Genomic DNA, 41,310 nt, shown 5'->3' with positions numbered 1-41,310 from the left:
TTGCCGTCCTCTGGGCCATCATCGCCGCGATCCTGGCCTCCATTGGCCGCAAGGAACTCAAGAAGATCAAGGGCCTGCCGCAGACCGGCGAAACCCTCTCCGAAATCCCCCCAACCCTAAAACCAGGTGAGGTCAACCGATGAGCGAGAACCCTGACGCAATCCGCCAGAACATAGAAGAAACCCGCGCACGGCTGGGCACCAACGTGGACGCCGTCGCGGACAAGGTCACCCCGTCCAACATCGTCAACCGCCAAACCGACAAGGTCAAAGACGCCGTGACCGGGGTCAAGGAGAGAATCATGGGAGCAGCAGACCACGCCACCACCCGCGTGCAGGACACCATGCACTCCGGGACCGGCCACACCAGCGACGCCCTGCACAGCACCGGGGACACCCTCCACGGCGCCAAGGACAACGTCTCCGCCAAACTCTCCGATGCCGGCACCGCAATCTCCCAGGCCCCGGACCAGGTCAAAGCCAAGGCACAGGGCAACCCGCTGGCCGCAGGCCTGATCGCCTTCGGCGCCGGAATGCTCGTGTCGTCCCTGATCCCGCCGAGCCAGAAAGAACGCGAAGCCGCGGACCAGCTCAAAACCGCAGCCCAGCCCCTGGCCGGCAAGGTCACCGACGCCGCCAAGGACATGGTCCAGGACCTCAAGGAACCGGCCCAGGAAGCGATGGAAAACGTCAAAGCCACCGCAACCGACGCAGCCCAAAACGTCAAAGCCGAGGGCCAGCACGCCGCCACCGACGTCAAGGACCGCGCCGCCGACGCCAAAACCAACGTCCAAAACACCTAGGACAAACCGCCGAGGGCCGCTCTTCCGTCCGGAAGGGCGGCCCTCGCTTTACCCGCCCTAAGCCAAGGAGCAACAACGTCATGAAAAAGCTGCTTGTCGCCCTGCTTCCCACCATCGTCAGCCGCGTCATGCGGGCCCGGAAGGCGCGACAGGCCCGCGCGGGCCGGGTTCCCCCGCGGAACCGGTACTAGGCTTGGCCCCGGTCGGGGGGCACGCGCGCTAGCGCTTGCCCTTTTTGCGTGATCCCTTGCCGCGGCCCTTGTCCGGGTTGGGGGCATAGCGCTGGGCCACCTTGGGTGCCGGCTTCCGGGCTCCCCCGCCCCGGCGGTCAGGCTTGGGATCCTTCTTTACCTTGGCCGGCTGGGCGGACGGCTGGCGGGAGCTTTGGGCGGTGCGCCCACGGACAATCCCAATGAACTCCTCCAGGACCTCGTCCGTGGCGTCCGCCGGCCAGACCAGGGCGATCCCGGTTCCCGGGGCTCCCTTGAGCCGGCGGGCCACCGTGTCTTTAACGTTGAAATGGCGGGCGACGGACATGGGCAGGACCACCAGCCCGGCCCCCGCGGCAACCACCTGGAGCGCGGCTTCCGGCCCGCCGAGGCCGGCAACATCCAAAAAGGACTCCTGCTCCAGGTCTTCGAGCGCCACCTCCTCGAACACGGAGATCTCGTGTCCCTTGGGAGCCACCACCACCGGCTGCTCCTCGTAGAGCGGAATGACGCTCAGGCCGTCACGCTCAATGGGGAGCCGGACAAAGGCCATATCCGCCAGGCCTCCGCGGACAGCGTCAACGTGTGCGCCGCCGTCGTGCATGAACGCCTGCAACGGAATGTCCGGCATCCGCTCTTCCCAGCGGCGGATCCACTTCCCGGGCGTCACCCCCGGCACGTAGGCAATGCGGAGGGTCCGCGGCGCCGCCTGCTCCCCCGCGTCGGAGTCCTCGGAAGCGTCGGGCGGGGTGGTGTTGTCAGTGGGCACGTCTTCACAGTACCGCCCGCCCGGATACCCTTGAAGCATGACCTCTGCAAACTCCCAGTCCATGAAGCCGGCCACCGTTGCCAAGAAACTTGGCATCTACCTGCCCGCAACACCGCAGGAGTTCCAGGAATCAACCATCACCCGGGAGGAGTTCGCCGAACTCCAGGCCAACCCGCCGGAGTGGCTCGCAGAGCTCCGCCGCAACGGCCCGCACCCCCGCCCGGTGGTGGCGCAGAAGCTGAACATCTCCATCAGCGGCCTCGCCCGTGGCGGCGTTGAGGAAGCGCTGACGACGGCGGAAATCACCGCGCTGCTCCAGGCTCCCCCGCAGTGGCTGGTCACCGAACGCGCCACGCATGCCGCAGTCCGCGCCGAAGCCCAGCGGGTGAAGGAAGAGGCCGCGAAGAAGGCTGCAAAGAAAGCCCGCGCGCAGGCTAACTAGGTTCTCCCGCATCAGAGGCTTGTCCGCTGGTCTGCCCCTTGAGGGCTCGGATCCGCGGACAAGCCTCTGTTCTTTAAGGAATTTCAGTCCTGGTGCAACTGGACGAAGTTGCCGCAGCCGTCGTCGAACACGGCGCTGATGCCTGAGGGATCCTCGGCGGGTTCGCCCCGGAACACCACGCCCTCATTGATCAGCCTGTCGTACTCCGCCCGGACGTCGGGGACGCCAAAGACGATGGCCGGGAGGCCGGCGTCGTGCAGCGCGTTCATGTAGTTGGCTGCGATCGGATTGTCGCTGGGTTCGAGTAGCAGGCCCACCGAACTAGCGTCCGCGCCGGGGTCCTTGATGATGAACAGGTTGTACTCCGGCATGGCCATCAGGGTCTCGAAGCCCAGGGTTTCCGTGTAAAAAGTGTGGGCGGCTGCGGGGTCCTTGACGTGGATGCTGCACATTTTGAGTCTCATGTTCCTCACCGTACGTGCCGGTCCCGCTTCAGGGAACCTCAGAGACCAGCCATTGACCCCGCACGCCGGACACTGTGCAATTAAATGACCAGCCCGGGATTCCGCGGCCCGGGCGCTGTTAAGGGTCGGGTGTCAGCCATGGGGGAATCCTTGTTTGAGGGTCTGGTCCAAGGGGTGTGGGCGCTGCTGCTTGCGGGGCCTGTCTTGGTCTGCAGTGTTGCCGCCACCGTCTTTGTGGTCCGGCGCCGTGCCCTTGCCGGCGGGGACGGACAGCCGGAACGGTCGGACCAGCTCTTCTGGGACCTGTTCCTTGGCGCCTGCGTCGCTATCCCTGCGCTTTTAATTCCCACGCTGGTCTCCCCTTGGACCGGCCTGTTCCTGGGCGGGGCCGGGGTGGCCGCAGCGGTTGCCGCCTACCGGGGAACCCCGCGGTACCTCAGCCGGCGGCAGGCGCGGCAGAACAGCCGCGAACAGGAGTCCGCACACCTGGCAGCCGCGGCCCGGCACGACGAAGTTGTTGCCAGGTGGCGGCGTTATGAGCTGGACCCGGCGTGCAGCATCGACTATCCCGCCCTCACGGACGTGCGCCTGCCGGAAACCTCGGCGTTCATCAAGGCGATGCGGACCGCGGACCAGCTGCGCGTGCATGCGCACCAGGACTATCCCGACGCCGTCACCCGCCTTGCTGCCTCACTCGCCGCTGCCGAGCAGGCGGCGGGCATTCCCGCCGGGCAGGCGTAGGACCGAACGTTAAGTGGTGTGTCGGTGCGGTGGAAGGTGCCGCCGCACCGGCGATAGCATCCGGAGATGAAGCCAGAGGAATTGCCGGAGCGCGACCAGTTCGGCCGGCTGCTCGAGGACCGTGGGGTGTGGCGCCAGGCCACCACCCTGGAAGCCGCCGGTGAGCTCACCGCCCGCTGGCTTGAGGGCGGCAGCTCCTACCAGCCCGGACACTTTGCAGCCGCCTTTGATGAGGAGACCGGACCAATTGCCGCAGCCCTGGCAAAACTGAACCGCAACGGGCTGTTCACCAAGGAGTCCCAGCCAGGCGTTCAAACCGAGTCTGCTGCACAGCGGGAGTACGTGACAGGCTTCTGCAGCGCTGCCGTTGCCGGAGACCTGCTGGCGCTGTCCACCCGGACTGACCTGGTCACGGTGGCCCACGCTCCGGGTGAGGCCAGCAGCGCGTCCATCCCGGTCACCCTGGCCGGGACGGAAGTCACCACCGTGTTGGGCTCCAGCGAGAACCCGGTGGACGAGGCCCAGATCCGCGACTGGGCCGACGAGACCAATGACGCCCTGGCGCTACTGCTTGCCGACTCCTGGTACGTGGAGATCCTCGACCCTGTGTGGGGACGCAACGGCGTACTGCTTCCCGCCGTGCTCGGTGCCCTGACCGGGCGGGACTAGCCAGAGATTTTGTCTCCAGTGCCAACCCCGTACCACGGCGGTGGCATCAGGCTCCTCGTTGGCTGCTCCGACATGTGTCATAACGAACAAGTGCTATCCCGTTCCGGCGAAAAGGTTACGAGACATAGTTACGGGAATCGCCGGTCATTAGCGGCATCACAGAGGACCGCTGGAATTTGGGCGATGACTGCGGTCCCTTCCCCGTTGCCATAAGACGCCTTGTATCCCAAGGGTTTTGCGACGCCCGACGGCACCTTCCCGGTGAAAAGGCGGGCAGGGCATGCGGGCACCCCGACGCAGGTCCTACTTCGGCAAGAATCTTAAGGAGGAGTTGTCCTCATAGCGACCGGTTTGCGGACATGAGCTCTTCATCACCGCCCTATTCTGAGGGGATGGTTGATGAAGAACTCAGCGCAGCCCTGGCGAGTTACCGCGATGCGTGGGAACAGTACCAAAAGGAACGGGCCCACAAACCTGGTGAAAGGCCCACACCGGACGAGCGATTCTTAGCGGACTTCGGCACCGAGCGAGGTCAGACGTTTTTGCCCACCATTCACGCACTACACGCCGAAGCGCGGCGTGTACCCGATCCAGGCGGGCCTCTCGGCAACTACTCTGATGCCCTTGTTGCCTGGGCGGATACCCATCCAGAAGTTGACCGCCGGGTGTTGCATCGACTGATACGTGAACTGCTCTGGGCGGCGAAATAAGCCGCTGCATGAGACGGGTGCCACCCCAATGCCGTCAAGAGGATCCCCTACCGGAGGCCCCACGCTTGCAGTCCAACCAGACTTTGCGTCTAGGGTTTTGGGGCCCGAGAGTGTGGAGCAACGCGGCCAAGGTGTGAAAGTTGCTTGGCCGCGGCGTGAGCCAGCAACTCGTCGAGTGCGTTGCTAATTTGGGTAAGTTCCTCTCCGGGTTCCCCAATGAACGTGGTTACCGAATGTCATGGCCAGGATTTTGTTGGTCGTACAGGTCCCGTGATCTTCCGATGGCTTCCTTGTTTTTCAGTGACCAGTCCGCCAACTGTTTGACCAGGTGAGTGAGGCTGCTTCCGCGTCGGCTGAGCTCGTAGGTCACCTGGGGAGGAACGCTCGGGTAAACGGTCCTGCTTATGAGACCGTCCCTTTCGAGGCGTCTAACGGTAAGCGTCAACATCCGCTGCGATATGCCATCTATGGCTCTTTGCAGCTCCCTAAAACGCCTGCTTCCCGAGGCCAGCTCGACAATGACAAGCACCGACCACTTGTCACCGATCCGGTCCAACACATCACGGATACCGCAGTCCGGGTGCTCAACCTCTCCACACGGCTCAAGCACAGCGGTTACTTCCGTGTGACTCTCTAACACCAAAGTGCCTCCTTGTGCGTTTCATCGTGGTTACCGACGATGGGTCTGGTTATCGAAAAGTACCAGCGAAAGAGTGCACGCATTGATTCTCGTTACAGGGGCCTCAGGTCAACTCGCCACACAAGTCCTCAAACATCTTGCCGAGTCCGGCGCATCGGCGGTGGGCGGAACCCGAAACCCTGCAGATCCTAGGAGGTTCCGGAAAATCGACTTCGACGATCCGGGAACTCTCGATTTGGAGGGGATCCTCACGCTTGTTCTCATTTCCGCCGGCACAGCTGAGGATGACGTGGTCATCAACCGGCACGAAAACGCTATCGCCGCGGCAGAACGAGACGGAGTCCGGCACATCGTTTACACCAGCCTGGCCGGGGAGGGTGACCATCTTGGCTTCGCACTGGCCCACCGCTGGACAGAAAGGCGCCTCCGGGGCAGCGACACCGGATGGACTATTCTCCGAAACGGGCTGTATGCAGAACTGGTCGGTCATCTTCTGGCGCCACAGAACGGCGTCATTACGGCTCCTTTCGGCAGTGGTGGAGTAGCTGCCGTTGCCCGGCAGGACCTCGCTGAAGCGGCCGCCATCGTCGCCAGGAGTCCGGGTGTGCATGGCGGTAAAACCTACAACCTGGTCGGGAACCAGGTCATAACGGGACGGGCCGTCGCGGACCGGCTGGGTGTGACCTACCGCCCCGGCACACTTGGGGAACTGAGAAGATCCCTTGATGCAGCAGAACTCCTGCCGTTTCAGCCCGCAATGCTGACCTCCATCCACTCGGCCGCCGCCCACGGATTCCTCGCAACCACCTCCGCAGACCTCACAACTCTCTTAGGGAGAGAACCGGTTGATCCCCTGACTCTGGCTGTCACAGCAGCACAAAACTGAGGTAGCTCGTCGACGCAGGCCCTACTAGGGCGGGCAGGATCCGCTCCAAAGCGACTCCCCGAAGGAAAGGAAACCGTGCCTCGCCATCACTTCAGTCCCAAGCTCCACCAGTCCTCAACTCCGTTTTCCCATTACGTTGAACACGGAAACATGGGATATACCGGAGGCTCATCGACCGAATCACGGGAACAGTCCTCGTCGGATTCGGGTAAAAGTCGCACTGGAACCAGGGCACTGACCCTCCTATCGCCCCATCATGCCGTCATCCGGAGGGCGTTCCGCCTCGTCTGAAGGGACTTGTTGACCCAACTGTCCGACTGTACACACACGCCGCGTCACCACAACCGGGCAATGGAACCGCCGGGATGGGAGGCACGTAGTTTCGCCGTTCGGGCCGTTCGGGCAGCATAATCTTGCCTATCTGTTGGTGCGCACCTTGATGGGGGATGAAATGAGTGAAGAGCCCGGCCCCGGAGGCCGTCCACCAGTGGAGCGGCCTCCGATTCCCCTACCGGGGGAGCGCAAGCCGCGCCGCTGGGCATCCATGCTGCGCACGTTCTGGCCTACCCTCGCGGGCCTCGCGCTCATCGTCATCGCGCTCCTTGGCGGTTTCCTGCTGCCGGTGGCGAAGGACTGTCCGGGTGCATTCGGGGATCAGGGCACTGTCAATCGCACCATCCGCACGCTCGCAGCCTGTAAAGAGGCCGCTATCCCGATGGCCTTCGTGTGGTTGGGCCTCTTCGTGTTGGGCGCCGCCGGGATCATCGTCGGCCTCATCCGCTCCTACCGCTCCTTGCAGCCGCTGACCCCTGTCAGTCGGATGTCCACCCAACCATCCTTCGTGGTCACGCCACAGCCAGAGTCTGGGCTGCAGCACGCCGGGGATCGTGCCGTGGGCTTGGTGCCCGGGATGGACGCTGGCGGGCCCCTCCAGCGCGTGGAGCGCAGGCCGCGGAAATGGCCATATATTGTGCCCATCGTCGTGTTGGCCGTCGGCGTGCTTGGCCTCGGTGCCGGATATGCCTACAGTACGAACTCCGCCGACCAATGGCGGGATGCTGCGGACAAGACCTCGCGTGACCTCGTCTCGATGACGGCCGAGCGCGATGGTCTGGCGGAGAAGAACACGTCCCTGACATCCCAATTGAGCGACACGACCAGCAAGCTGAACGACACGACAGCCCAGCTCAACGACGCCAGTGCCCGGATCCGCTCACTCGCGAATGAGAAGGCCCAACTCGGGGATAAAACTGCTGACCTGATACTGAGCAATGAGACGCTGGAGGGGCTGGTCACAGCGTCTCAAAACGTCAGCACAAATATGTCCACCTGCATCGACGAGCTCCAGAACCTGCAGACCTATCTGGTGAACTACACCGACTACGATCCGGCCTCGCTGATCAGCTATGCGCGGGGCGTCAACTCGCAGTGCAACACCGCGCGGGCAGACAGCGACAGGCTCACGCAGGCGATTCAGGGGCTGAGTTGACATTAGGGGGCCTGCGCGTCGCGGGCGCTGTCGTGTTCTGCCTGCTGGCGCTGTCCGGCTGCGGGCTCGTCCCTGTTCCGCCGCCGTCCCAAACGAGCGCGACACCGACACGCTCCGCGGCATCGCCGCTTGCTGCACCGGCCGCTCCGGCACCCATCATCACCGCGTCGGGGTTCAGCGCCTATGAGCGCGCCGCGCTGCGGGTTCGCAACATCGGCTGCAGCTCTAGTACGGGAGTCTCAAGAGGGTCCGGGTTCGCCATCACGGGGAACGTCCTCGTCACCAACCGCCACGTCGCCGAGGGGGCGCTGCTTCTGCAGGTGAGCACCTACGACGGCAGGGACATCATGGTGAACGCCGTGGGCACGGTGGTCGTCGCCGACCTCGCTTTGGTCTGGACGCAGGAATCGCTCCCGGCCACGCTCCAGTTCGCGCAGTCGAACCCGCCGGTCGGCGCTGAAGTGACCGTGGTGGGGTACCCGGAGGGTGGCCCACTCACCACCACGCGCGGACACGTTCTGCGCTACGGCCGGGACCCATTTGGCGAATCACCGTTTCAGATGATGTACAACGACGCCCCCATCAAGCCCGGCAGCTCGGGCAGCCCGCTCATCGATTCGTCGGGGAAGCTCGTGGGCGTGGCCTACGCCGGCGGTGGCGGGCAGTACGTCGCTGTGCCGGTGGAGACCCTCAACCAAGTGCTCAGGGATCCCTCGAAGTTCTACAACGGGGCTGGCTGCCACTGAGGACGCCGGTGTCTCATAACCCATGTGTCCCGAATCCCTAGAGTTAGGGGACCACGAACAACCGTGCAGGTTGGGCACCTGTAGCTGTTCATTCGGCAGACGTTTGCTCGCTTGTTTCTTCTTTCGGCTCTTCTCGAAGTGCTGCGATCAGTCCTTGGATTTCATCAGCTGGGATGTCTCCGACGCCCAGGAAGTCATACAGCAAGCGTCCTCCGTTCCCCAGTTCAAAATCGACCAAATCCATATTGAACAGCCCTAGCCCCATCCGGGGCGTCTTTTTTGCAGGGGCACCCATGATGCTAAGTCCGAACGGCCCCATTGCTCAGGGTTAGCTTCAGTGAATGACCGACGACAAGAGCGATAAAACATACGACCCAAGGGTGACTCTTCACAACATCGAGACGGGCGAGGCAACACCAGTAGAGGCCAACTTAGTGGAGGGCTTGGACGAGTTTAGTGAAACTTGGGAACCTCAAGTAGAGACGCCGTCACCGCTGACATTCGAAGGCTGGCAAATGTCAGACGACGAGCACCCCCCTGGGGGTGGCCGCCCTGCTTACCGGATCGTTTACAAGACATTACGGACAATCGTTGTACCACAGGTGAGGCTAGAAATGCCTAACCTTCTCGTGAAATTTACTAACGGTGAGGTCACCATCGGCAGGCCAATCTTTCACGGCACCCTTGGTTCGAGGAAGTCGGGTCACTTTGTCGTGCCCGAGTGGGGGTCAGCCACCCTCGACGAGAGCGGAAACGGGATGCAGTACGAATATGCCGTCAACCGCAACATTCATGTACAGGCCGCGCAGGATACCTACCCAGCCTGCAACTATGTAGAGGTGCTTTATGTGTTGAACGACGGGGTCGCATCTACGTACGAGGCCTCGCTGTCAGCAGGTAGAGCCGGAATAGCTCCCTTTACTGCCATGCTGGACTTGTCCTATGGAGATCGGCTATTGGGTCCGATACTGACAGAGGAAGTTGGGGAGCTTTTTGGAGATTGGCACTGGAACCGACGGCTCGGCGGCCGCACTGTCGCCCTTGAGTCTCGGGCGAACATGAAGACGATTTCCGGCCACCAGCTGTCCGACGGCCTACGCACAGCAGTTGATCGTCAGCTAGAGCTCAGCGACGAGAGCCGTGCTGCGGCCAGGGTCGCCGCACAGTGGTATTGGGAGGCTGAAGACCAATCTGATCTCGGCCTAGGTTTCGCTTCGTATTGGCTCGTGTTGGAAGCTCTGGAATTGGGGCAAAATTCGAACATCCGGCCACTTCGCGTGGCCTTCTCTGCAATGCTCGGCTGCAGTGAAGATGACGTGAAGGAGCCAATCGGGCGACTCTACGGAGAACGAAGCGGGTTGCTGCACGGCAACGTACGAGCCGTGGACGAGAATGAAGTTGCGAAGGTCAGGGCACTGGCAAGCGCATTGCTGCATAAGCATCTTTTCGGCGATGTACCCGATCAGCGAGTAAAAGAAGTGCGCCAAGTCCTCTTGCCGTAGGGGCCACCGACAACGTCCGGCGAAGGAATCCTAGTGCGGGCGGCGGGCCCCTGCCTGTCCATGTCTCATAACCTGTGTGTTCCAATTCCCTAGGGATACGAGACAGAGGCATTTAACCAGGGAAGAGCGTCCCGCTGTCGTTCTTCCCCGATTGCGGCTAGTGCGTCCATGGCACTGAAGGCAGTGCCGAGATAAGCGAGCGGTTTCCTGCAGGACAACCCGAGTCACGGAATAAGGGAAAAAGGAAAAGGCGGGGCTGCCGCCCCGCTTTTACCGTTTCAGGAAACTTACAGTTCCACTGTGTCGCTTTCGCCGACGCTCATGCGGCTGTTGGTGACCTTGGACTTCACCCACTGCAGCGCCGTGGCGGCAGTGCCGCCCGGGCTGGTCCAGTACTCCGCGGAGTCTGAATCGACGTGCAGCAGGCATACCTCCGGGGTGTCCGGCCCGTCCGGGAACCAGGCTTCGACCGCCTGGTTCCACAGCTCGTGGATCTTGGCCCGGTCGGTCACAACCTGGGCGGTCCCGGCCACAGAAACCCACTCGGTGTTCTTGCCGAAGGCGACGTTGACGCGCGCGTCGGCCCGGACGTGGGCGACCTGCGACGTGCCCAGGCCGGTGAAGAACCACATGTCGCCGTCGTCCTTAACCTCCTGGACGGCCAGCGGCCGGCTCACAAGGGCGCCCTTTTCGTTGATGGTGGTCAACATCCCGATCTTGGAATCGTTGATGATGTCCGTAACCTTGCTGATGCCCTGGGCGTCAGTCATGTCTCACCTCGCTTGTCTGCATAGGGGACGCTCCCCACTCGCAAGCCTATTAGTAAGCATGCTTATTGGCTATCCGACGGCGACGGCCACCCTTGCCACTTCGGCGATCCGGGCGGCGGTCTGGCGGCCGATCCGGATGGCGCCGTCCACGTGCTGGTAGCCTTCGGCGGCGAGGTCTGAGGAGGCCCAGTAGATGGGGCCGACGGGGGTCAGCTGGTCCTTGCCGTAGCGGTGCAGGCCGCCCAGGTCGTAGCTGGCGGCGTAGGCGCCGCGGGTCCATTCCTCGGATCCCCAGTCGGACTCGTAGTAGACCTCGGGCGTGAGTGCCTCGTCGCCGAGGAAACCGGCGATGGAGGCCAGGATTGCCTTCTTGCGGTCCTCGGCATCAAGTTCGAAGACGGCATCGGCCTTCTCGTCCGAGACGAAGCCCACCAGGGTGCCGCGGGTGTCGCCGTGGTTGGTGTTGTCGTAGACCTCCTGCACCAGGGCGTTGGCGCCGAAGCCGGTACCTGACAGGCCCTTGTCCCGCCAAAAGGGACGGTCGTAGACGGCGTGGACCTTGATGACCAGGCCCAGGGACTGGTGCTGGTGCATCTGGTGCTGCCGGCGGGGCAGCGGCGGGTTGAAGGAGACGCGCGAGTACAGGTTGGGTGGGACGGCCATGATCACGAAGCGGGCGTTGACTGTGGCGCGGTCGGATTCTACGGTGACGCAGTGGCCGCCGTCGGCGTCCGGCTCCCAGTTGATGGTGCGCACCGGGGTGTTGAGGACGACGTCGTCGCCCAGCTCCTGCGCGAGCAGCAGCGGTACCTGCTGCATGCCGCCCACTACGCGGCGGTCGAGGATGAAGTCCTCGTCCGTCAGGTGGGTGAATGAGCCCGCCGAGGCGGCCATCAGCACGGCCTGCAAGGCGGAGAAGGCGTGGGCGGGCTTGGTGAGCATGCCGCCGGCGATGAAGAGGCCGATGTTCTTGCAGGCTTCCTCATTGGCGGAGTTTTGCCGCAGCCAGTGGTGGAAGGAGATGGTGTCCAACTCCCGCGCTTTGGGGTGGGCCCAGGGCTCGGTGGCGCCGATTTCCGCGGCGAGCCCGTCCAGCAATGCGACCAGGCGGTCCATTTCGGCTTTGGTGTTGGGATCCACCGGGAAGGTGTCGCCCGTGTAGCGGACGGGAATGCCGTCGGAGCCGATGTAGACGGATTCGCCCTGGCGGTAGCGGGAGTAGGTCTGCAGGCCGAGCTCGCCGAGGAGGTCCAGGAGCACGGTCTGGTCCGGGGAGACCCACTGGCCGCCGATTTCGAGCATGGCGCCGTCCACGGTATCGGTCCAGGTGCGGCCGCCCACGCGGTCGCGGGCCTCGAGCACGGCGACAGATAGCCCCGCCTTTTTCAGCTCCCGGGCTGCGGTGAGCCCGGAGGGACCGGCTCCAACGACGACGACGTCGCGGTTCAGGTTCAGCATGATGTCCTCTCTGCCTCCCGCGAAGTGACCGGGAGCACTAAATGAATGTCGTTCATTTATTAGAACTATAGCTGCTTGTGGCCGGGACGGGAAGTGCCCGGGTGGAATAATGCTGGGGACCACCAAAGAAAGGGCAGGAATGCCGGCAGTATCAGCCGAAGAAGGACACACCACGGGAACCGGGGCGGGGACGGGGCGCCGGCGGGCCGGCCGGCCATCGGCGGCGGTGCTGGACAAGGCAGGCATCACGACGGCGGCCCTGGACCTGGTCAGCCGGAAGGGCTATGACGGGCTCACCATGGCAGCGCTGGCGAAGCAGCTGGAGGTGGCGCCGTCGGCCCTGTATAACCACGTGGCGTCCAAGCGCGACGTGCTGCTGCTGGTGGAGGACCACCTGACGTCACTGGTGGACGTCTCGGCGTTCGGCTCGAAGTCCTGGGAGGATGCCGTGCGCACCTGGGCTTGGAGCTACCGGGACGTCTTTGCCGAGCACACGCCCCTGATTCCCGTCATCGCCGTGCTGCCGGTCACGGACGCCCCGCAGACCCTGGCGATGTACGAGACGGTGAGCAAGGGGTTCCTGGACGCAGGCTTCCCGGAGGAGCGGATTGTGTCCGCGATCGTAGCCCTGGAGTCCTTTATCTTCGGGTCCGCCTATGACGTGACCGCCCCCGGGGACATTTTCGAGCCAGGGTCCATGGCGGAGGCGAACCCGCATTTCACCGCCGCCGTGCGCAGTTCCGTCGGCCCCGGACGCCCCGCCGACACGGCGTTCGGCCTGGGGCTGGAGGCGCTCATCTCGGGGCTGGGGGCGCTGCGGGGGCATGCGGGCTGACCTAGCGCCCGGCGGTCCCGCTGCCATCCGTGATGTTGCAGCTGACGTCCCCGAGGAGACCCGCATCCGGATCATCGTTTTCACCCAACAGGCCACCGATCACCGCTCCAACCTCCGTCAGGGCTTGGAGGCACGTGGCGTCGCCCGTTCCTGCGTCCTGCCCGGCGGATCCTGTGCCGGTCGGCCGCGTGGCGCTAGTGCCCGCTGCCGGTGCACTCCGGGGGGTGGGCGCGGGGGACGGCGCAGCCGGCTGGCCGGTCGCCACCGGCGCCGCTGATACCGGAGCAGGGGAAGCGGCGGCCGCTTCGCCGCCGGCACCGGGAGGTGTCCCCTCGACGTGGGGTACCTGCCCGGCTGCAGCCGCTTCCTGCGCCTGACCGGCGGCGGCCTGCGCCTTGGCCGCGGCTTCTGCCCTCGCCTCAGCTTCGGCCTTCGCCTCAGTTTCTGCTTTCGCTTCGGCTTCTGCTTTCGCTTTGGCGGCAGCCTCTTCCGCAGCCTTCCTATCGGCCGCAGCCCTGGCCCTCTCGGCCGCCGCCAATTGGCTAGTGCCCACCGCAGCGGAAGGGGCGGCGGTGCTGGCTGTGGCCTTGGCTTGAGCCGGGTCTGCGGTTGCCATGGGGTCGGGTGCGGTGCACGCGGTTGTCACGAACAAAGCAACAAGCGTACCGGTGGCCAGCAGATGATTCCTGCGCATGGAAAACGAAGCCTCTTCATGGGAGTGCGGAGCGGCAGGCCTCGAGAGGTTCCCTGCCCGGAACGGTTTCCGGCCTGGGAACGCAGGGGCACCCCCGTGGGGGACATAGCACGCAGAAGCAGCATGGATGCTTCGCCGGGCGTGTGCTCCGACCGGTGACCTAAACGTTACATTGCACTGCCGGACGTGACCAATCGACCCACGGCTATACTTGTAGTACAAGTTAGTTACTTGTATCATAGGAAGGTGGGCGATGGCGCCCAGCAACCCCCACTAGGAGAATCCATGAGCACCATCGACCTGATCCGGCACGTCAAACTGTCCACCGCCCGCCTTCCGCTCGCCGTGCCCATCAGCGATGCCAAAGTGTTCACCGGCCGCCAAAAGCCGATGACGGAAGTGGTTTTCCTCTTCGCCGAAATCACCACCGAACAGGGCCACACCGGCCTCGGCTTCAGCTACTCCAAGCGGGCAGGCGGCCCGGCCCAGTACGCCCACGCCAAGGAAGTCGCCGAGGGCATCGTCGGCGAGGACCCCAACGACATCGGCAAGCTCTACACCAAGCTCCTGTGGGCCGGCGCCTCGGTGGGCCGGTCCGGCGTCGCCACCCAGGCCCTCGCCGCCATCGACATCGCCCTGTACGACCTCAAGGCCAAGCGCGCCGGGCTTCCCCTGGCCAAGCTCCTCGGCTCCTACCGCGACTCCGTCCAGACCTACAACACCTCCGGCGGCTTCCTGAACGCCACCCTCGAGGAGGTAAAAGCCCGCGCCACCCAGTCCATCGAGGAAGGCATCGGCGGCATCAAGATCAAGGTGGGCCTGCCGGACAGCAAGGAGGACCTCCGTCGCGTGGCCGGCATCCGCGAACACATCGGCTGGGACGTCCCCCTCATGGTGGACGCCAACCAGCAGTGGGACCGCGCCACCGCACTGCGCCTGGGCCGCCAGCTTGAGGAATTCAACCTCGTCTGGATCGAGGAACCCCTGGACGCCTACGATTTCGAAGGCCACGCCCACCTCGCGCAGGTGCTGGACACGCCCATCGCCACAGGCGAGATGCTCGCCTCCGTGGCCGAGCACAAGGGCCTGATCGCCGCTAACGGCTGCGACATCATCCAGCCCGACGCCCCGCGCGTCGGCGGCATCACCCAATTCCTGCGCCTCGCCGCCCTCGCGGACGAACGCGGACTGGGGCTCGCCCCGCACTTCGCCATGGAGATCCACCTGCACCTGGCTGCGGCCTACCCGCGGGAGCCGTGGGTGGAGCACTTCGACTGGCTTGACCCGCTGTTCAACGAGCGCCTGGAAACCAAGGACGGCCGGATGATCGTGCCAGACCGCCCGGGACTCGGCGTCACCCTCAGCGACCAGGCCCGCGCCTGGACCACCGAATCCGTGGAGTTCGGCGCGTAACCTTGAACCCATGAGCCGGAACCTCACCGCGGACCTTGCCGCCGACCTTCGCAACCGCATCGTTGACGGCATCATCCAGCCCGGTGAGAAGCTGCCCAGCGAAAACACGCTCATCAGCGATTTCGGCGTCAGCCGCACGGTGGTGCGCGCCGCCCTCACCCGCCTCCAGGCCGAGGGACTGGTGGAAACCGAACGTGGCCGCGGCAGTTTCGCCCTTACTCCGCCCTCGGACGGGCCCGCGGCAGCGCCGGGCGCCCGTCCGGTGGCCACCACCGAGGACCGGCTGAACCTGCTGGCGTTCCGGATGGGCGTGGAAACGGAGGCTGCAGCGCTGGCCGCACGGAACCATACCGACCGGCAGCTCCGGGCTGTCCAGGCGGCACTCGAGGAGTTCACCGCCAGCGCCGGGCACCCGGCCCACGCCATGAGATCCGACTTCGAATTCCACCGGGCGGTGGCCGCCGCCTCCGGAAATCCGTACTACTCCGACTGCCTCGCCGCCCTGGGGCAGACCATGATCGCGATGCCGCGCACCCGCCTGATGACCGGCGTCGAGCATTACGCCCGCGATCATTTCGACCAAGTGGTGCAGGAGCACCGTTCCATCGCCGACGCCATCGGCGATGGCGACGAGGCCGCGGCCGCCGCCGCCATGCGCAGCCACCTGGCCAACTCACGACGCCGGTTCAAGGCTTCCGCACGCGCGTCCGGCTAAGCCGGGGCAGCGCCTGAGCGGGCGCAGGCACCGTGGAGGCCTCCCGCCGTCGCGCCGCCCTATCACCGCCGCACCTAAGCGTGTTCGCGCATCGGAATCCGAAGGTACTGATGCGCGAACAAGCACGGGTATCAACACCAGAAGACAACGCAAAAGAACCCCGGTCCTAAGACCGGGGCTCTTCCATTTGCGTGCGCGAGGGGGGATTTGAACCCCCACGCCCTTTCGGACACTGGCACCTGAAGCCAGCGCGTCTGCCGTTCCGCCACTCGCGCGCAACTTCTTCCACCGGACCACTCCGGTTTCCCGGATTCGCAGTCTTGTAAAAGCAGCGAGATCAAGCATAACGGACAGATGCCGCAAAACACCAATTGGCCTGCCGGAGGCTGTGTGGAACCCCATACGGACAGCCGGGATTCCCTGTCCTGCCGCAGGTGAAACGACCGTCAGGAACGGCTTCCGGGATCCCGGGGCACGAACTTTTCCGGGCGGCGGGCCGTTGTGGATTAAGGTCATTCACAGGCCTGCCCAGTAGTATCGGATGTAGAGGCGGCTGCGTCCTGCAGGTGCACTGCCGGGTTGTGAACTGCACGCAAAGAGAAGTTCCGGAACTAGGACTGCCCCGTATCCGGGGGGAAAGGAGAAGAACCATGGGCCTGCTGGACAAAGTTGAACGCGGCATTGAAAAGGCTGTCCGGGGCGTCTTCTCCACCGGATCCAAAGCCCAGGTTGAGCCAGTGGAAATCGCCAGCCGGCTGCGCCGGGAAGTGGACCACAGGTCCCTGACCGTCACCGCCGGGAGGACACTGGCACCCAACGTCTTCGACGTGCAGCTCAGCGACGATGACTTCCGGCGGGCCCAGGAATGGGGCACCCCGCTAGCAGAGGAACTCTGTGACGTTGTCATCAACCATGTCCGCGGCCAGGGCTACACACTGCAGGGCCCGGTGCGGATCTCCTTCCGCCGGGACACGGAACTTCGGGCCGGAGACTTCGAGATCGTCTCCTCCACGGAGAAATCAGGCGCCGCTCCGGCCGCTCCTCCCGCGCGGCCCAACGTTCCGGCCGCGCCCAGCCGCCAGCCGGTCCGGCTCCAGCCCGTCCTGGACATCGACGGCCAGCGCTATTCCCTCAATGCCCCGTCCATCGTGCTCGGCAGGTCGTCCGATGCCGATATCCATGTAGAGGACACGGGCGTCTCGCGCCGCCACCTCGAGATCCGCACCGCGAACGGCGTCTCCACGGCGGTGGACATGGGCTCCACCAACGGAAGCTACGTCAACGGCCAAAAGGTTTCCGGAAGCACCGAACTCACCGACGGCTCCACCATCACGATGGGACGGACAAAGATTATCTTCCGCCTGCTTCCAGCCAGCCCGGGTGGCCCCGCATGAGCGACCTCACCATCACCGCGCTGCGGTTTGGCTTCCTCCTGCTCCTGTGGGTGCTCATTTTCAGCATCGTCTCTGCCATGCGCCGTGACCTCATGGTGGGGCGCAAGGCAGCGTCCGGGGCGCCCACTGCCCGGCAGGTCCGCAAAAACCCGGATCTTGCCGATACCCCGCCGGCACCCGCCAAGCAGCAGGCCCGGCAGCTGGTGGTAGTCGAGGGACCGCTGAAGGGGACCTCGGTGCCGCTTGCCGCCAGCCCCATCCTCTTGGGACGCGCCCAGGAGGCAACACTGGTCCTCGAGGACGACTATGCCTCGGGCCGTCACGCCAGGCTGTTCCCCCAGGGCAGCCGCTGGTTCATCGAGGACCTGGGTTCCACCAACGGAACCTACCTCGCGGACCAGCAACTGACCCGTGCCCTCCCCGTTGAGCCAGGCGTACCTGTGAGAATCGGCAAGACGGTCATCGAATTGAGGCCATAGCCGTGGCCGTCCCAGAGAACACCGCAGACGGGCAGAAGCCCGCGGAGCGGCCCCTCATCATGCGCTTCGCCGCGCGCTCCGATGTGGGCCGGATCCGGTCTAAGAACGACGACTCGGCGTACGCGGGACGCCACCTGGCTGTCGTGGCTGACGGCATGGGCGGCCATGCGGGCGGCGACGTCGCCTCTGCCGCCACCGTCCTGGACATGATCCACCTGGACCGCTCGGACTACGACGGCGATGCGGGCACCATCCTCGCGGACGAGATCCAGACCGCGAACTCCCTGCTCTCCGAGCTGGTGCACATCAACCCGAAGCTGGCCGGGATGGGCACCACGGTCACGGCATTGCTGCTCGCCGAGGGCAAGCTGCACTTCGCCCACATCGGCGACTCCCGCGCCTACCGCCTCCGCGACGGCGAGTTCAAGCAGGTCAGCGTGGACCACACGTTCGTCCAGCGGCTCATCGACGAAGGCCGGCTCAAGCCCGAGGAAGCGGAAAGCCATCCGCACAAGAACGTGCTCATGCGGGTCCTTGGCGACGTGGACGCGAGCCCCGAACTGGACCTTGGCACTCTCGATGTTAAGGCTGGCGACCGCTGGCTGCTCTGCTCCGACGGCCTTAACTACGTGGCGGGACATGCCGTGGAGCGCACGGTCAAGGAAACCAGGGACCTCCGCGAGTGCGTGGAAACCCTCGTTGATTTGACCCTCGAGGCGGGCTCCCCGGACAACGTCACCGTTGTGATGGTGGAGATCGTGGAAGAAACGCCCGACGACGTCAGCACCGCCGCCGTCGACGTCATCCCTCCCGTTGTGGGCACCAAGCCCGCTGCCGCCACGGATGACCCTGGTGCGCCTACCGGCAAAACCCCTCCGCCAAAGGGGTCCGGCATCCCTGGAACCGGAGCCAGGCGTTCGGACGCCGGCAAGGATGACGATTCCCAAGGAGAGGGCGAAGATAAGCCCGACGGCGAACATTCCGGGTCGGGCGTGGTGGAGCCCGGTTCCACGGATCCGCACCTCGGCGAGCACCTGACCGCCGAGGTTCTCCGCGAAGAACTTTCCAGCAGGCCGCATGAGCTTGTCGGCGCCGCAGCGGCTGCCGCGGAGTCCGGTTCCATCCCCACTATCGGCGGACGGACTGTCGCCCGGCGCGCCGCAACCCTCCTCACCCACAAGGCAGAGCCGCTCACAGGCGACGAGGACGAAACCCTCGTTCCGCTGAAGCCGCGCCGATGGGTCACGTGGACCATCGCGGCCGCCCTCCTGGTGGTCCTGACCGTAGGCTTATGGCTGGGCTATGCCTGGACCCAGACCCGCTACTACATCGGCGAGCACGATTCCCGGGTCGCGATCTTCAACGGGGTTTCCCAGCGGCTGGGGCCCATCCAGCTGTCCAGCCTCGAAACGGTCACTGAGATCCGGATGGACTCACTACCGCCCTTCTCCCAGCAACGGGTCCGCCAGACGGTGCCCGCCAACGACCTCTACGACGCACAGCGCATCGTTAAGAACCTCGAGCTGACGGGCAGCACGTCCCCCGAAGACGAGTGCCCGTCCCCTTCGGCCAGCGCCGCGCCCTCAACACCCGCACCGGCACCCACGGCTTCCGCGTCGCCGGCCGCCACCGAGCCCGCCGCGCCGGCTCCGGCCAGCCCGTCCCCCTCACCCACACCCACACCCACACCCACTGTTACCTGCGAGGTGGGCCAATGAGCCAGCTCAGCACCACTCCCAAACCGCGCCGCAACGTTGAACTCGCCCTGCTTCTGCTGGCCCTGGCCGTAGGCATCGGCGCCAACATGCTGGTCGGCGTTGACCAGGAAAAGGCCTTCGACTCCGACTTCTGGTTCCAGTCCAGCCTCCTGGCAGTGGCGGCCCTGGTTTTCCATGGCGTCCTTCGATTCCGCGCCAAATATGCCGATCCGGTAATACTTCCGATCGTGGTCGCCCTGAACGGGATCGGCCTGGCAATGATCCACCGCCTGGACGCGCCGGGCGAGGACACCGGGAACAACCAGTTGCGCTGGACCCTGATTGCCATGGCCGTGGCCATCGCCGTGATCTGGTTCCTCAAGGACCACCGGATCCTCCGCCGCTTTACGTTTATCTCCCTGGCGGCCAGTGCACTCCTGCTGATCCTGCCCCTGGTGCCCGGCATCAGCGCCGGCGAGATCCTTGGCGCCCGGGTATGGATCCGGCTCGGCCCCATGACATTCCAGCCGGGCGAGGTTGCCAAGATCACCCTGGCCATATTCTTCGCCGGCTATCTGTCCTCCAACCGTGACCTCATACTGCTGGCAGGCCGTAAGGTCGGCCCGCTTCAGTTCCCGCGGTTCAAGGACATGGGCCCTATGATCACCGCCTGGCTGGTCAGCATCGGCGTGCTCATTTTCCAGCGCGACCTGGGCTCCTCCATCCTCTTCTTCGGCCTGTTCATCGTGATGATTTACGTGGCCACCAGCCGGATCAGCTGGGTGGTGATCGGCCTGGCCCTCATCGCCGGCGGCGGGTTCGTTGCAGCCCAGGTGTTCTCCCACGTGGAGCTCCGGATCTACGGCTGGCTCAACGCCTTCACTGAGGAGGTCTACGGACGCTCCCCGGGCGGCAGCCTGCAGATCGTCCAGGGCCTCTTCGGGATGGCCAACGGCGGCCTGGTGGGCACCGGACTGGGGCAGGGACGGCCGGACCTGGTCCCGTTCGCCAACAGCGACATGATCATCGCGTCCCTGGGTGAGGAGCTGGGGCTCATCGGCCTGTTCGCCGTCGTCCTGATGTACCTCCTGCTGTTCACCCGCGGCTTCCGTGCCGCACTAGGCACCCGGGACGCGTTCGGTAAGCTCCTCGCCTGCGGCCTGTCCTTCGCCGTGGCGCTGCAATGCTTCGTGGTGATCGGCGGCGTGACGCGCCTGATCCCCCTGACAGGCCTGACGACGCCCTTCCTGGCTGCGGGCGGCTCGTCACTGCTGGCCAACTGGATCATCGTTGGCCTGCTCCTGATGATTTCGCACACCGCCCGCGGCCCCGTGGACACCACACCCCTGCCGCCGGCCAAGGGAGCCGAAGCAACCGGCATTGACACTCCTACCGAGGCGGTGAAGCACCTGTGAACCAGGCAATTCGGCATTCGTGGGTGGCGGCCGTCGCCATGTTCGCCCTGATCTTCGGCGCCATCAGCTACGTCCAGGTGATCGGCGCTGACGAACTCAAGGCAAACCCTTGGAACCAGCGCGCGGTCCTGCAAAGTTTCTGCAACGACCGCGGGGCCATCGTTGTTGGCGGTTCCCCGGTTGCGGAGTCCGTGGAAAGCGGTTCGGAGACTTGTGCTTTCCAGCGCACGTACCCGCAGCCGGAGCTGTACGCCGGCATCACGGGGTACTTCTCCCAGAACTTCGGCGCCACCGGCCTGGAGCAGTCCATGGGCGGCGAACTGGCGGGCAACTCGGACCAGCTGTTCCTGGACCGGGTGGGACAACTGTTCCTTGGAAACCAGCCCAAGGGGGCATCGGTGGAGCTCACCATCGATCCTGAGCTCCAGCAGCTCGCTTACAGCCTGATCCCGGACGGTCAGCGGGGATCCATCGTGGTCACCAACCCCAAGACCGGCGCCATCCTGGCCATGGTGTCCAAGCCCTCCTACAACCCCAACCTCGTGGCCACCCAGGACCTCACCGCCGCCGCTTCCAGCATGAACGAACTGGTCAAGGTGCCCGGCATCAACCTGAACCCGAACGTCAGCGGGCCCACCGGTGAACTGCTCGCCCCCGGCTCCGTGTTCAAGCTGGTGGATACCGCCGCGGCCCTGGCATCCGGGAAGTACAACAAGGACAGCGAACTTCCCAATCCGGCAGAACTGCCGTTCGAAGGTATCCAGTACCGCCTGCCCAACTATGCGGGCGGCAACTGCTACACCCGGAACACGGCCAGCTTCGCTTTCGCCCTGCAGCAGTCCTGCAACACGCCCTTCGCGAGCATCGCCCTGGATATTGGCCGGGACGCCATCGCCGAGCAGGCCGAGAAGTTCGGCTTCGGCCAGGACATGGGTGACCAGCTGAAGCTCGACTACGCCAGCGGCAACACCTTCCCGGATGACCTGGACGGCCCCGGCCTGGCACAGTCCGTCATCGGCCAGAAGGATGTCCGCGCCACGCCGCTGCAGGTGGCCATGATGACCGCGGCCATCGCAAATGACGGCGTGCAGATGCAGCCCAACCTCATCAAGGCCCTGCGCGCCCCGGACCTGCGGGTCATCGATGAACCGCAGCCGAAGACGCTCCGCACGTCCACCACTCCCGCCATCGCCAACCAGATCACGGACTGGATGGTCAGCGCGGTCAGCGAAGGCATTGCAAACCGTGCAGGCGTCCCGGGCGTCCAGGTGGCGGGCAAGACCGGAACGGCGGAGCTCGGCAACGGAACCAACAACTCATGGTTTACGGGATTTGCCCCCGCAAACAATCCGCAGGTGGGTGTCACCATCGTCATGGAGGGCGTAGACATCAACACCGGCGCACAGCTGACCAGTCCGAACGCGAAGAGAATTTTTGAGGCGGTGTTGAATAAGTGAGGCCTACAACCGGAATCACCCTCGGCGGCAGATTCCAGCTGACCACGCGGATCGCGATTGGCGGCATGGGGGAAGTCTGGAAGGCGAAAGACCTCGTCCTGGGCCGCATCGTCGCGATCAAGGTACTCAAGGAGGAATACACCGGTGACCCCGGGTTCCTCCAGCGGTTCCGCGCGGAGGCCCGCCACACCGCACTCCTGAACCACGTAGGCATCGCCAACGTCTTCGACTACGGCGAGGAGGAGGGCTCAGCCTACCTGGTCATGGAGCTGGTTCCCGGACAGCCTTTGAGCACTATCATCGAGCGCGAGCAGGTGCTCTCCCCGGACCGCACGCTGTCCATCATCGCCCAGACCGCCCGTGCCCTGGCCGTTGCCCACGCCCAGGGCCTGGTGCACCGCGACGTCAAGCCCGGAAACCTCCTGATCACCCCTGACGGGCGGGTAAAGGTCACGGACTTCGGCATTGCCCGGCTCGCGGACCAGGTTCCGCTCACCCAGACCGGCCAGGTCATGGGCACGGCCCAATACCTGGCGCCGGAGCAGGCAACCGGCCAGACCGCAACCGGTTCATCGGACATCTACTCCCTGGGAGTGATCGGCTACGAGTGCCTCAGCGGGCACCGGCCCTTTTCCGGGGAGTCCCAGATCGCGATCGCCCTGGCCCAGGTCAACGACGCGCCGCCGCCCCTGCCGGAGAGCCTGCCCGCACCGGTCCGAGCACTGCTGATGTCCATGCTGGCCAAGGATCCCAAGGACCGCCCGGCCAACGCCATCAAGCTCGCGGAGGCCGCGGAGGCAATCCGCAACGGTGACATCAACGCAGCACGCGCCGCCGTACCCGGCATGCTTCTTTTCGATGCGTCAACCGGCCCCATTACCGCCCCCGTCGATACCGCCACCGCACCCACAGGCGTCATCGGCGCTTCGCGGGACTCGTCCCCGACGCCCACCTCCGCCTTGCCGGTTCTTGGAGCGGCCGCGGCCGGTGCCGCCGCCGGGGCTGCCGGGGCGTCCGCCGCCGATACGGACGGCCCGCAGGGTCCGCTGGCCCGCGCCAACGCGCTGGCTGCCGAGCGCAACTGGGTGCCGGAAGAGACAACGTACGACGACGAGCCCGCCGATGAGCCCGAGCGGAAGGGCCGCAGCCCCTGGACCTGGCCCCTCATCGCCCTGATCCTGCTGGTGCTGTTCGCGTTGGTGGGGTTCTTCCTGAACCAGCGGGGGATCCTGTTCCCGTCAGACGGCGCAACGTCCAGCCCGCCGTCGTCCAGCCCACAAACCACCACCGCCAGCCCCACCCCGACAAGGGCCTCGCCCACGCCCACCGTCACGAGGAACACACCGACGCCCACCCAGGAGCCCCAGCCGGCAACTGTCAACGTGATTCCGGCGGCATACCTCGGCAAGGACTACCGCCAAGTCCAGTCGGAACTTTCCAGCCTGGGCCTCGCAGTGACGGTCCAGCCGCAGCAGACCAATGAGGCCGCACCGGGAAGGGTAGTGGGACTGAACCCGACCGGACCATTGCCGGTGGGATCGCCCATCACTGTCACCTATGCCGTCGCCCCGCCGGCCCCAACACCCACCCAGACACCGACGCCGGTTCCCACCACGTCGTCGGTGGCAGCGCCCACCGCGACGTCGCTGCTGCCTGACTGCGCAGACGGTGAACTTCCGGGTGCCCCGCCAACCTGCAAGCCGTAGCCCCAGGACAGCCAGTGAATGAGTCACCGCGCACCCCAATGCACCGGGAGGACAGCCTCCCGGTGGACAACCAGCGTGTCCTGAACGGCCGCTATGAACTGGGCGGCCTGATCGGCCGCGGTGGCATGGCTGACGTCTACCGTGGCACCGATACCCGGTTGGGGCGCACAGTGGCCATCAAGCTGCTGCGCCCCGACCTGGCCCGGGACCCCCAGTTCCAGGCCCGGTTCAGGCGCGAGGCCCAGGCGGTTGCGGCGCTGAACCACTCGTCCATTGTTGCCATCTATGACACCGGGGAACACCTGGTGCCGGACGGATCCGCCGAATCCGTCCGCGTGCCCTACATCGTGATGGAATTCGTGGAGGGCAAGACCATCCGCGAGCTCATCCGCGCCAACCGCGTCACCATCGACGAGGCCATCGACTATTGCCTGGGCGTCCTGGCCGCACTGGAATACAGCCACAAGGCCGGAATTGTGCACCGCGACATCAAACCGGCCAACGTCATGTACTGCGAGGGCTCCGACTCGGTGAAGGTGATGGATTTCGGCATCGCCCGTGCCATCGCCGATTCCTCAGCCACCATGACGCAGACGCAGGCCGTGGTGGGTACGGCCCAGTATTTGTCGCCGGAGCAGGCCCGGGGCGAAACAGTGGATGCGCGCAGCGACCTGTACTCCGCTGCCTGCCTGCTCTATGAAATGCTCACGTCCCGGCCGCCCTTCATCGGCGACAGCCCGGTCTCCGTGGCCTACCAGCACGTCAGGGAGATACCGGAGCCCGCCAGCAGCGTGAACCCCGACGTGTCCCCGGCACTGGACTCCGTGCTGGCCAAGGCCCTGCAGAAAAACCGGGATGACAGGTTCCAGGACGCCGCCGCCTTCCGGCGCGCCCTTCGCGCGGCGAGGTCCGGAATTCCGGTCATGGCAGTCCCCGCCTCGGAAGCCCCCACCGACCCCAACGACTATGTGCCTGCAGCGGCGCCGGCAACCCAGGCCTTCGCTGCCACCGGTGCGAGTTTCCTGGATGACGCTCCCACCGGCCGGCTGGCCGCCACCTCCGCCTACTCCGACCGCGGCACCGCCGCCCTGCCCGCCCCTGAGGAGGAGAACGCGGCCGCCGCGCCCCTGCCGTTGGGGTTTGCTCCCGAGCGGGATCGGACTTCGCGGCAGACGTCCCGCCGTCGTGCGTGGATAGCCACCCTGGTGGTGGTCACCCTGCTGGTCCTGGCCGGCGGTGGCCTGTGGCTCTACGACACAGTGAACCGGCCCGCGCCCATCGTGCAGGTGCAAATCCCGGCGGTAGCCGGGATGACGGAGTCCGCCGCCCTGCAGGAACTTTACAAGGCCGGCCTCCCGCCCAGGATTGTCCGGCTGCAGCATGACACCGTAGCCAAGGGAACCGCCATCGGCACCGAACCGGCGTCCGGAGCCCTGAACCCGGGCACGGAGGTGGTCCTGAACATCTCGGAAGGTCCCAGCGCCGTCAAGATTCCGGAGAGCCTTCCCGGCAAGACGGAGGCTGCTGCCCGGGACATTCTGCGCCAAAGCGGGCTGGTGGGCGCCCCGTCCACCACCACCGCCAACAGCGCCACGGTCCCGGCGGGAATCGTCATCACCACCAGCCCTGCGCCCGGCCAGATGGTGGGCGTTGGAACCACTGTTGAACTGGTGGTCTCCACGGGCAAGGTGGCAGTCCCCGAACTGCGCGGCCGCACCCGGGAGGAGGCCGAGTCTGCCCTCAAGGAACTGGGCCTGGTCCCGAATGTCATCGAGGTGGAAAACGGGCAGGTGGAGGCCGGGCGCGTGACGGACCAGAGCGATCCCGTCAACGCCGCCGTGGAGCAGGGCAAGACGATCAGCATCGTGGTGACCAAGGCGCCGCCTCCACCCCCGCCGTCGCCCACCGCAACCCCGACGCCGACGGCGACGGCTACGGCGACGCCCAGCAAGAAGGGCCTGCTCTAGGCCAGCGCCGGGTGCGTCAGTGCTGGATGAGCGGGCTCAGCTTGGCAGCCCGTGCGGCCGCACCCTTCATGCCCAGCGACTCGAGCCAGTTGCCGAGCATCTGGTAGCCGCCCTCAGTCAGGACCGATTCCGGGTGGAACTGGACACCGCACAGCGGAGCGGTACGGTGCTGGAGTCCCATGACCACACCGGAGGCAGTTTCTGCCGTCACTTCCAGGACATCCGGAATCGTCTCCCGCACTGCAGCCAGGGAGTGGTAGCGGGTGGCCGTGACCGGGGAGGGGAGTCCCGCGAAGACGCTGGTGCCAATGTGTTCCACCTGTGACGTCTTGCCGTGCATCAACTCCGGGGCATGCGTCACCTTGCCGCCGAAAGCCTCCGCCAGCGCCTGGTGTCCCAGGCACACGCCGAACATCGGGACGCTGTTCTCCCCGCACCACCGGATCAGCTCGATGCAGACACCGGCCTCGGCCGGGTTGCCCGGACCGGGTGAGATCAGGACGCCGTCGCGGGTGCCGGCCAGTTCGATGGCCTCGGCGAGGGTGACGTCGTCGTTGCGGACCACGGTGGTCTCGGCGCCGAGTTCCTGGAGGTAGCCCACCAGGGTGTAGACGAAGCTGTCGTAGTTATCCACCACGAGGATCTTGGTTGTGGTCATGGCTGGTTTGCTGCACCAATCGTTGAGTCAGTGAACTGGGTGTACTCGGACATCCACGGAAAAAGGAACTGGACCATCAATACCAGTGCAACGGCAATGAGCACCAGCGAGGTGACCATCCGCAGCCACAAGGGCCCGGGAAGGTGGCGGAAAATCCATCCGTACATGCTCAGCCCTTTCCTATCGCTGCCGCCACCTGCGCGGCGATTTCGGCGGGCGGACCGGCGGAGGCCGGCCGCCAGCTGTCCAGCAGGGCGTAGGCGATGATGCGCTCTTCCGCCCCGAAACGCGGGTTGCAGCTGGTCATGGTGAGGTAGCTTTCCGTGGGTGTGACGCCGGGAAGGGTTGGCACCGGCTCCAGGACGTCGGTGCGGCTGGGCATCACGATCTGGTTGTTGCGGAAGACGTACACGTAGTAGCCGTCCTTGGTTTGCACATAGATCTTGTCGCCTGGAACCAGGGTATGGATGTTGTCCAGCACTGCGCCGTGCGTCTGCCGGTGGCCGGCGACGGCGAAGTTTCCCACCGCCCCGGGCATGGCCGTGGTGGCGTAATGGCCAAGGCCAAGGGTGTCCAGGACGTCGCTGGTGGTGCCCTGCACGATGGGCCGGGTGTAGCTGGTGCCGAAGCGGGGGATGTACATGATGCCGATGGTTCCGGCGTGGCCGGGGGCGGCTCCCACCACCGGTGGTCCGAAATCCTCGGCGGGCGCGGGTCCGTCTGCTTCCTGCGGGGCGGGGGCCGGCGGCGGGTTGCCGAGGTCCTGGGCAAACTCCTTGATGACTTCGCTCTGCCGCGCATCCGATTCCACGTTGGTCCACCACAGCTGCCAGGCAACGAACAACAGGAGGATGATGCCTGCGGTGATGAGGAGTTCGCCGAGTACCTGGATGGTCATGCGTACTATTCCGACGATGGCAGCCGGGGCAACGGCGGGCCTCGCCTTCTCCTGCAATACCACGCGTTCTCCTCGGGGCGGTTCCGCTGGGCACCGGGGGCCCAGGAAGTCCGGCTAGAATTGGCTGCTAGTAAGAATCAAGATTTGTCCAAGATCGCGCAGACCGCTGGCAATTTCCTTCTTGCAGGATATCAAGCCCGGCACGCCGAGCTTGCCCAGCCGCCAAGGAGACCCAGTGCCCGAGTCAAAGCCGCGAAAGAAGACCGACAGCACCGTCCAGCCGGCTTCCCCGCAGGCGTACAAGCCGAACCCCGTATGGTTCAAGCCCGTCATGTTCGGGCTGATGATCATTGGGCTGTTCTGGATCATCACGTACTACATCAGCGAAGGTCTCTTTCCGGTCCAGGCATGGGGATCCTGGAACATCGTGGCCGGCTTCGGCATTGCCATCATTGGCTTCCTGATGACCACGCGCTGGCGCTCCTAGGCCTTCTTCTCCAACAATCCGACGGACTCCAGGAGGAACCGGATGGCTGCCGACACTGCCGGCTCGGCGATAGTCGGCGACGACGGCCTCGCCCGCCCGGCCTGGGCATCATCGGATCCACTGCTTAGGGAGTACTACGACCAGGAGTGGGGCCTTCCCGTTACCGACGAGCAGGGCCTCTACGAACGGATCTGCCTGGAGGGTTTCCAGGCCGGGCTGTCCTGGGCAACCATCCTGCGCAAGCGGCCGGCGTTCCGCTCCGCCTTTGAGGGCTTCAGTCCGGACGCGGTAGCGCTGTTCACTGCCGCCGACGTGGAGCGGCTCATGCAGGATCCTGGCATCGTCAGGAACCGCATGAAGATCCTCGCCACCATCAAGAATGCCCAGGCCACCATTGCCCTGCGGAAAGAGGGCGGCCTGGTGGACTTCGTGTGGCAGTTCCGCCCCGCGTCCACGCCGCACCCGGTTGTGCACACCGATATCCCCACCCAGTCCGGGGAGTCGGTGGCACTCTCAAAAGCCCTCCGTAAGAAGGGCTTCGCCTTCGTGGGGCCCACCACCATGTTCGCCCTGATGGAAGCAATCGGAATGGTGGATACCCACCTCCTGGACAGCCACCGCCGGGGTTCCTCCGGGGTATGGCCGGAACCAGGCAGCTAGGACGTTCTCCCCAACTGTTGGGAAAGTTATCCACAATGTTGAAAAACCTGCGGATAACGCTGCCTCTTATCCACCGTCCGGCGCCCACTGGGGCCAGGCGGTAAAACATGCCCCTGCCATTCGGTTATTAACACTGTGGAATACCCTGTGGATAATCCCCGCTGGGGGAAGTGCAGCTAGCTTTCCTGGCGGTCACGCCGGACCGGATGGTGGCTCACGATCGAGATGCGGTTGAAGGCGTTCATGCTGACCGCCACCCAGCTGACCACCGAGAATTCCTCCTCCGTCAGGGACTTCCTGGCCGTGCCCTCCTCCTGCTCGCGGAGGTGCTGGCCGGGGAGTTCAGTAATGCTTTCCACAAGGGCCAGCGCGGCACGTTCCTTCTCGGTGAACAGCGCCGTATCGCGCCATGCCGGCAACACCGCCAGGCGCTGCGACGTTTCCCCGGCCTCGAGTGCTTCCCGGACGTGGAGGTCCAGGCAATAGGCGCAACCGTTGATCTGGGAGATACGCACGTTGAGGAGTTCCAGGGTCCTGGCGTCTATCCCGGCGTCCGCGGCCGCTTCTTTGACCTTCAGGGCCAGCCCGTTGATAGCGCGCCAGACAGCAGGGTGCTGCTTGTCGAGGAAGATGTGCTGTGTGGCGGTCAAGGAAGGTCCTCCTGGAAGGGCGGGATGGGCAAGCGGCACTTGAAGCTTATCCACTTACCAACATTCCAATACCCACAAGTTATCCACAGCTGTGGAAACCGGTTGGGGATTATTTGCCAGCCAAGGCCTGCACGCTGGGATCCAAGGTGAAAAGGCGACCGGAACTACACCGGCAGAAGTTACTAACAGTGTGCATAAGACTGTTGAAAGGATCGCCTGCTGCGGTCATCACTCCACTGGAAGCCAGGGTATCCAAGGCTTTATCCACAAACCACCCGGAAAGGCGCGGTTTGTCCACTTAAGCACAGGTCTATCCCCAAGAGTTATCCACAAGTGTGGAGAAAAGCGCCCTGCCGTTTGGAAAAGTCCCGGAAAGCGGACGCTGGCGCACGAAGCGGTCGTGAATGACACGGATGTAAGTTATTAACACTGTGGATAAGGGCTGTGGAAAAACAGAACCCCCGGCACCTGCGGGTGCCGGGGGTCTTGCGCCTCGTTCGAGATTGTGGGCTTTGCCCGTTGCGGGTCCGGCTATAGCGTGACGCGTACCCACACCGCTAGGGCGAGGAGGACCAGCACAGCCGCCAGCCCGGCCGCCTGGAGCATGCCTTGGCGAGGACCGCGGGGAGTATAAGCAAGTACTGCCGCGCACAGCCCGCCTGCAACCAGGCCACCAAGGTGGGCCTGCCAGGCGATCTGGGGGATTACGAAACCGATCACGCCGTTGATCGCGATCAGCACCCACAGCTGGCGGGTGTCACCCCCACGGTGGCGCTGTACCAGGAGCATGGCCCCGAAGAGTCCGAAGATGGCTCCCGAGGCGCCCACTACACCATAGAGAGGCCTGCCGGGTTCGTAGAGGGGGGTCAGCAGAAGGTAGCCGACCGAGCCGCCGATGGCCGAGATCAGGTACAGCGCCAGGAACCGTGCCCGTCCCAGCAGGGGCTCCAGCGCCTGCCCGAAGGCCCACAGCATGTACATGTTCAGCACAATGTGCAGGATGAACCCCTGCGAGTGGAGGAACGCCGCGGTGAGCATCCGCCACGGCTCAAACTGGCCGTACCGGGGCTCGGCGTAGATGTTGGCAAAGCCAAGGGTCTGGTAAATGGCGTCATTGGGGATCAGCCACTGCAGGACGTACAGGACTGCGCACACGGCGATGATCCCGAACGTCACCCTTGGCTTGCCGGCCGCGACGGCGCCGCCGTAAACAGTCCGTACCTCCGGCGTCGTACGCTTTGCCTCGTTGACGCAGTCGACGCATTGGAATCCGACGGCGGCCGCCCGCTGGCAGTCGGGGCATGCGGGGCGCCCGCACCGCTGGCAGCGTACATAGGACGGCCGGTCAGGGTGCCGGGGGCATACCGGGACCTGGGCGGACGGCTCAGCCGACGGAATTCCGTAACTCATGGTCTGGTGTTACAGCTGCTCGATATCGATGCTGTTGATGGTGACGTCCTCCACGGGGCGGTCGCCCATGCCGGTGCGGACACCTTCGATGGCGTCGACAACCTTCTTGGATTCCTCGTCAGCCACTTCACCGAAGATGCTGTGCTTGCCCTGCAGCCAGTCGGTGGGGATGGTGGTGATGAAGAACTGGGAACCGTTGGTGCCCTTGCCCATCTGGATGCCGGCGTTCGCCATGGCCAGCTTGTAGGGCTGGTTGAAGCTGAGCTCGGGGTGGATTTCGTCGTCGAAGCGGTAGCCCGGTCCGCCGGTGCCGCGGCCCAGCGGGTCGCCGGCCTGGATCATGAAGTCCTTGATGATGCGGTGGAAAATCGTCCCGTTGTACAGCGGAGTGCCGGTCTTGTCCTCGCCGGTCTCCGGGTGGGTCCACGCCTGCTCGCCGGTGGCGAGGCCGATGAAGTTCTTGACGGTCTTGGGCGCGTGGTTGCCGAAGAGGTTAACAACGATGTCGCCGAGGCTCGTGTGGATGGTTGCTTTTGCGGTTGCGATTGCAGTCATAGGGCCCATTCTTCCACGCCGGTCCCTGCCGGTTGCGGCTGCTGCAGCAGTTCCGCGCTGGGTGAAATCGCCCTGAAATCCGCGGTGGGAATAGCAGGTGAAGATCAAGCCACGTAGGCTAACCACAGACCGTCACATTAATCGGGAGGTAGTTGTGAAGAAATCGGATCGTATTGCCCGTGACCTTGAGCTGTCAGTCATCGGGGCAGTTGAGAATGCCAAGGATTGGGCCGCCCCCCGTGTGGAAGCAGCTGTGGACTGGGCGGTTCCCCGCCTCCAGCACAGCCTGGATACCGCCTCTCCCAAGATCCAGGAAGGGCTGAAGACGGCGGCGCACAACCTGGCCGACGGGGTTGCCACCGTGACCCCCCGGATTCAGGACGGCCTGGCGCAGCTAGCCCCGAAAATCAACGACGCCGTCGAGGGCGCCTCACCGCGCCTGCACGAGGCACTGGACAGGGCCACCCCGGTGGTCCTGAACGCGCGCGACCGCGTTGTGGTGGAGTACCTTCCACGGCTCTCGGACCAGATCGGCCACGCGTCCGACGCCGTCCACCGCACCCTGGAGGGCACTCCGGCCCGCGTGGATGCAGTCGCCCAGAAGCTCGGTGACGTTGGAATCATCCACGCCCTCCAAGAGCAGGCCCAGGCTACCGGCACCCAGCTGAAGGCGGCCGCAACGGAAGCCGGACGTACCGTCGGAATTCAGCTGGCCCAGCCGGAACCGCCCAAGAAGCAGCGCGGCTGGCTGGTCTTCGGCGTCATTGCTGCGGCTGTGGCTGCTGGCGTTGCCGCCTGGAAGGCCTCCAAGCCCGTTGAGGACCCGTGGAAGACGCCCTCACCCGTGACTCCAGCTCCGACGCCGGCACCGGTTTCAGCCTCCACTGTCAACGAGGTCAAGGAAACCACGGCTGACGCTGCTGACAAGGCCAGCGACGCCTCGGCTTCGGTTGCCGCTGCAGGTGCGGGCACAGTGTCCGAGGGTGCGGACACCGTTAAGGACAAGTCCGGGGACGTGGCGGACAAGGCCAAGCACGTGGCGGATGATGCTGCCGAAACCACGGCCAAGATTGCCACTGACGCGAAGACGGCCACCAAGAATATCGCTGCCAACATGAACGGGGACAAGGGCGCCAGCCAGGCCTAGTCACCCGCACACACCGCGAAGGGGTTCCGTCTCATGACGGGGCCCCTTCTGCTGTTTGCCGACGCGGCGGGTCCAGGACGCTGGTTCCGGTCCCGGGCACGGCGGCCCTGCGGTGCTAGATTTGAAGTGATGTCAGCCGATCAATCCCTTGGGGATGCCTTGAACGACGCAGCCGAGCTGCCCCGCGTGTCCATCGTCATCCCGGCGTATAACGAGGAGGGCGTCATCCGGCAGTGCCTCATCGCTGCCATCTACCAGTCCGTCCCGGCGCACGAGATCATCGTGGTGGACAACCTCTCGAAGGACCGGACCGCCGACATTGTCCGGCAGATGCAGCTTGAGTATCCGGAAAGCCCTATCATCCTGCTGAGCCAGGACCGCGAGCAGGGTCTGATTCCCACCCGCAACTTCGGACTGGACCACGCCACCGGCGACATCCTGGGACGGATCGACGCTGACTCCGTCCTGGAGCCGGACTGGGTGGAGCAGGTGCAGAAGGCGTTCCTTGACCCGTCGGTGCAGGCAGCCACAGGCCCCGTGGTCTACTACGACATGCCGATGCGCCGTTTTGGGCTGAAGGCGGACGACAAGATGCGCCAGCTCATGCTCAAGCTGGCCAAGCACCAGTACCACTTCCTGTTCGGCTCCAACATGGCGCTGCGGGCCTCCGCGTGGGAGACCATCCGGGCCGAGACGTGCCGGGACGAGAAAGACGAGATGCACGAGGACATCGACCTGTCCCTGCATCTGGCCGACCACGAGCTCAAAGTGCAGTACTGCGCCCAGATGGTGTCCGGGATGTCGGCCCGCCGGCTGGAGGATTCACCGCGGGATTACCGCTATTACGTCACCCGGTTCGACCGCACATACAAGGCACACAACGTCAAGAAAATGGCCTTGAAGGCACCGATGGTGGTCTTCTTCTCCGTCTACTTCCCGGCCAAGCTCCTGCGCGCCATCCACACCGTGAACACGGCGCAGCCGGTCCGCCGTGGCGGCCAGTAGCTAGTCCGTCCCCAGCTCCGCCAGCCGTTCCGACGGCGGCTCCTCCCCGCGTGCCGTGGGGCGCCTGCCGGTCCTTCCGGGCTTCTGCCCCAGGACGACGACGGCGAGCCCCGCCAGGATCAGCCCCAGCCCCGCATACGTGCCGGCCGGCAAGGTCTCCCCGAGGAACAATGCCGCAAGTAGCGCAGCACCCGGTATTTCGAGAAGGATGATCATCGATACCAGGAGGGGGCTCATGGTGGCGAGCAGGTGGTTGAACGCCGTGTGCCCTACCAGCTGCGCGCAGACGGTGATAGCTGCGATGCCAAGCCAGCCCGCGGCCTCGAAGCCGGCCAGCGGCTGTCCGGCCACCAGCGCCATTAGCGCCACGAGGGCGGCACAGACCCCGTAGCACAGCGTGGTGTAGCTGCTGGTGGTCATGTTCTGCCGCGCTTTGCCGCCGGCCAGTGTGTAAAGGCCGGCCAGTGCGCCCCCGGCCACCGCGAGCAGGTCGCCAAGCAGGGCCTGCGGCGACGATCCCATGTCGAAACCTGTGATGGCCACGACGCCGACAAACGCAGTGCCGAGCCCAGCGAGGACCTGCCAGCGATGCCGGACGCCGCGGAACAGCTGGAACACCGCGATCCAGGCCGACTGCAGGCAGACCAGGGCCGTGGCCGCGGCAACCGACGTCAGCTGGAGCGAGGTGATGAAGCAGGCGAAGTGCAGGGCCAGGGCGGCGGCCGCCACCAGGGACCAGGTGAAGTCCCGGCGGGTTATTGTGCGGAACTGGCGGGGTTCCCGGATGAGGGTGGGTGCGGCCATCACGGCGGCGGCAATGGCGTTCCGCCAGAAGGCGATGGCGAGGGCGCTGACGCTGGTGGCACCAAGGGTGGCCGCGATCAGCGGGCCGGAGGAGGCAACGCCCAGGACGCCCATGGCCGCGAGGAAGAAGGTCACTGGACAACCCTAATGGGCGCTCTGACGGCTAACTGCCGGTGCTGTCCGGACTCGTCGATATGGTTGCCGGGAGAAAGCAAAAGTCCCGGACCGCGCTTCCGCGGACCGGGACTTTCTTATGGTGGAGGCACGGGGACTCGAACCCCGAACCCCCTGCTTGCAAAGCAGGTGCGCTACCAATTGCGCCATGCCCCCATAAGAAGCAACCCGTCAATCATACCCTAGAACCGGAGAGCCATTTACCGGCTTACATTCCAGGCGCCCTGGCTAGTCAACCGAATCGGTGGACTTGCTCCAGACAGTTTTCCGGGCTTCGGATTCCTGTGCCTTGCGGTAGACCAAGATGCCTGCGATTGCAGCTGCAAGTACCAGCAACTTCTTCACATGCTCCCCGTTCCGGTCCGGCTCCGGGCTAACCCGAACCAAACCTCCACTTGAACCTGCACAGGTTCCGTGGGCGTACCAGGACTTGAACCTGGGACCTCTTCGTTATCAGCGAAGCGCTCTAACCGCCTGAGCTATACGCCCCGATGCCTCATCGGGCCGAGACATGACTTTACAGCACATCCCGGCCCGATCTCAAATCGGGTGTTTCCGCCGGTCCGGGACCGGCGGAAACGGGTCCTAATCGTCGGTGAGGGTGACGCCGATGCCGCCCACCAGGGTGGCCGAAATGTTGTAAAGCACGGCGGACAACATGGAGAGTGCGGTCAGCAGGACCACGTTCACCACGGCGATAATTGTGGCGAAGGACGCGACCTGGCCCAGGGAAGCGACCTTCTTCAGTTCGAAGCCGCCGCCTTCGGAGCCGGCCAGGGTGCCGAGCAGGCTGTCCACCTGGTCGAAGATGCCGGTGAGGTCCAAAACGGTCCACAGGACAATGGCAGCCACCACGGTGACAATGCCCAGGGCTACGGACAGCAGGAAGGCCATCTTCAGGACGGACCAAGGGTCAACCTTGCTGATCAGCAGCCGGGCGCGCCGCACCTTGGCCTTGGGGGCGGGCTTGACCAGGCCGGGAGTGCCCTGCGCCGGAGCGCCTGCGGGACGCTGGCCCACTGTGGCAGGGCGGGCGCCTTGTGCTGGCCGCTGGCCCGGCTGGGCCGGTTGCCCCTGTGCGGGACCCTGGGCTGGACGCTGGCCGGGAACGGCCGGGCGCTGGCCTGGGGCGGCGGCAGGCGCTGCCGGCCGCTGCTGCGGACGAACCGGGGCGTTCACGCGGGGTGCCGCTGAGGGCCGGCTTCCGTCGGGAACAGTGCTGCTCGGCTTGGGAAATGAGTCGGGATTACTCACTCGTTACCTCCGTGGTGTCTTCGTTCGGCTCAGCGTCGCCCGAGGCGTCCTCTGACTCAACGGCCGGTGATTCGTCTGCCATTCCTGACCCGGCGGACTCCCCAGGGGCCCCGCCATCTTCAGCCAACGTTACGTCATCCTCAGGCGATTCCTCGCCCTCAAGGCCCCGTTCACTGTTGCGTGCCACTTCGATGATCCGGTCGTTCTTGTCCGGCTTGGCAAAGATGACGCCCATAGTGTCGCGCCCCTTGGCGGGAACACCGGCCACCGAAGACCGGACAACCTTGCCGCCCTCCATGACCACCAGCACTTCATCTTCCTCCTGGACGATGAGTGCTCCCACCAGGTCGCCGCGTTCCTCGGCAAGTTTGGCCACCTTGATGCCCAGGCCGCCGCGGCCCTGGAGCCGGTATTCCTCGACGGCGGTGCGCTTGGCATAGCCGCCCTCGGTCACGATGAAGACGAAGGAGCCGTCCGTGATCACATTGGCGGCCAGGAGTTCGTCGTCTTCGCGGAACTTCATGCCGGTGACACCGGACGTTGCCCTGCCCATGGGCCGGAGCGCATCCTCGGTGGCGGTGAACCGGATCGATTGTCCCTTTCGGGAGACCAGGAGCAGGTCGTCCGTCTCCGAAACCAGCTGCGCGGACACCAGTTCATCTTCGTCCCGCAAGTTGATGGCGATCACGCCGGCGGAGCGGTTGGTGTCGTAGTCCTCGAGCCTGGTCTTCTTCACCAGGCCGCGCTTTGTGGCCAGCACCAGGTAGGGCGCCTGCTGGTAGTCCTTCAGGTCCAGCACCTGGGCGATGTGTTCGTCCGGCTGGAAGGCCAGCAGGTTGGCCACGTGCTGGCCCTTGGCGTCCCGGCCGGCTTCCATCAGCTCATAGGCCTTGGCGCGGTAGACCCGGCCCAGGTTGGTGAAGAACAGCAGCCAGTGGTGCGTGGTGGTGACGAAGAAGTGTTCCACCACATCGTCGCCGCGGAGCTGGGCACCCTTGATGCCCTTGCCGCCCCGCTGCTGCGAGCGGTAGTTGTCGCTGCGGGTCCGCTTCACGTACCCGCCGCGGGTGATGGTGACCACCATCTCCTCTTCAGGGATGAGGTCCTCCATGGACATGTCGCCGTCGTAGCCCATGAGGATCTTGGTACGGCGGTCATCACCGTGCTTGTCCACAATCTCGCCGAGTTCGGTGCTGATGATCTCGCGCTGGCGCTGTTCGGAGCCAAGGATCTCGTTGTATTCGGCGATCAGTGCTTCGAGTTCTGAGTGCCGGTCCTGGATTTTCTGGCGTTCCAGGGCGGCGAGGCGGCGCAGCTGCATGTCCAGAATGGCCCGGGCCTGGAGCTCGTCGATGTCCAGCAATTCCATCAGGCCGTCGCGCGCTGCTTCGGTGGTGTTGGAGGCACGGATGAGGGCGATGACCTCATCGAGCATGTCCAGTGCCTTGAGCAGGGCGCGGAGGATGTGTGCTTCCTCCTCCGCCTTCCGCAGCCGGTAGCGGGTGCGCCGGGCGATGACGTCCAGCTGGTGCGTCACCCAGTGCCGGATGAAGGCGTCCAGGCTGAGGGTGCGCGGTACACCGTCAACGATGGCAAGCATGTTGGCGGAGAAGTTGCTCTGCAGTTCGGTGTGCTTGTAGAGGTTGTTCAGCACAACCTTGGGCACGGCATCCCGCTTGAGGACAATTACCAGGCGCTGGCCGGTGCGGCCGGACGTTTCGTCGCGGAGGTCGGCGATGCCCTGGATCTTGCCGTCCTTGACCAGTTCGGCGATCTTGATGGCCAGGTTGTCCGGGTTGGCCTGGTACGGCAGTTCGGTGACCACCAGGCAGGTGCGGCCCTGTAGTTCCTCGACGTTCACCACCGCGCGCATGGTGATGGAGCCGCGGCCCGTGCGGTAGGCGTCTTCGATGCCCTTGTGGCCCAGGATGGTGGCGCCGGTGGGGAAATCGGGTCCCTTGACGCGCAGCAGGAGCTGCTCCAGCAGGTCCTCGCGGCTGGCGCCGGGGTTGGCCAGGTACCACTGGACGCCGTCGGCCACTTCGCGGAGGTTGTGCGGCGGAATGTTGGTGGCCATGCCGACGGCGATGCCGGACGAACCGTTGACCAGCAGGTTGGGAAACCGGGCCGGCAGGATGGTGGGTTCCTGGTTCTTGCCGTCGTAGTTGTCCTGGAAATCGACGGTTTCCTCGTCGATGTCGCGGACCATTTCCATGGCCAGCGGTGCCATCTTGGTTTCGGTGTAACGCGGAGCTGCCGCGCCGTCGTTGCCCGGGGAACCAAAGTTTCCCTGGCCCAGCGCCAGCGGGTACCGCATGGTCCAGTCCTGGATCAGGCGGACCAGGGCGTCGTAGATCGCCGTGTCGCCATGGGGGTGGTACTGGCCCATGACCTCGCCCACCACGCGGGCGCACTTGTTGAAGGAACGGTCGGGGCGGTAGCCGCCGTCGAACATCGCGTACAAGACGCGGCGGTGGACGGGCTTGAGCCCGTCACGGACATCGGGAAGGGCACGGCCCACGATGACGGCCATGGCGTAGTCCAGGTAGGACCGCTGCATTTCCGTCTGCAGGTCCACCTGCTCCACGCGGTCAATCAGCACGTCGCCCTCAAGAACGGTGTCCGGGGTTCCGGCGTCAGGCGCCGGGTTCTCGGGTGTTTCGTCGCTCATCTATTAATTTCCGTTTCAGGTATATGTCGAAGTCCGGATATTTTGCGCGGTGCCCTAGATATCCAGGAACCTGACGTCCTTGGCGTTCTGCTGAATGAAGTTTCGGCGGGACTCCACGTCTTCGCCCATAAGGACGGAGAAGATCTGGTCGGCGGCGAGGGCGTCGTCCATGGTGACCTGCAGCAGCGTCCGGTTGTCCGGGTCCATGGTGGTGTCCCACAGCTCGGTGTAGTCCATCTCGCCGAGGCCCTTGTAGCGCTGGATGCCGTTGTCCTTGGGGATCCTGCGGCCAGCGGCCTGGCCGGCCACGAGCTTGGCGTCGCGTTCGCGGTCGCTGTACACGTAATCGTGCGCAGCGTTGGACCACTTGATGCGGTACAGCGGCGGCTGTGCCAGGTACACGTAGCCGTTCTCGATCAGGGGACGCATGTAGCGGAACAACAGCGTCATCAGGAGGGTGGTGATGTGCTGGCCGTCCACGTCGGCATCGGCCATCAGGACAATCTTGTGGTACCGGAGCTTGGAGAGGTCGAAGTCCTCGCCGATGCCGGTGCCGAAGGCGGTGATCATGGACTGGACTTCGGCGTTGCCCAGGGCTTTGTCCAGGCGCGCGCGCTCCACATTCAGGATCTTCCCCCGCAGCGGCAGGATCGCCTGGGTTTCGGGGTTGCGCCCGCGCTTGGCGGAACCGCCTGCCGAGTCACCCTCCACGATGTAGACCTCGCACTTCTCCGGATCCTTTGAGGAGCAGTCCGAGAGCTTGCCGGGCATGCCGAATGATTCCAGGGGGCTCTTCCGGCGCGCGTTGTCACGTGCCTTCCGCGCCGCCATGCGGGCCTGCGCGGCGGAAATGGCCTTCCGGATCACGTCACGGGCCGGGCCGGGGTTGCGTTCCAGCCAGTCACCCAGGCCGTCGGTGACCACGCGCTGGACGAAGCCTTTCACTTCGGAGTTGCCGAGCTTGGTCTTGGTCTGGCCTTCGAACTGGGGCTCGGACAGTTTGACGGAGATGACGGCCGTCAGGCCCTCGCGAATGTCGTCACCGGTGAGGTTATCGTCCTTTTCCTTGATGATGCTCTTTTCGCGCGCATAGCGGTTGATCAGGGACGTCAAGGCTGCACGGAAACCCTCTTCGTGGGTTCCGCCCTCGTGGGTGTTGATGGTGTTGGCGTAGGTGTGCACGCTTTCGGAGTACGCGCTGGTCCACTGCATCGCCATTTCCACAGCGATCTTGCGCTCGGTGTCCTCGGTTTCGAAGGCGATGACATCCTCGTGGACCACGTCCACTTTCTTGCCGGAGTTCAGGTGCTTGACGTAGTCCAGCAGGCCGTCGTCGTACTGGTACACCACGGTCCTGTGCTCCGCGCTGACCTCGCCCTCGGTGGCGATGGCATCGAGATCCAGGTCGGCGTCGGCGTCTTCAGCGGTGGGCGTGCGCTCGTCCGTCAGCGTGATGCGCAGGCCCTTGTTCAGGAACGCCATCTGCTGGAAGCGGGCACGGAGGGTCTCAAAGTCGAACTCGGTGGACTCGAAGATTTCCGGGTCCGGGTAGAACGTCTGGCTGGTACCGGTGACGTCCGTTTCCTCGCCCTTGACCAGGCTGCCCTGGGGCTTGCCGCCATTGGCGAAGGACATGCGCCAGACGTGGCCCTGCCGGCGGACCTCTGTATCCACTCGGCTGGACAGCGCGTTGACAACGGAGATGCCCACGCCGTGAAGGCCGCCGGACACGGCGTAGCCGCCGCCGCCGAACTTGCCGCCGGCGTGCAGGATGGTCATGACAACTTCGACGGTGGGCTTGTGCTCGGTGGGGTGCATGTCCACGGGAATGCCACGGCCGTCATCCACAACCTTGACACCGCCGTCGGCCTGCAGGACCACCTCGATATGCGTGCAGTAGCCAGCGAGGGCTTCGTCGACGGAGTTATCCACCACTTCGTAGACCAGGTGGTGGAGACCGCGCGGCCCGGTGGAGCCGATGTACATGCCGGGACGTTTCCGGACGGCTTCCAAACCCTCAAGGACAGTGATGTCGCTGGCCCCGTATTCGCGCGGCTTCGCGGATTCCGCAGGAGTGTCAGGCGTACGGGCATCCTCGACTGCGGGTTCAACTGCCAGATCTGTATTGTCGTTAGCCACAGGCGCTGTCGACTCCTCTGTTCTCGATGATGGCCGGCTGATTCCTCCTCCAAACGGAAAAGGCACCCGCCAACAGGCACAAACTTATGGCGCGGGTGGCTTGCTGACGGTGGGGGTCCGCACCCGCGTGCCGAAAGCACCCGGAGAACGGACTCAGTCAACGTTTCACCCGCGCCCAGTTATCTACAACGATTCTACCGGGAAACAGTCCATATTCCCGCATTCCGGGGCCGTGGACGGGAAGCTGCATGGCTGTGCCCGGCCGCTGGCCGCGCCTAGGGCGCTCCAAAAGGACCGTCCCCGGGGGCCTATACACCCACCGGCCCTTCCAGCGCTCTACACGGCGTTGGGAGCATTTTCAATAGTCCGGCCGGAGGCTACCCGTAGGTGTCCCGTGGCCCACGGCCGTTGACGGTCCGGCCGCCCTTGCGCCAGCTGGGCGCGGAAGGGCCCAGGACCTGGATGCTGGTGACCACCCCGTCGCCGAGTTCCACGCGGAACTTCTCCAGCAGGCTGGTGCTGAGCAGCCGGAGCTGGGTGGCCCACGCCGTGGAGTCACACCGGACGTGCAGGGTTGTGTCCGTGAAGCTCTCAGGGGTGCAGTGTGCGGAAATCTCCGGCCCCACCAGGGCAGGCCATTCCGCCATGACGGAGCCCACCGCCACCGGTGACGTCCAGCCCCGTTCAGCCACCAGCCGGCCCACCACCTTGCCAAGGCCCAGGGGATCA

The 41,310-nt window shown here is 65.0% G+C and carries 42 protein-coding genes, 3 tRNA genes and 1 pseudogene (1 of these 46 cut by a window edge); 24 read left to right on the top strand and 22 right to left on the bottom strand.

Annotated features, from left to right (window positions below):
- Positions 1 to 143: pseudogene (locus AC5RU7_RS09495) on the top strand (phage holin family protein); the annotation flags it as partial.
- Positions 140 to 802 (top strand): DUF3618 domain-containing protein, encoded by a 663-nt coding sequence (locus AC5RU7_RS09490; RefSeq protein ID WP_494052009.1) that lies wholly within the window; start codon positions 140 to 142, stop codon positions 800 to 802. The pseudogene AC5RU7_RS09495 and the gene AC5RU7_RS09490, both read left to right, overlap by 4 nt.
- 219 nt (positions 803 to 1,021) lie before the next feature.
- Here the strand turns inward: AC5RU7_RS09490 and AC5RU7_RS09485 are convergent, their stop codons facing one another.
- The gene (locus AC5RU7_RS09485; RefSeq protein WP_494052008.1) at positions 1,022 to 1,855 is read right to left on the bottom strand and encodes a LysR family transcriptional regulator substrate-binding protein; all 834 of its coding nucleotides are present in this window, start codon (positions 1,853 to 1,855) and stop codon (positions 1,022 to 1,024) included.
- On the opposite strand from AC5RU7_RS09485, the gene AC5RU7_RS09480 reads away from it, so the two are divergent.
- The gene (locus tag AC5RU7_RS09480) at positions 1,818 to 2,222 is read left to right on the top strand and encodes a DUF5997 family protein (protein ID WP_133350243.1); all 405 of its coding nucleotides are present in this window, start codon (positions 1,818 to 1,820) and stop codon (positions 2,220 to 2,222) included. The two genes, AC5RU7_RS09485 and AC5RU7_RS09480, sit on opposite strands and share 38 nt — an antisense overlap.
- Positions 2,223 to 2,305: 83 nt before the next feature.
- Here the strand turns inward: AC5RU7_RS09480 and AC5RU7_RS09475 are convergent, their stop codons facing one another.
- A complete protein-coding gene (locus tag AC5RU7_RS09475; RefSeq protein ID WP_494052007.1) occupies positions 2,306 to 2,686 on the bottom strand; it encodes a VOC family protein in 381 nt (126 codons plus the stop codon).
- A gap of 138 nt (positions 2,687 to 2,824) precedes the next feature.
- On the opposite strand from AC5RU7_RS09475, the gene AC5RU7_RS09470 reads away from it, so the two are divergent.
- The 3 genes from AC5RU7_RS09470 to AC5RU7_RS09460 all read left to right on the top strand — a co-directional run bounded on the left by AC5RU7_RS09470 (position 2,825) and on the right by AC5RU7_RS09460 (position 4,806).
- The gene (locus AC5RU7_RS09470) at positions 2,825 to 3,427 is read left to right on the top strand and encodes a hypothetical protein (protein WP_494052006.1); all 603 of its coding nucleotides are present in this window, start codon (positions 2,825 to 2,827) and stop codon (positions 3,425 to 3,427) included.
- Between the two features lie 66 nt (positions 3,428 to 3,493).
- Positions 3,494 to 4,096, top strand: a complete 603-nt coding sequence (locus tag AC5RU7_RS09465; RefSeq protein WP_494052005.1) for a DUF6919 domain-containing protein — start codon at positions 3,494 to 3,496, stop codon at positions 4,094 to 4,096.
- 392 nt (positions 4,097 to 4,488) lie between these two features.
- Positions 4,489 to 4,806, top strand: coding sequence for a hypothetical protein (locus AC5RU7_RS09460; RefSeq protein ID WP_494052004.1), 318 nt, complete (start codon positions 4,489 to 4,491; stop codon positions 4,804 to 4,806).
- Positions 4,807 to 5,032: 226 nt separating this feature from the next.
- Here the strand turns inward: AC5RU7_RS09460 and AC5RU7_RS09455 are convergent, their stop codons facing one another.
- On the bottom strand, positions 5,033 to 5,446 hold the full coding sequence (locus tag AC5RU7_RS09455) for a winged helix-turn-helix transcriptional regulator (protein ID WP_494052016.1): 414 nt from the start codon (positions 5,444 to 5,446) through the stop codon (positions 5,033 to 5,035).
- Positions 5,447 to 5,528: 82 nt separating this feature from the next.
- On the opposite strand from AC5RU7_RS09455, the gene AC5RU7_RS09450 reads away from it, so the two are divergent.
- The 3 genes from AC5RU7_RS09450 to AC5RU7_RS09440 all read left to right on the top strand — a co-directional run bounded on the left by AC5RU7_RS09450 (position 5,529) and on the right by AC5RU7_RS09440 (position 8,567).
- Complete coding sequence (locus AC5RU7_RS09450) at positions 5,529 to 6,332, top strand: NAD(P)H-binding protein (protein WP_494052003.1); 804 nt, start codon at positions 5,529 to 5,531, stop codon at positions 6,330 to 6,332.
- Positions 6,333 to 6,783: 451 nt separating this feature from the next.
- Positions 6,784 to 7,821: a hypothetical protein gene (locus AC5RU7_RS09445; protein ID WP_494052002.1), complete on the top strand. Its 1,038-nt coding sequence runs from the start codon at positions 6,784 to 6,786 to the stop codon at positions 7,819 to 7,821.
- Entirely contained in the window at positions 7,818 to 8,567 is a 750-nt protein-coding gene (locus tag AC5RU7_RS09440) for a S1 family peptidase (RefSeq protein ID WP_494052001.1), read from the top strand. The genes AC5RU7_RS09445 and AC5RU7_RS09440 overlap by 4 nt, the downstream gene beginning before the upstream one ends.
- An 88-nt stretch (positions 8,568 to 8,655) precedes the next feature.
- Here AC5RU7_RS09440 and AC5RU7_RS09435 read toward each other — a convergent pair whose 3' ends face one another.
- Positions 8,656 to 8,862, bottom strand: a complete 207-nt coding sequence (locus AC5RU7_RS09435) for a hypothetical protein (protein WP_494052000.1) — start codon at positions 8,860 to 8,862, stop codon at positions 8,656 to 8,658.
- A gap of 46 nt (positions 8,863 to 8,908) precedes the next feature.
- Here AC5RU7_RS09435 and AC5RU7_RS09430 point away from each other — a divergent pair, with 46 nt between their 5' ends.
- Complete coding sequence (locus AC5RU7_RS09430; protein ID WP_494051999.1) at positions 8,909 to 10,069, top strand: hypothetical protein; 1,161 nt, start codon at positions 8,909 to 8,911, stop codon at positions 10,067 to 10,069.
- A gap of 287 nt (positions 10,070 to 10,356) precedes the next feature.
- Here AC5RU7_RS09430 and AC5RU7_RS09425 read toward each other — a convergent pair whose 3' ends face one another.
- Both AC5RU7_RS09425 and AC5RU7_RS09420 read right to left on the bottom strand, forming a co-directional pair.
- The gene (locus tag AC5RU7_RS09425) at positions 10,357 to 10,839 is read right to left on the bottom strand and encodes a pyridoxamine 5'-phosphate oxidase family protein (protein ID WP_494011370.1); all 483 of its coding nucleotides are present in this window, start codon (positions 10,837 to 10,839) and stop codon (positions 10,357 to 10,359) included.
- Positions 10,840 to 10,908: 69 nt separating this feature from the next.
- Entirely contained in the window at positions 10,909 to 12,297 is a 1,389-nt protein-coding gene (locus AC5RU7_RS09420; RefSeq protein WP_494051998.1) for a flavin monoamine oxidase family protein, read from the bottom strand.
- A 139-nt stretch (positions 12,298 to 12,436) separates the two neighbouring features.
- Between AC5RU7_RS09420 and AC5RU7_RS09415 the strand changes: the two genes are divergently transcribed.
- On the top strand, positions 12,437 to 13,132 hold the full coding sequence (locus AC5RU7_RS09415; protein WP_494011372.1) for a TetR/AcrR family transcriptional regulator: 696 nt from the start codon (positions 12,437 to 12,439) through the stop codon (positions 13,130 to 13,132).
- A gap of 1 nt (position 13,133) precedes the next feature.
- Here AC5RU7_RS09415 and AC5RU7_RS09410 read toward each other — a convergent pair whose 3' ends face one another.
- Positions 13,134 to 13,826, bottom strand: a complete 693-nt coding sequence (locus AC5RU7_RS09410; protein WP_494051997.1) for a hypothetical protein — start codon at positions 13,824 to 13,826, stop codon at positions 13,134 to 13,136.
- A gap of 285 nt (positions 13,827 to 14,111) precedes the next feature.
- On the opposite strand from AC5RU7_RS09410, the gene AC5RU7_RS09405 reads away from it, so the two are divergent.
- Together AC5RU7_RS09405 and AC5RU7_RS09400 are read left to right on the top strand one after the other, a co-directional pair.
- On the top strand, positions 14,112 to 15,239 hold the full coding sequence (locus tag AC5RU7_RS09405; protein WP_494011374.1) for an L-talarate/galactarate dehydratase: 1,128 nt from the start codon (positions 14,112 to 14,114) through the stop codon (positions 15,237 to 15,239).
- A gap of 10 nt (positions 15,240 to 15,249) precedes the next feature.
- Positions 15,250 to 15,954 (top strand): FadR/GntR family transcriptional regulator, encoded by a 705-nt coding sequence (locus tag AC5RU7_RS09400; RefSeq protein ID WP_494051996.1) that lies wholly within the window; start codon positions 15,250 to 15,252, stop codon positions 15,952 to 15,954.
- A gap of 192 nt (positions 15,955 to 16,146) precedes the next feature.
- On the opposite strand, the gene AC5RU7_RS09395 is transcribed toward AC5RU7_RS09400, so the two are convergent.
- Positions 16,147 to 16,229 (bottom strand) — tRNA-Leu (locus AC5RU7_RS09395).
- A gap of 375 nt (positions 16,230 to 16,604) precedes the next feature.
- Between AC5RU7_RS09395 and AC5RU7_RS09390 the strand changes: the two genes are divergently transcribed.
- From AC5RU7_RS09390 to pknB, 7 genes are read left to right on the top strand one after another with little or no spacing between them, the layout of a single operon-like run.
- Complete coding sequence (locus AC5RU7_RS09390) at positions 16,605 to 17,348, top strand: FHA domain-containing protein (protein WP_494051995.1); 744 nt, start codon at positions 16,605 to 16,607, stop codon at positions 17,346 to 17,348.
- Positions 17,345 to 17,827 (top strand): FHA domain-containing protein FhaB/FipA, encoded by a 483-nt coding sequence (locus AC5RU7_RS09385; protein WP_494011377.1) that lies wholly within the window; start codon positions 17,345 to 17,347, stop codon positions 17,825 to 17,827. Before AC5RU7_RS09390 ends, AC5RU7_RS09385 begins: the two co-directional genes overlap by 4 nt.
- A gap of 2 nt (positions 17,828 to 17,829) precedes the next feature.
- Positions 17,830 to 19,545: a PP2C family protein-serine/threonine phosphatase gene (locus AC5RU7_RS09380; RefSeq protein WP_494051994.1), complete on the top strand. Its 1,716-nt coding sequence runs from the start codon at positions 17,830 to 17,832 to the stop codon at positions 19,543 to 19,545.
- Positions 19,542 to 20,939, top strand: coding sequence for an FtsW/RodA/SpoVE family cell cycle protein (locus tag AC5RU7_RS09375; RefSeq protein WP_494051993.1), 1,398 nt, complete (start codon positions 19,542 to 19,544; stop codon positions 20,937 to 20,939). The genes AC5RU7_RS09380 and AC5RU7_RS09375 overlap by 4 nt, the downstream gene beginning before the upstream one ends.
- Positions 20,936 to 22,396 carry a peptidoglycan D,D-transpeptidase FtsI family protein gene (locus AC5RU7_RS09370; protein ID WP_494011380.1) on the top strand — a complete coding sequence of 487 codons (1,461 nt, stop codon included), beginning with the start codon at positions 20,936 to 20,938 and terminating at the stop codon, positions 22,394 to 22,396. The genes AC5RU7_RS09375 and AC5RU7_RS09370 overlap by 4 nt, the downstream gene beginning before the upstream one ends.
- Entirely contained in the window at positions 22,393 to 24,102 is a 1,710-nt protein-coding gene (locus tag AC5RU7_RS09365) for a protein kinase domain-containing protein (protein ID WP_494051992.1), read from the top strand. The genes AC5RU7_RS09370 and AC5RU7_RS09365 overlap by 4 nt, the downstream gene beginning before the upstream one ends.
- 38 nt (positions 24,103 to 24,140) lie before the next feature.
- Positions 24,141 to 26,069 carry a Stk1 family PASTA domain-containing Ser/Thr kinase gene (gene pknB / locus AC5RU7_RS09360; RefSeq protein WP_494052015.1) on the top strand — a complete coding sequence of 643 codons (1,929 nt, stop codon included), beginning with the start codon at positions 24,141 to 24,143 and terminating at the stop codon, positions 26,067 to 26,069.
- A 16-nt stretch (positions 26,070 to 26,085) separates the two neighbouring features.
- On the opposite strand, the gene AC5RU7_RS09355 is transcribed toward pknB, so the two are convergent.
- From AC5RU7_RS09355 to AC5RU7_RS09345, 3 genes are read right to left on the bottom strand one after another with little or no spacing between them, the layout of a single operon-like run.
- Positions 26,086 to 26,727 (bottom strand): aminodeoxychorismate/anthranilate synthase component II, encoded by a 642-nt coding sequence (locus tag AC5RU7_RS09355; protein WP_494011382.1) that lies wholly within the window; start codon positions 26,725 to 26,727, stop codon positions 26,086 to 26,088.
- Complete coding sequence (locus AC5RU7_RS09350) at positions 26,724 to 26,894, bottom strand: hypothetical protein (protein WP_494051991.1); 171 nt, start codon at positions 26,892 to 26,894, stop codon at positions 26,724 to 26,726. Before AC5RU7_RS09350 ends, AC5RU7_RS09355 begins: the two co-directional genes overlap by 4 nt.
- Positions 26,895 to 26,896: 2 nt before the next feature.
- On the bottom strand, positions 26,897 to 27,688 hold the full coding sequence (locus AC5RU7_RS09345; protein WP_494051990.1) for a class E sortase: 792 nt from the start codon (positions 27,686 to 27,688) through the stop codon (positions 26,897 to 26,899).
- 172 nt (positions 27,689 to 27,860) lie between these two features.
- Here AC5RU7_RS09345 and AC5RU7_RS09340 point away from each other — a divergent pair, with 172 nt between their 5' ends.
- On the top strand, positions 27,861 to 28,112 hold the full coding sequence (locus tag AC5RU7_RS09340) for a cell division protein CrgA (protein WP_494011385.1): 252 nt from the start codon (positions 27,861 to 27,863) through the stop codon (positions 28,110 to 28,112).
- A 42-nt stretch (positions 28,113 to 28,154) separates the two neighbouring features.
- Positions 28,155 to 28,772, top strand: a complete 618-nt coding sequence (locus AC5RU7_RS09335; RefSeq protein WP_494011386.1) for a DNA-3-methyladenine glycosylase I — start codon at positions 28,155 to 28,157, stop codon at positions 28,770 to 28,772.
- A gap of 176 nt (positions 28,773 to 28,948) precedes the next feature.
- Here the strand turns inward: AC5RU7_RS09335 and AC5RU7_RS09330 are convergent, their stop codons facing one another.
- From AC5RU7_RS09330 to AC5RU7_RS09320, 3 genes are all read right to left on the bottom strand, one after another.
- On the bottom strand, positions 28,949 to 29,422 hold the full coding sequence (locus AC5RU7_RS09330; protein ID WP_494011387.1) for a carboxymuconolactone decarboxylase family protein: 474 nt from the start codon (positions 29,420 to 29,422) through the stop codon (positions 28,949 to 28,951).
- 531 nt (positions 29,423 to 29,953) lie between these two features.
- Positions 29,954 to 30,832, bottom strand: a complete 879-nt coding sequence (locus tag AC5RU7_RS09325) for a rhomboid family intramembrane serine protease (protein WP_494011388.1) — start codon at positions 30,830 to 30,832, stop codon at positions 29,954 to 29,956.
- Positions 30,833 to 30,841: 9 nt separating this feature from the next.
- A complete protein-coding gene (locus AC5RU7_RS09320; RefSeq protein ID WP_009359538.1) occupies positions 30,842 to 31,387 on the bottom strand; it encodes a peptidylprolyl isomerase in 546 nt (181 codons plus the stop codon).
- Positions 31,388 to 31,541: 154 nt separating this feature from the next.
- On the opposite strand from AC5RU7_RS09320, the gene AC5RU7_RS09315 reads away from it, so the two are divergent.
- Positions 31,542 to 32,534 (top strand): hypothetical protein, encoded by a 993-nt coding sequence (locus AC5RU7_RS09315; RefSeq protein ID WP_494051989.1) that lies wholly within the window; start codon positions 31,542 to 31,544, stop codon positions 32,532 to 32,534.
- Positions 32,535 to 32,663: 129 nt separating this feature from the next.
- Positions 32,664 to 33,539, top strand: a complete 876-nt coding sequence (locus AC5RU7_RS09310) for a glycosyltransferase family 2 protein (protein ID WP_494011390.1) — start codon at positions 32,664 to 32,666, stop codon at positions 33,537 to 33,539.
- Here the strand turns inward: AC5RU7_RS09310 and AC5RU7_RS09305 are convergent, their stop codons facing one another.
- The 8 genes from AC5RU7_RS09305 to AC5RU7_RS09270 form a co-directional block, all read right to left on the bottom strand.
- Positions 33,540 to 34,478, bottom strand: a complete 939-nt coding sequence (locus AC5RU7_RS09305) for a DMT family transporter (RefSeq protein WP_494011391.1) — start codon at positions 34,476 to 34,478, stop codon at positions 33,540 to 33,542. It abuts the gene before it with no gap.
- A gap of 119 nt (positions 34,479 to 34,597) precedes the next feature.
- Positions 34,598 to 34,673, bottom strand: a tRNA-Ala gene (locus AC5RU7_RS09300).
- 72 nt (positions 34,674 to 34,745) lie between these two features.
- On the bottom strand, positions 34,746 to 34,862 hold the full coding sequence (locus AC5RU7_RS09295) for a DLW-39 family protein (protein WP_494011392.1): 117 nt from the start codon (positions 34,860 to 34,862) through the stop codon (positions 34,746 to 34,748).
- 70 nt (positions 34,863 to 34,932) lie between these two features.
- A tRNA-Ile gene (locus AC5RU7_RS09290) sits at positions 34,933 to 35,006 on the bottom strand.
- Between the two features lie 96 nt (positions 35,007 to 35,102).
- A complete protein-coding gene (locus tag AC5RU7_RS09285) occupies positions 35,103 to 35,771 on the bottom strand; it encodes a DUF3566 domain-containing protein (protein ID WP_494011393.1) in 669 nt (222 codons plus the stop codon).
- Positions 35,764 to 38,442 (bottom strand): DNA gyrase subunit A, encoded by a 2,679-nt coding sequence (gyrA, locus tag AC5RU7_RS09280; protein WP_494051988.1) that lies wholly within the window; start codon positions 38,440 to 38,442, stop codon positions 35,764 to 35,766. Before gyrA ends, AC5RU7_RS09285 begins: the two co-directional genes overlap by 8 nt.
- 54 nt (positions 38,443 to 38,496) lie before the next feature.
- Entirely contained in the window at positions 38,497 to 40,581 is a 2,085-nt protein-coding gene (gyrB, locus tag AC5RU7_RS09275; protein WP_494051987.1) for a DNA topoisomerase (ATP-hydrolyzing) subunit B, read from the bottom strand.
- Between the two features lie 377 nt (positions 40,582 to 40,958).
- A protein-coding gene (locus tag AC5RU7_RS09270) for a DciA family protein (RefSeq protein ID WP_494051986.1) crosses the window boundary here: on the bottom strand, positions 40,959 to 41,310 show its 3' portion. Its footprint extends 209 nt past the window's final position; 352 of the gene's 561 nt are visible here — the last part of the coding sequence; its start codon lies beyond the right edge, outside the window; it ends in the stop codon at positions 40,959 to 40,961.

The organism is Arthrobacter sp. K410C (genome assembly GCF_059090105.1).
The sequence above is the reverse complement of the archived record's forward strand: the minus strand, read 5'-3'. Positions and strand labels throughout refer to the sequence as shown.

Coding starts and splice junctions, on each gene's coding strand:
- AC5RU7_RS09430 (WP_494051999.1), top strand. CDS start 8,909: ATGACCGACGACAAGAGCGATAAAACATACGACCCAAGGGTGACTCTT.
- AC5RU7_RS09435 (WP_494052000.1), bottom strand. CDS start 8,862: ATGGGTGCCCCTGCAAAAAAGACGCCCCGGATGGGGCTAGGGCTGTTC.
- AC5RU7_RS09470 (WP_494052006.1), top strand. CDS start 2,825: ATGGGGGAATCCTTGTTTGAGGGTCTGGTCCAAGGGGTGTGGGCGCTG.
- AC5RU7_RS09375 (WP_494051993.1), top strand. CDS start 19,542: ATGAGCCAGCTCAGCACCACTCCCAAACCGCGCCGCAACGTTGAACTC.
- AC5RU7_RS09415 (WP_494011372.1), top strand. CDS start 12,437: ATGCCGGCAGTATCAGCCGAAGAAGGACACACCACGGGAACCGGGGCG.
- AC5RU7_RS09385 (WP_494011377.1), top strand. CDS start 17,345: ATGAGCGACCTCACCATCACCGCGCTGCGGTTTGGCTTCCTCCTGCTC.
- AC5RU7_RS09405 (WP_494011374.1), top strand. CDS start 14,112: ATGAGCACCATCGACCTGATCCGGCACGTCAAACTGTCCACCGCCCGC.
- AC5RU7_RS09320 (WP_009359538.1), bottom strand. CDS start 31,387: ATGACTGCAATCGCAACCGCAAAAGCAACCATCCACACGAGCCTCGGC.
- AC5RU7_RS09350 (WP_494051991.1), bottom strand. CDS start 26,894: ATGTACGGATGGATTTTCCGCCACCTTCCCGGGCCCTTGTGGCTGCGG.
- AC5RU7_RS09460 (WP_494052004.1), top strand. CDS start 4,489: ATGGTTGATGAAGAACTCAGCGCAGCCCTGGCGAGTTACCGCGATGCG.
- gyrA (WP_494051988.1), bottom strand. CDS start 38,442: ATGAGCGACGAAACACCCGAGAACCCGGCGCCTGACGCCGGAACCCCG.
- AC5RU7_RS09335 (WP_494011386.1), top strand. CDS start 28,155: ATGGCTGCCGACACTGCCGGCTCGGCGATAGTCGGCGACGACGGCCTC.
- AC5RU7_RS09490 (WP_494052009.1), top strand. CDS start 140: ATGAGCGAGAACCCTGACGCAATCCGCCAGAACATAGAAGAAACCCGC.
- AC5RU7_RS09310 (WP_494011390.1), top strand. CDS start 32,664: ATGTCAGCCGATCAATCCCTTGGGGATGCCTTGAACGACGCAGCCGAG.
- AC5RU7_RS09390 (WP_494051995.1), top strand. CDS start 16,605: ATGGGCCTGCTGGACAAAGTTGAACGCGGCATTGAAAAGGCTGTCCGG.
- AC5RU7_RS09410 (WP_494051997.1), bottom strand. CDS start 13,826: ATGCGCAGGAATCATCTGCTGGCCACCGGTACGCTTGTTGCTTTGTTC.
- AC5RU7_RS09325 (WP_494011388.1), bottom strand. CDS start 30,832: ATGAGTTACGGAATTCCGTCGGCTGAGCCGTCCGCCCAGGTCCCGGTA.
- AC5RU7_RS09445 (WP_494052002.1), top strand. CDS start 6,784: ATGAGTGAAGAGCCCGGCCCCGGAGGCCGTCCACCAGTGGAGCGGCCT.
- pknB (WP_494052015.1), top strand. CDS start 24,141: ATGCACCGGGAGGACAGCCTCCCGGTGGACAACCAGCGTGTCCTGAAC.
- AC5RU7_RS09480 (WP_133350243.1), top strand. CDS start 1,818: ATGACCTCTGCAAACTCCCAGTCCATGAAGCCGGCCACCGTTGCCAAG.
- AC5RU7_RS09420 (WP_494051998.1), bottom strand. CDS start 12,297: ATGCTGAACCTGAACCGCGACGTCGTCGTCGTTGGAGCCGGTCCCTCC.
- AC5RU7_RS09400 (WP_494051996.1), top strand. CDS start 15,250: ATGAGCCGGAACCTCACCGCGGACCTTGCCGCCGACCTTCGCAACCGC.
- AC5RU7_RS09425 (WP_494011370.1), bottom strand. CDS start 10,839: ATGACTGACGCCCAGGGCATCAGCAAGGTTACGGACATCATCAACGAT.
- AC5RU7_RS09465 (WP_494052005.1), top strand. CDS start 3,494: ATGAAGCCAGAGGAATTGCCGGAGCGCGACCAGTTCGGCCGGCTGCTC.
- AC5RU7_RS09355 (WP_494011382.1), bottom strand. CDS start 26,727: ATGACCACAACCAAGATCCTCGTGGTGGATAACTACGACAGCTTCGTC.
- AC5RU7_RS09475 (WP_494052007.1), bottom strand. CDS start 2,686: ATGAGACTCAAAATGTGCAGCATCCACGTCAAGGACCCCGCAGCCGCC.